At 71.1% G+C, this 57,671-nt stretch carries 47 protein-coding genes and 1 pseudogene (2 of these 48 cut by a window edge); 15 read left to right on the plus strand and 33 right to left on the minus strand.

Features of this window, described 5'->3' with window-relative positions; all coding sequences use genetic code 11:
* The 3 genes in view from ACIF83_RS37115 to ACIF83_RS37125 are tightly spaced (at most 60 nt apart) and all read right to left on the minus strand, a layout consistent with a single transcriptional unit that may run on beyond the window.
* On the minus strand, window positions 1-556 hold the 5' end (the start) of the coding sequence (locus ACIF83_RS37115) for an AAA family ATPase (RefSeq protein ID WP_398140323.1). The gene continues 1,448 nt to the left of window position 1, outside the view; the window shows 556 of its 2,004 coding nt (coding positions 1-556); it begins with the start codon at window positions 554-556; the stop codon falls past the left edge of the window.
* Between the two features lie 60 nt (window positions 557-616).
* Complete coding sequence (locus ACIF83_RS37120) at window positions 617-2,227, minus strand: hypothetical protein (protein ID WP_399733820.1); 1,611 nt, start codon at window positions 2,225-2,227, stop codon at window positions 617-619.
* The gene (locus ACIF83_RS37125) at window positions 2,224-4,872 is read right to left on the minus strand and encodes a protein kinase (RefSeq protein WP_399733823.1); all 2,649 of its coding nucleotides are present in this window, start codon (window positions 4,870-4,872) and stop codon (window positions 2,224-2,226) included. The genes ACIF83_RS37120 and ACIF83_RS37125 overlap by 4 nt, the downstream gene beginning before the upstream one ends.
* A gap of 170 nt (window positions 4,873-5,042) precedes the next feature.
* Here ACIF83_RS37125 and ACIF83_RS37130 point away from each other — a divergent pair, with 170 nt between their 5' ends.
* A complete protein-coding gene (locus tag ACIF83_RS37130; RefSeq protein ID WP_399733826.1) occupies window positions 5,043-6,242 on the plus strand; it encodes a macro domain-containing protein in 1,200 nt (399 codons plus the stop codon).
* Here the strand turns inward: ACIF83_RS37130 and ACIF83_RS37135 are convergent.
* Window positions 6,217-6,894 (minus strand): 4Fe-4S single cluster domain-containing protein, encoded by a 678-nt coding sequence (locus ACIF83_RS37135; protein ID WP_393481620.1) that lies wholly within the window; start codon window positions 6,892-6,894, stop codon window positions 6,217-6,219. The genes ACIF83_RS37130 and ACIF83_RS37135 overlap by 26 nt on opposite strands.
* 538 nt (window positions 6,895-7,432) lie before the next feature.
* Between ACIF83_RS37135 and ACIF83_RS37140 the strand changes: the two genes are divergently transcribed.
* From ACIF83_RS37140 to ACIF83_RS37150, 3 genes are read left to right on the plus strand one after another with little or no spacing between them, the layout of a single operon-like run.
* Entirely contained in the window at window positions 7,433-7,834 is a 402-nt protein-coding gene (locus ACIF83_RS37140) for a hypothetical protein (RefSeq protein ID WP_393481623.1), read from the plus strand.
* A gap of 41 nt (window positions 7,835-7,875) precedes the next feature.
* Window positions 7,876-8,640, plus strand: a complete 765-nt coding sequence (locus tag ACIF83_RS37145; protein WP_393481626.1) for a hypothetical protein — start codon at window positions 7,876-7,878, stop codon at window positions 8,638-8,640.
* A complete protein-coding gene (locus tag ACIF83_RS37150; RefSeq protein WP_399733830.1) occupies window positions 8,615-10,246 on the plus strand; it encodes a hypothetical protein in 1,632 nt (543 codons plus the stop codon). Before ACIF83_RS37145 ends, ACIF83_RS37150 begins: the two co-directional genes overlap by 26 nt.
* Window positions 10,247-10,362: 116 nt before the next feature.
* On the opposite strand, the gene ACIF83_RS37155 is transcribed toward ACIF83_RS37150, so the two are convergent.
* The 3 genes from ACIF83_RS37155 to ACIF83_RS37165 are packed head-to-tail and all read right to left on the minus strand — an operon-like array spanning window position 10,363 to window position 15,370.
* Window positions 10,363-10,983: an RES family NAD+ phosphorylase gene (locus ACIF83_RS37155; protein ID WP_399733833.1), complete on the minus strand. Its 621-nt coding sequence runs from the start codon at window positions 10,981-10,983 to the stop codon at window positions 10,363-10,365.
* A 32-nt stretch (window positions 10,984-11,015) separates the two neighbouring features.
* The gene (locus tag ACIF83_RS37160) at window positions 11,016-11,681 is read right to left on the minus strand and encodes a hypothetical protein (RefSeq protein ID WP_399733836.1); all 666 of its coding nucleotides are present in this window, start codon (window positions 11,679-11,681) and stop codon (window positions 11,016-11,018) included.
* Window positions 11,678-15,370, minus strand: a complete 3,693-nt coding sequence (locus ACIF83_RS37165) for a CHAT domain-containing protein (protein WP_399733839.1) — start codon at window positions 15,368-15,370, stop codon at window positions 11,678-11,680. The genes ACIF83_RS37160 and ACIF83_RS37165 overlap by 4 nt, the downstream gene beginning before the upstream one ends.
* Before the next feature lie 248 nt (window positions 15,371-15,618).
* Between ACIF83_RS37165 and ACIF83_RS37170 the strand changes: the two genes are divergently transcribed.
* Together ACIF83_RS37170 and ACIF83_RS37175 are read left to right on the plus strand one after the other, a co-directional pair.
* Entirely contained in the window at window positions 15,619-15,936 is a 318-nt protein-coding gene (locus ACIF83_RS37170) for a hypothetical protein (RefSeq protein WP_386576159.1), read from the plus strand.
* On the plus strand, window positions 15,933-16,589 hold the full coding sequence (locus ACIF83_RS37175; RefSeq protein WP_398140328.1) for a hypothetical protein: 657 nt from the start codon (window positions 15,933-15,935) through the stop codon (window positions 16,587-16,589). The genes ACIF83_RS37170 and ACIF83_RS37175 overlap by 4 nt, the downstream gene beginning before the upstream one ends.
* A gap of 481 nt (window positions 16,590-17,070) precedes the next feature.
* Here ACIF83_RS37175 and ACIF83_RS37180 read toward each other — a convergent pair whose 3' ends face one another.
* The 9 genes from ACIF83_RS37180 to ACIF83_RS37220 all read right to left on the minus strand — a co-directional run bounded on the left by ACIF83_RS37180 (window position 17,071) and on the right by ACIF83_RS37220 (window position 28,516).
* On the minus strand, window positions 17,071-18,606 hold the full coding sequence (locus tag ACIF83_RS37180; protein WP_399733842.1) for an NCS1 family nucleobase:cation symporter-1: 1,536 nt from the start codon (window positions 18,604-18,606) through the stop codon (window positions 17,071-17,073).
* 148 nt (window positions 18,607-18,754) lie between these two features.
* A complete protein-coding gene (locus ACIF83_RS37185) occupies window positions 18,755-19,774 on the minus strand; it encodes a TIGR03842 family LLM class F420-dependent oxidoreductase (protein WP_399733845.1) in 1,020 nt (339 codons plus the stop codon).
* A gap of 12 nt (window positions 19,775-19,786) precedes the next feature.
* The gene (gene hydA, locus ACIF83_RS37190) at window positions 19,787-21,190 is read right to left on the minus strand and encodes a dihydropyrimidinase (protein ID WP_393481649.1); all 1,404 of its coding nucleotides are present in this window, start codon (window positions 21,188-21,190) and stop codon (window positions 19,787-19,789) included.
* Window positions 21,191-21,221: 31 nt separating this feature from the next.
* Window positions 21,222-22,064: a nitrilase-related carbon-nitrogen hydrolase gene (locus ACIF83_RS37195; RefSeq protein WP_393481652.1), complete on the minus strand. Its 843-nt coding sequence runs from the start codon at window positions 22,062-22,064 to the stop codon at window positions 21,222-21,224.
* Window positions 22,065-22,219: 155 nt separating this feature from the next.
* Window positions 22,220-23,797, minus strand: a complete 1,578-nt coding sequence (locus ACIF83_RS37200) for a PucR family transcriptional regulator (protein WP_399733849.1) — start codon at window positions 23,795-23,797, stop codon at window positions 22,220-22,222.
* Between the two features lie 17 nt (window positions 23,798-23,814).
* On the minus strand, window positions 23,815-25,098 hold the full coding sequence (locus ACIF83_RS37205; protein ID WP_393481657.1) for an aspartate aminotransferase family protein: 1,284 nt from the start codon (window positions 25,096-25,098) through the stop codon (window positions 23,815-23,817).
* Complete coding sequence (locus tag ACIF83_RS37210) at window positions 25,095-25,937, minus strand: nitrilase-related carbon-nitrogen hydrolase (RefSeq protein ID WP_393481663.1); 843 nt, start codon at window positions 25,935-25,937, stop codon at window positions 25,095-25,097. The genes ACIF83_RS37205 and ACIF83_RS37210 overlap by 4 nt, the downstream gene beginning before the upstream one ends.
* A 157-nt stretch (window positions 25,938-26,094) precedes the next feature.
* The gene (locus tag ACIF83_RS37215) at window positions 26,095-28,116 is read right to left on the minus strand and encodes a hypothetical protein (protein ID WP_399733853.1); all 2,022 of its coding nucleotides are present in this window, start codon (window positions 28,114-28,116) and stop codon (window positions 26,095-26,097) included.
* A gap of 148 nt (window positions 28,117-28,264) precedes the next feature.
* Complete coding sequence (locus tag ACIF83_RS37220) at window positions 28,265-28,516, minus strand: helix-turn-helix domain-containing protein (RefSeq protein ID WP_393481668.1); 252 nt, start codon at window positions 28,514-28,516, stop codon at window positions 28,265-28,267.
* A gap of 63 nt (window positions 28,517-28,579) precedes the next feature.
* On the opposite strand from ACIF83_RS37220, the gene map reads away from it, so the two are divergent.
* Window positions 28,580-29,356 (plus strand): type I methionyl aminopeptidase, encoded by a 777-nt coding sequence (gene map / locus ACIF83_RS37225; RefSeq protein ID WP_393481671.1) that lies wholly within the window; start codon window positions 28,580-28,582, stop codon window positions 29,354-29,356.
* Between the two features lie 171 nt (window positions 29,357-29,527).
* Window positions 29,528-32,065 (plus strand): ATP-dependent Clp protease ATP-binding subunit, encoded by a 2,538-nt coding sequence (locus ACIF83_RS37230; protein ID WP_393481674.1) that lies wholly within the window; start codon window positions 29,528-29,530, stop codon window positions 32,063-32,065.
* A 37-nt stretch (window positions 32,066-32,102) separates the two neighbouring features.
* Here ACIF83_RS37230 and ggt read toward each other — a convergent pair whose 3' ends face one another.
* Entirely contained in the window at window positions 32,103-33,905 is a 1,803-nt protein-coding gene (gene ggt / locus ACIF83_RS37235) for a gamma-glutamyltransferase (RefSeq protein WP_399733858.1), read from the minus strand.
* A 142-nt stretch (window positions 33,906-34,047) separates the two neighbouring features.
* Here ggt and ACIF83_RS37240 point away from each other — a divergent pair, with 142 nt between their 5' ends.
* Entirely contained in the window at window positions 34,048-34,800 is a 753-nt protein-coding gene (locus tag ACIF83_RS37240; protein WP_393481679.1) for a hypothetical protein, read from the plus strand.
* A gap of 106 nt (window positions 34,801-34,906) precedes the next feature.
* Window positions 34,907-36,472: a CocE/NonD family hydrolase gene (locus ACIF83_RS37245; protein WP_399733861.1), complete on the plus strand. Its 1,566-nt coding sequence runs from the start codon at window positions 34,907-34,909 to the stop codon at window positions 36,470-36,472.
* Window positions 36,473-36,593: 121 nt separating this feature from the next.
* On the opposite strand, the gene ACIF83_RS37250 is transcribed toward ACIF83_RS37245, so the two are convergent.
* From ACIF83_RS37250 to ACIF83_RS37275, 6 genes and pseudogenes are all read right to left on the minus strand, one after another.
* Window positions 36,594-37,013, minus strand: coding sequence for a DUF6278 family protein (locus tag ACIF83_RS37250; protein WP_393481685.1), 420 nt, complete (start codon window positions 37,011-37,013; stop codon window positions 36,594-36,596).
* A 15-nt stretch (window positions 37,014-37,028) separates the two neighbouring features.
* Window positions 37,029-37,808, minus strand: a complete 780-nt coding sequence (locus ACIF83_RS37255) for an exodeoxyribonuclease III (protein WP_393481688.1) — start codon at window positions 37,806-37,808, stop codon at window positions 37,029-37,031.
* Window positions 37,809-37,844: 36 nt separating this feature from the next.
* Window positions 37,845-38,480 (minus strand): MBL fold metallo-hydrolase, encoded by a 636-nt coding sequence (locus ACIF83_RS37260; protein ID WP_399733866.1) that lies wholly within the window; start codon window positions 38,478-38,480, stop codon window positions 37,845-37,847.
* A 35-nt stretch (window positions 38,481-38,515) separates the two neighbouring features.
* Complete coding sequence (gene pcaC / locus ACIF83_RS37265) at window positions 38,516-39,805, minus strand: 4-carboxymuconolactone decarboxylase (protein ID WP_393481694.1); 1,290 nt, start codon at window positions 39,803-39,805, stop codon at window positions 38,516-38,518.
* Between the two features lie 204 nt (window positions 39,806-40,009).
* A pseudogene (locus tag ACIF83_RS37270) lies at window positions 40,010-40,192 on the minus strand (transposase); the annotation flags it as partial.
* Window positions 40,116-40,799, minus strand: coding sequence for a transposase (locus ACIF83_RS37275; RefSeq protein WP_399733869.1), 684 nt, complete (start codon window positions 40,797-40,799; stop codon window positions 40,116-40,118). The pseudogene ACIF83_RS37270 and the gene ACIF83_RS37275, both read right to left, overlap by 77 nt.
* 425 nt (window positions 40,800-41,224) lie before the next feature.
* Between ACIF83_RS37275 and ACIF83_RS37280 the strand changes: the two genes are divergently transcribed.
* On the plus strand, window positions 41,225-42,640 hold the full coding sequence (locus tag ACIF83_RS37280; protein ID WP_399733872.1) for a hypothetical protein: 1,416 nt from the start codon (window positions 41,225-41,227) through the stop codon (window positions 42,638-42,640).
* 371 nt (window positions 42,641-43,011) lie between these two features.
* Here ACIF83_RS37280 and ACIF83_RS37285 read toward each other — a convergent pair whose 3' ends face one another.
* Both ACIF83_RS37285 and ACIF83_RS37290 read right to left on the minus strand, forming a co-directional pair.
* A complete protein-coding gene (locus ACIF83_RS37285; protein ID WP_267911787.1) occupies window positions 43,012-43,140 on the minus strand; it encodes a hypothetical protein in 129 nt (42 codons plus the stop codon).
* On the minus strand, window positions 43,137-44,276 hold the full coding sequence (locus ACIF83_RS37290; RefSeq protein WP_393481706.1) for a PucR family transcriptional regulator: 1,140 nt from the start codon (window positions 44,274-44,276) through the stop codon (window positions 43,137-43,139). The genes ACIF83_RS37285 and ACIF83_RS37290 overlap by 4 nt, the downstream gene beginning before the upstream one ends.
* 87 nt (window positions 44,277-44,363) lie before the next feature.
* Between ACIF83_RS37290 and ACIF83_RS37295 the strand changes: the two genes are divergently transcribed.
* Both ACIF83_RS37295 and ACIF83_RS37300 read left to right on the plus strand, forming a co-directional pair.
* Entirely contained in the window at window positions 44,364-45,419 is a 1,056-nt protein-coding gene (locus tag ACIF83_RS37295; RefSeq protein WP_393481709.1) for a ferredoxin reductase, read from the plus strand.
* A gap of 7 nt (window positions 45,420-45,426) precedes the next feature.
* Window positions 45,427-46,545 carry a fatty acid desaturase family protein gene (locus ACIF83_RS37300; protein WP_384467953.1) on the plus strand — a complete coding sequence of 373 codons (1,119 nt, stop codon included), beginning with the start codon at window positions 45,427-45,429 and terminating at the stop codon, window positions 46,543-46,545.
* 314 nt (window positions 46,546-46,859) lie between these two features.
* Here ACIF83_RS37300 and ACIF83_RS37305 read toward each other — a convergent pair whose 3' ends face one another.
* The 3 genes from ACIF83_RS37305 to ACIF83_RS37315 form a co-directional block, all read right to left on the minus strand.
* Window positions 46,860-47,255 carry a hypothetical protein gene (locus ACIF83_RS37305; RefSeq protein WP_399733877.1) on the minus strand — a complete coding sequence of 132 codons (396 nt, stop codon included), beginning with the start codon at window positions 47,253-47,255 and terminating at the stop codon, window positions 46,860-46,862.
* 658 nt (window positions 47,256-47,913) lie between these two features.
* On the minus strand, window positions 47,914-49,647 hold the full coding sequence (locus ACIF83_RS37310; protein ID WP_399733880.1) for a PAS domain-containing protein: 1,734 nt from the start codon (window positions 49,645-49,647) through the stop codon (window positions 47,914-47,916).
* A gap of 297 nt (window positions 49,648-49,944) precedes the next feature.
* Window positions 49,945-50,898 (minus strand): diacylglycerol/lipid kinase family protein, encoded by a 954-nt coding sequence (locus ACIF83_RS37315; RefSeq protein ID WP_399733883.1) that lies wholly within the window; start codon window positions 50,896-50,898, stop codon window positions 49,945-49,947.
* Between the two features lie 448 nt (window positions 50,899-51,346).
* Between ACIF83_RS37315 and ACIF83_RS37320 the strand changes: the two genes are divergently transcribed.
* A complete protein-coding gene (locus ACIF83_RS37320; protein ID WP_398141892.1) occupies window positions 51,347-52,450 on the plus strand; it encodes an AI-2E family transporter in 1,104 nt (367 codons plus the stop codon).
* Between the two features lie 118 nt (window positions 52,451-52,568).
* Window positions 52,569-52,703, plus strand: coding sequence for a hypothetical protein (locus ACIF83_RS37325; RefSeq protein ID WP_345047813.1), 135 nt, complete (start codon window positions 52,569-52,571; stop codon window positions 52,701-52,703).
* Window positions 52,704-52,876: 173 nt separating this feature from the next.
* Here ACIF83_RS37325 and ACIF83_RS37330 read toward each other — a convergent pair whose 3' ends face one another.
* The 5 genes from ACIF83_RS37330 to ACIF83_RS37350 all read right to left on the minus strand — a co-directional run.
* Window positions 52,877-53,554 (minus strand): HdeD family acid-resistance protein, encoded by a 678-nt coding sequence (locus tag ACIF83_RS37330; RefSeq protein ID WP_399733886.1) that lies wholly within the window; start codon window positions 53,552-53,554, stop codon window positions 52,877-52,879.
* Window positions 53,555-53,658: 104 nt separating this feature from the next.
* Window positions 53,659-54,702 carry an NAD(P)-dependent alcohol dehydrogenase gene (locus tag ACIF83_RS37335; RefSeq protein ID WP_399733889.1) on the minus strand — a complete coding sequence of 348 codons (1,044 nt, stop codon included), beginning with the start codon at window positions 54,700-54,702 and terminating at the stop codon, window positions 53,659-53,661.
* A 24-nt stretch (window positions 54,703-54,726) separates the two neighbouring features.
* Window positions 54,727-56,001, minus strand: coding sequence for a cytochrome P450 (locus ACIF83_RS37340; protein ID WP_393481729.1), 1,275 nt, complete (start codon window positions 55,999-56,001; stop codon window positions 54,727-54,729).
* Window positions 56,002-56,057: 56 nt separating this feature from the next.
* On the minus strand, window positions 56,058-57,461 hold the full coding sequence (locus ACIF83_RS37345; protein ID WP_393481731.1) for an NAD(P)/FAD-dependent oxidoreductase: 1,404 nt from the start codon (window positions 57,459-57,461) through the stop codon (window positions 56,058-56,060).
* Window positions 57,458-57,671: the 3' portion of a ferredoxin gene (locus tag ACIF83_RS37350; RefSeq protein WP_390771665.1), read on the minus strand. The gene runs 5 nt beyond the window's last position; 214 of the gene's 219 nt are visible here — the last part of the coding sequence; its start codon lies beyond the right edge, outside the window; its stop codon occupies window positions 57,458-57,460. Before ACIF83_RS37350 ends, ACIF83_RS37345 begins: the two co-directional genes overlap by 4 nt.

A 57,671-nucleotide genomic window follows, 5' to 3' on the forward strand; every position in this document is an offset into this window, starting at 1 on the left:
CGACGGGAGTGCCGGTCCAGGGTTCCAGGGGCTTGGCCTCCTGGGCGAGTTTGAGGCAGGCGAGAAAGAAGTCGCGTTCGTCCGGGGTCACCCGGGACGGGTCGGTGACGAGACGGGAGGCGTGGTCGATCACCAGCGCCACCCGCAGCGGCCGCAGCCGACGTCCGTCCCGCATCATCTCCTCGCGCTGCTCCGCCCACCCGGTGGTGATGTTCCGCAGCTGGTCCAGCACCGCCTGGCGTTGCGCCGCCGTCTGGCCGGGGAACTCGCGGGGCCCCTGCAGCAGTTCCTCGAGGGCGGTCTGTGTCTCGCCGTCAGCGACCGCCGCCACGCGGAAGCCGCCCACCTGGTCGCAGAGCACCAGCGCCTGGTAGCCGATCTCCCGCAGCGGGTTCCACAGCACGTCGAGCAGCGGGTAGAACCTGTCCCGGCCGCGCCGGCCCACCAGGTGCAGGTCACGGATGTTGCCGTGCAGGACGTACTGCGCGTGCACTCCGAGTGTTCCGATCAGCTCCTCCACGAAGGGCGGGAGCCGGTCTTCCTTGGACAGGTCCATCGTTCCTCCCCGTTGCACGCGATTGCGGGCCGCGTGCGGGCATGGTGCTCAGTGGCGGTCTCAGCGGCGTTCGTCGCCGCCGACGGTCTTGTGTCGTGGAGGTTCCCAGCGCGTGTCCGCCGGGCTGCCGGTGTCCTGTTGGGGCAGCTCGCCGAGCGTCGCGGCGCCCTCCCCCAGCACGCCCGACAGCGCTCCTTCGGTCCGTACGTCGAACTCGAGGCCCAGTCCCAGTCCCTGGGTGATCTGCTGGAACTCGGCGAGCCGCTCGTGGGTCTCCGCGCAGCGGGCGTCGTCGAGGGCGCGCTGCTCGGGGGTCCGCTCCCCCGGGTCGCCGTGGTACATGGTCGCCACGCTCAGCTCGCCGTCGACCAGGGTCGCCCTGAGCCAGTGATCGGGCTCCCAGCCGTCCGGCGTCCAGTCGAGGCGAATCTCCTGCCCCTCGGGCCGGCCGGCCTCGGTGTACCCGCCGAACCTCCTGGCCAGTTCCTCGACGGCGCCGGCGCACTGCTCCCGGACGTAGAGGGCCTCCAGTGCGCAGCGGCGCTCGTCCACGGCGCGTTCGACCAGGTCTCGCTCGTCCTTGCTCAGCTGGACGCCGTCCTCCAGGGTTCGCCGGAGCAGTTCCACGGCCTCCGGTGCCGGGGCGAGGTCCTCGGCGCCCTTCGGGGTCTCGTAGACGAGGAAGTCGTAGTGCAGCGCGGCGCGTTCCTGGGCCTCCCGGGTCAGGCGCGCGTCCTTGTTGGCGTCGCGGACGTACTTGCGCGCCTCGTTGAGGTGGATGCGCGCCCGGCGGGGGTCGTCGGCCGCGCGGCGCACGGCGTGCCGGACGGCCCCTGCGGCGAGTTCGGCGGCCTCCGAGACGGCGTGCGGGTCCAGCTCTCCGAGGATCTCCGCCCCGGTCCGGCGGACCTCCTCCACGTCCAGGCCGGGCTGGGGGCGCGGGCCGGGGGCCGTCCGGGACGTCGGTCGTCCCTCGGCCTCGGCGGTGCGCTCCGTGGAGAACCGCCGCAGTGCCCGCTGCCGGCTCTCGCGCAGGGCGCGCTGAAAGGCGTCGTCCTCCTCGTCCAGCCGCAGTTCCGCGCTGAGCCGCTGCTGCTCCCACGCCGCGTGCCGTTCCTCCGCCCGGCGCACGGCCTCCTCGCTGCGGGCCAGTTCCTGCCGCAGGTCGCACAGTCGCTCGCCGACCGGCTCCAGCGGCGGTGGCAGGTCGGGGCGCGGCGGGGCTCCGGCCGGGCCGCCCGCGGCCGTGGCCCGGGCCACCCGCGCCAGCAGGGCGCGCCTGCGGGCGTTGATCCGGACGGCGGCGTACGCGGCGGCCTGCCACTGCTCGGCGGCCGTCGCGGCCAGCTCCTGTTGCCGCTCCAGGCAGCGCTGCTCCTCCGCGGCCCGCACCGCCGCAGCGGCGAGGACACGGGTGGTGAGCAGGGCGGCCCGGCCGGCGAGCAGGACGCCGCTGAGTGAGCCGAGGACCTGCAGCGCCGCGTCGGCGGCCTGATGCACCGCGTGCCCGGCCGCGTCGGCGACGTGGGAGGAGACGTGGGCGACCGGGTCGTGCAGGTGGAGCATGCCGGTGTGCGGCACCGCCTGGGGGTCGATGGGCGGCGGGGGCGGCGGGAAGGTGACGGCGGGTGCCACCGCAGTCACCGTCGGGAAGGCGAGACCCGAACTCATGCCTGTCCTCCTGTGCTTTCGGACTTCGTCTCGGCTGTCGTCGCGGACTGCGGGCGGCCCGCTCGCCGTGTCCGGTGCTCACGGAGCCTGCGCCACCGGTCCAGGAGTCGGTGCGGGCTCCACCGGTACCACCGGTCGCCCGCCCGCCGCCTGCGGCGCTCATGGCGCCCGTGCCACCACCAGACCAGAAGACGACGCAGGCTCCACTCGGGCCGGGGGTCGTGCGGCAGTTGGCCGGCTCGCAGCCTCCGGCGCTCATGACGTCCGTGCCACCACCACGCCAGAAGACGGGGCAGGTTCCACCAAGGCGGCCGCCGTCCCGCCCGCAGCCTCCGGCGCTCATGACGTCCGCGCCACCAGGCCAGGAGGCGGCGCAGGCTCCACTCGGTCTCGGGGTCGCGCGGGTGCCGCAGACGCCACCAGGCCCGGCAGCGGCGCACGCTCCACACGGCGACGGCGACGGCCGAGGCGAGCGGCCACACCCAGGGTGCGTGGGTGATCGCGTAGAAGCCCAGGAAGCCGGCGAGCATGAGCAGCGCCGCTGTGATGAAGAGGCCGGCCCGGGTGCGTGCCAGCCGGCCGGGGCGCTCCGCGTTGCGGATCAGGAGGCCTGCCAACGACCTTTCCGGGTGGTAGAACGGCGGGCCGATGTACACCGCGGTCCACAGCTCCACCCCGAAGACGAACGCGGCCGCGGGCAGCGCCTCGAGCCAGGCCGTCACCACGGCATCCTGGGAGGCGCGGCCCAGCACGTCGGCGAGGCCGATGACGAAGGTCCACGGGGCCGTGACGACCGTGGCGCCGAGCAGGGCCCAGCCCAGGGTGGGCAGGCGGTCCATCCGCCGCAGTACGTCGCGCAGCCCGTCCTGGTCCGCCGCGAAGATCCGCGCGCTCTCCTCGACGACGCGCCGCTGCCTCAGCTCTTGCGCCGCGGTCTCCGCGTGGCCGCAGAGGAGGTGGGCGGCGAGCAGGCGCAGGTCGTCCTGCTGGGAGTCGAGCAGCGCGTCGAACCAGGGAACGCGTTCCAGGAACTGTGCGCGCCTGCGCAGCACCGCGTCGGTGAGCCGGCTCCTGGTGCGTTCCGGTTCGCGCGCCAGCTGCAGGAGCCAGGCGTCCACCGCCACGGTCTGCCGCAGGGCCGCCCGGGCTCCGCGGACCCGGCCGATCTCGTGGCCGCGCAGCAGCTCCCGGACGGTGGGCTCCCACCGGGCGCGCAGGGTGCGCCACGCGCGGCCGGTCTCGTCCAGTCCGCTGCCGCCCGGCCGCTGGGCAAGTCCGGTCAGGACGGCGGGCTGGTCCGCCAGGTGCCGGATCAGGGCGACGGCGTCGGCGTTCCCGTCCCTGGCCCCCTGGCACAGCAGGCGCATGCTCCGTACGTCCAGGTCCACTCCGTGCCATGAGACGTCGAGGAGGGGACCGAGCCAGTTCAGGAGCTGTACCAGACCGGCGGCGGACGGCGGTTGCGCCAGTTCGTCCAGCAGGGCCTTGAGCCGGCGCAGCTCCTCGGGGCTGCGGTCGCCGGTGGTCTCGAACTGGCGCAGCCAGACGACGAGTCGGGCCCGGTCGTCGTCGGCGGCCAGCATGCGTGCCGCGGAGACGTGGTTCTGGTCCAGATGGAGGGCGAGAGCGTCGGTCCCGGTGAACTCCTGGCCCATGAAAGGGAAGGGCTGGATCACGGGGCGCGTCGTGTCGGCGCCGAAGATCCGCTCGTCGGTGCGCGGGGCGACGTCGGGGTCCTTGCCGTCCAGCCAGTCCCGCACCTTCTCGGCGTCCCAGCGATTCTCGGGCGCCCGGGTGAGCAGGCCCTCGCAGAGCCGGCGGGTCCCTCGGTGCTCGATGCCGCCGAGGTCGGGGTCGTGCGTGGCGATCTCCCGCAGGACCTCCTCGTCGCGGCGGAAGTCGATGGGGTGCTTGCCGAGGGCGAGTTGGGCGATCACCATGCCGAGCGACCACCAGTCGCCGGCCTCGGAGACGGTCTGCCGCAGCAGCCCCGCCTCCGGCGCGAGGTAGAGGGGCTTGCCACGCCAGTCGGTGCGGGGCTCCTCGGCCTCGTCGGGCCGGTGGACGGCGGCGCCGAAGTCGATGAGGACGAGGTCGGCCGTGTCGGCGCGGCGGGTCTGCACCATGATGTTGTCGGGGGTGATGTCCCGGTGCACGATGCCCCGTTCATGAAGGGCGGTGACGGCGTCGTACAGCTGGCTCACCATGTTCTTCACGCCCTCGGGGCCTAACCCGCGGGGGTGGTCGGCGTGGTACCTCTCCAGGGTCTCCTCGCCGTGCGACCAGTACAGGTGCCAGGGGTGTCCGTGCGCCTCGCCGGTCTCCAGGAGCCGTTCCAGGTGGGGAGCGGACTGCTCACCGAGTTCCCTCAACTCCTGCTCGATATCGGGCCCGGGGGCGTGCAGCCGGTGGTACCACTTGAGTACCAGGGGTATCTCGGCCGCTCCGTGACGGGCCGTTTGGTCGCGCACCCTCAGCACCACGGCCTCGGCGGGCCGCCGTGCGCCGGACAGCACGGCGACGAGCGGGAACCTGTCCGCCAGTTCAGGCGGCACGTCGGAGAGGACTGGACGTGTCTCCACGGCCCGGGCATTGGTGAACCCGCCGTCATCGGGATCTACGACTCGGGTGGGCGGCGTGCTCATCGACTTCCGACCTTCCAGGAAACGCGCTGGGTACGCCACAGGGACACGGCGCGGAACGAATCGGCCCGATGCGCAAGTCGCGGGACGATGAAGATATCCGAAATCCCTTCGTGCGACGGGGAGTTTCCCGGATCTTCAGCGATTAACCCGCCGGGACTACGATGCGTATCATGCACCCGTTGCCCTCGCACGAAAGTCTCGTAGACGAACTTCGGGAACTGCGGCGTCGCGGTCTGCCCGGGCTGCGCCACTGCCCCAGGGACTCGCTGCGCGAGGCGGCCGTCGCGGCCGGTCTGTGCAGCGGGGAACAGGACGAACAGAGCGGCATCGAGGACCTGCTGGGCGCGGCGGTGCGCCGGCTGGCCGGTGGGCATCCCGTGCGGGACGACGACTCCTGCGATCCGCTGGCCCGCGCGGCCGCCCACACCTTCGGCATCTTCCCCTCCCGCCGCGGGGTCCCCGGCACCGACCGGAGGAAGGCCGCGGCGGGAGTCTACGGGGTGACGACCGAGCGCTTCCGCAAGAGCCAGGAGCGCGACGTCATCGCCGAACTCGCGGCGGCGGTCCTGGTCGTGGCCCGGGAGGCGTGCGTACGGGAGACGGCCGGCCCGCGGACCGGTGACTCCTGGGCGAGCGGCCGACCCGAGCTGGTGACCCTGCCGCCGACGACACCCCCGGTGCACGCCGCACCTGCCGCCGCCGGTATCCCGCCCCAGCGCCCCGCTCACCCGGGCGCCCGGCCGGGAGCCGCCGCACCGGCGGGCCGGATCACCGTCCGGGTGTGCCCGATCGAGCTGGTGCGGGACGTGGACATCCTCGTCTCCTCGGAGAACACGTTTCTGGAGATGTCCAAGACCTTCCGCTCCACGGTGTCCGGATCCCTGCGGCGGGCCGCCGCGCTGCGGGACGCCTCGGGCGAGATCGTGGACGACGTCCTCGCCCGCGAACTGGGGGTGTGGCTGCGGACGCACGGCAGGTCGGGCGTGCCCGTGCGGCCGGGCACGGTCGTCGCCACGTCCTCCGGCGCGCTGGCCGCACAGGGGGTACGGCGTATCCACCACGCGGCGATCGCGGCCCCGGTCGGCGACGGTGAGCGCTACCACGTGACACCCGCCGTGCTGGCCGAGGCGGTGCGGGCGTCCTTCGAACTGGCGTGCCGCGAGGCCGACTTCCTGTCGCTGCCGATGTCCTCGATCTGCTTTCCGCTGATGGGCACCGGCCGGGGCGGCCTGTCCGTCGAGACCGCGGCCCGCGCACTGCTCGGCGCGATCAGGCAGGAGCTGCGCCGGGACCCGTCCTGGTCGGTGCTGGTGGTCACGCCCGAGGAGAGCCGCGCCCGTATGCTCATGGCCGCCAGCTCCGCTCGGTGAAGGCCACCCCGGCCTGCCTGAGCAGGCGCTCCATCTCGGCGAGTTCCCCGCGCAGCGGCACTCCGAAGAGCCGCAGCTCCCGGTCCTCGCCGGCGCCGACCTGCAGGCGCGGTCCGGCCGACTCCTGTGCCAGGTACGGGGCGTAGCGGGCGGCGCCGCGCGGTGTCAGGGCGACGATCCGCTGGTTGGCCGAGCCGCGCCAGACCAGCCGGGTGGGCTCCGCGACCCGGAACCGGCCGATGATCACGGCGTCCGCGCCGACGAGGGCCCGGCGCCGCTGCGGCGTCAACTCCTCGTTCTCGTACCCCGTGTACACCAGCAGGTCGGTGGAGCGGGGCCCGGCGCTCCCCTCGTGCCGCCGGGCCTCGTCCCTCAGCCGTGCCGCGCCGGCCAGGAGTTCCGCGAGCGCCGCCGCCTGCTGCAGGGGCTCGCCGCCGCTGACCGTGAGGCCGTCCGCCCCGTCGGCGAGGGCCTGTTGCCACAGCGCGAGCACCTCGGAGACGGTGGTGACCGTCCCGGCCTCCGGGTCCCAGGTGTGCCGGGACATGCACCCGGCGCAGGCCAGCGAGCAGCCCTGCAACCAGATGCCGAGCCGCCTTCCCGGGCCCAGCGTCTCCAACGGGTAGTGGGTCCCGTCGAGGCGTATTTCCACGGCATCTCCTCCTCGCACCGGCTTGGAGTATCCAGCGCGGCGATGTGCGCCCGCAATTGCCGGAAGGCGCTCATCCGGCTGTCCGCCGGGCGAGATCCGGTTGTTTTCCGGAACTCCCGAAGAGCGTGATCGATTTCCTTGAAATCCGCATCCCTCCGGGGGTTTTGCTCCGCTACTCTCTCCCCCATCGCGGCGCCTTCCCACCCGGACCGCGCGCGAGGAATGGGGGACCTTCGAAATGATCAGCAAAAGTCGAATAGGTGTCCGGGTCCGACGACTGAGAGCCGGGTACCTGTCTTCGGTACGCGCCCGGTTCCATGGCCGTCGGGACGCGGACGGTCTGCGGGAATTACTGGCGGACGCGTCAGCCGGAAGCGCGCCTTCCGACGACAGCCTGCCGCCCTACGTCCTGGGGCTTCGCGCACAGGTTCGGCACAGCACCGCACGGCTGCGGTCCCGCACGCTGGCACGGCACCGCGCGCTGCATGTCCGCATCCAGAGCGAGTCGGTGCGGGTGGTGACCCGGTACACCGAGCCCGTGGATCCGGCTCCGGCCGCGCTCGCCCGGTTCGGAGAGTGTGTCGGGGAGTGGCGCACGGCCGCCGCCGTCTGCCGTCAGCAGGCCCAGCAACTCGCCGATGAGGCGAACCAGTTGCTCGCCTGCTACTGGGACGCCGCCTGGGCCCGTGCCCGGAAGGACGACCAGGTCAGCGGGCGGCGGCCCACGGGCTGGCTGCCCGGGGAGATCGCCCTGGACGGCACCTGGGCCCGCCTCGACGACGGGCTGCTGAGCGACCGCTGGTACGTCCCGGACGCGCCGGGGCGCGACGCCGACCCGTCGGCGGTCGCACAGGCGTTGCACATCCTCGACCACCAGTCCGCGCGCGGCCGTTCGGGCCCGGCGCGGCACGGCGATGCCTCGAACGGCGTCCGCAGGTGATCACCGCTCATCGTCTTCCAGGAAGGCCAAGGACCATCATCGTGCAGCACTCGGCCCGGACCGGTCGTCGGTCCAGCGTCCGCGCCGCCCGCCGGCTCACCGTCCTCGTCCCGCTGGTGTGCGCGCTCGGCGCTCTCGTGTCCTGCAGCAAGCAGGAGGAAGCCCTCACCACCCCCTGCGGGCTGGTCGTCGACGGTTCGGGGTCGGCCGCCGCGGTGAAGGAGGGATTCGACTCGGAGGCCAAGCTGAAGGACAGCCTCATCGGGTTCCTCACCGACCAGAAGTGCGGAACCCTCGACTTCGCCCCCATCACCCGTTCCTCGCGCAGCTCGTCCTGCCGGCAGGACGAGGTGGACCTCGACCCGCCGCACGACGCGACCACCGACCAGAAGGTCCAGCGTGCCAACGCCCAGACGGCCGCGGCCGTCGCGGCCGTCGCCGAGCTCAAGTGCGCGCGCACGCAGAACGGTTCGGACGTGTGGGGGGCGCTGACCCGCATCGGGGAGTCCGTCCCCACCGACGGCCCGGCGCCGAAGCTGCTCGTGGTGAGCGACTTCGACCAGGCCGACCCGGAGTTCCATCTGTCGCGGCAGGACATCTCCACCAAGTCCGCGCGCGACAAGGTCATCGACTCGCTCGTGAACAAGCGTGGCCTGCCCGGCCTCAAGGGGATGGACGTCTTCCCGGTCGGGCTCGGCATGCAGTACAAGGCGAAGCCCAGCGAGGCCGACGACTTCGAGTCCTTCTGGACCGAGGCACTCGAGGGGAGGGCCAAGGCACATGTCGACAACAAGTACAAGCGCTGACGAGCCGCAACCGCGCCGGCGGCGGATCGCGCGCTATCTGCCGTTCACGGGCCGGACCACACAGCCGGGCACCGGGACCCGGCCCGGGCCCGCCGCCACCGGCGCGCGCACCAGCCGGCTGCCCCTGGTCATCGACGACCGGGGGGAACGCGGACTCCTGGAGGACGCCAAGAAGAGGGGCCGGCTGGACGCCCGGCGCAGGACGCTGGACCCGTGGGTGCTGAACAGCGGCGACCGGGTGCCGTACTTCGCGGAACTGGCGTCCGTGCGGGACGCCGTCGTCCACCGGATCGAGGAGGAGCTGAACCTCCAGGAGGAGGCGGCACGCCTCCTGGACGCCCAGTCGGGCTCCGACGTGACCGCCGGGGAGGCCGAGACCAGGATCCTGGTCGAGCGCCTGCGCGAGACCCAGCAGGAGATCGAGACGGCCCGCCGCCAGCTCGATCTGCTGGCGGTCCGTTCGGCCCGCTGGCTCCGCTTCCGGGACAGTTTGCGCGAGCGGGTGGAGGAGCGCTGGCTCCAGGCCCGTTTCCCGGAGGCGGCCGAGCCACGGACCGCCGGCTCCCGGAGCGCGGCGGAAGAACCCGGCATCCGGGAGGACGAACCGGAGCAGACCGCGGCCGGCCAGGACGCGGCGGCGGATCCGGGCGGCGACGACTGGCAGTCGGTGTCCACGACCGGCGCCGCTCCGGACGGCAGCGCCTCCGCGGCGATAGGGGAGGTGTACCGTGCCGCGCGCGCCGAGACCCGCGACACCGCGTCGGCCCACGGCTGGGAGGGGCTGCAGACCCGCCCCGGTCTGCCCCGGTGGATGACCTGGGCCCTGCTCGGCGTCATCATGGCCGTCGAGGTGCCGATCTACTGGGTCGCGTACCAGCCCTTCCACGGGGTCGGCAGCACGGGCGGGGACTTCATGTCCGGCGGGCTGGCGGTCTCGTCCGCCGTCATCATGCTGATCCTGCCGCACCTGTCGGGGCTCATGCTGCGGTGGCGCGCGGCGACGGGATCACCGCGCCGCGGGTGGATACCGGCGGTGTCGCTGCTCGGCGTGTGGGGCGGCCTGACCTGGGCGCTGGGCCTGCTCCGCGCCAAGTTCGTGACCCAGCACGACAGTCCGGGCCCCGCCAAGGGGGCCGGCGGCTTCCGCGGGATCGGCGGTTCCGCCGGCGACACCACGACGCTGGTGGACCGGCTGCACCTGTCGACCCAGACGGTGACCTGGCTGTTCTGTGCGCTGCTCCTGCTCTCGGGCGGTGTCGGATTCATGCTCGGCCTGTTCCGGGAACACCCCTTCCTCGACGCCTTCCGCACGGCGGTGGAGCGGCGTACGGGGCTGCTGCGGCGGCACGAGGAGAGCATCGCCGCCACCGAGCGGGCCCGGGCCGCCCAGGAGACGGCCGAGGACCGGCGGCAGGCCCGCTCGGAGGCCGCGAACGAGCGGATGGCCTCGGCCCGCAAGTTGTACGAGGCCGCCGCCGCCAGGTATCTGGGCGAGGTCATGACGGCGTCGAAGGATCCCGCCGTGACCGAGTCGGCGATGCGCCTGTCGCGGAACTGGCCACTGCTGCCGCCGTCGGTCCGCCGCGAACCGGCCCGGGACCGCTGAACGGCCGGTGGACGCCGGACCGGTGCGCCGGTCACGCAAAGGCCCCGACCCGCTGATGTGGGTCGGGGCCTTTGCGTTGCGTCACCTGCGGTCGCGGTGTCCGCTCACTCCTCCGGTCACTCCTCCGGCACGGAGATGACCGCGTGCAGCGGTGCCAGCAGCCGGTTGACCTTGTGCACGTCGTCCGTCGACGCCAGCCGGAGGCACTCCTGCGGGCTGGGGTCGAGCGGGCCGACCGGGCAGCGGTCCTGGAACAGCTGGAGCGCCGGGCGGGGCCTGCAGCGCCTGGACGTCCACCACAGGCCCTGCACATCGCTGCTGCGTTCACGGATCACCCGTACCCAGTAGCGGGTACCCGCGTACTCGTCGGTGTCGATCAGCCAGCCGTCCTGCCAGACGGCGGCCAGCCCCTCGGCGGTCGTGAGGTCCACCAGGGTGAGGTCGGCCGTGGTGCGGACCGCCGAGAGGACGTACCGGGACGCCTGCGCCCACGGAATCTGCCGCACCCCGCTGCCGTCGCTGAACTCGACCGACCTCAGCAGCACTTCGGACAGCGCGGTGACGGGGTCGAGGGCCGCGTAGAGGTAGGGGTACGGATCCTTCTCGGTGGGATCGAAGCGGCTGCCCTTGAAGAACTCGTGCGCGACGCTCGGGTTGAACTCGCCGGCCGCGTACTGCTCCTCATGGCACCGCCAGACGAGGGTGCCCGCCGGCACCACCGTGACCAACGGCTTCATCACGGCGCCCCTGGGCGGAAGTTGCCCCACCATCAGAGCGCCCCCACGAGTTCGGCGGCGGCGCGTTCCAGCTCCTCGTCGGGCAGGACGCCCAGCAGGTCCGCGGGGACGCCACCCAGCCACCGGTTGCCGCCCAGCCACCAGTCGGCGGCCCCCCACGGGTCCCGGTCCGCCCGGAGGAGTTCGTTGATCCGGCGGACGACGGGCAGCGGTTCGGCCGTGCCGGCCCTGAACTGAAAGCGTGGATAGCGGATTCCGCGGTCCGGATCGCGGAGTCCGATCAGACCGGCAGGTAAGTCCGCACCGCCGTGCAGCGCGGCGTGCTCGTCCTCGGTCAGCGCCGGTGCGGCGAGGAGCCGCCGGCGGGCCGCCCGCAGCAGTTCACCGGGGTCGGGCGGCGGGGTGCCGAGCACGTCGATCACCGCGTCGATCGTGGTGAGGCTGGGCAGTTCATGGGTGCCAGAGGCGTAGCGGTGGCCGCCGAGCGCCTCGGACACCGCGTGGTCGGGCGGCAGCGCGGACAACGTCCGCCTCAGCCGGCGTACGGCGCGTGCGACACCCGGCGGGTTCCCGGCGGCGGCCTCCTCCTTCATCTCCCGCAAGGTGCGGGAGAGCAGATGCAGGTCGTCGTCGTCGAGCCCGGTGATGACGGTGGTCCAGTGACTCTCCAGGAGCCTGAGCAGCTCCTCCGACGTCATACGCGCTCTCCTTCCTGGGGCCGGGCGGAACGCGCCGCCGGTGCGGGGTTGCCGTGGTGGACGAAGGCCGCCCAGGTGTCGGGGCGGTCCCGGAAGTCCTCCGTGAGGCGGCGGGCGGAGATGCCCTTCAGGCCGCGCACGGTCGGCCGCTCGCCGGGCGCGGTGAGCATCCAGCGCTGGGCGGCGCGCAGCGCGTCCGGCGGGGCGAGTCCCTGGGCGAGCGCGTCGTGCAGGACGAGCATGAGCACCTCGGACTGCTTGTCGTCGACCTTCCAGCGGGAGCCGACAGCGTCGGCGGCGAGCCGGTGCACCATGACCGAGGTGACGGTCAGGGCCTCGTCGTGATCGCGGGTGGTGAGGTCCGTCTCGCAGCCGCCGCACACGACGAGCGGCCCGGCCGACCGGAAGGCGTCGCCCTCGGCGGGCGTCTCCAGCAGGGTGCTCAGCGTGAGGGCCCCACCGGAGGCGGCCTCGGCCGGCGCGGCCAGCTGGAGGGCCGACCGGGTCGGGTCAGGACCCGCGAGCCCGTGACAGGCGATATGCACCAGGGAGGCGGGGACGGCGGCCCGGCCGCCCAGCAGGGCCAGCACCGTCTCCGGGGTGGCGGGGTCCTCGTCGGGGCGGTGGATCACGGCCCGCGGGTAGTAGACCTCGGCCAGCGTCTCGATCTCGTCCTCGGCCCACTCCAGGTCGTCCGTCCCGTGGAACACCAGGGCCGGCCGGTCGGCGGGGTCCATGCGCCCGCGGGCTGCGGCGCGCAGGAACTCCCGGCCGGACGCGGCGTGCGTGAGGACGGCGACCTCGCAGGCCCGCACGGCGCGCGGCGCGTCGTACGAGGCGGGCGGGCGCAGGACGGCCGCCTGCCAGGGCACGACCCCGAGTTCACCACAGGGCACCAGGACCAGCCGTACGGCCTGGGAGCCGACGGCATCGGCGGAGGCGCCGAGGAAGCCGGCCTCGACGAGGGCGCGGTCCCAGACCCCGAGGTGGTCCAGTGCGGGGCCGAGCACGTCGCCGGCCCACTCGCACATCCGGTCCAGGGCGCCGAGCCAGCGCCGCTCGGCGCGCCGGGTGTCCCTCGGGTTGACGGTGTCGGGGCTGTCGAGGGCGGCGGCCTCCAGGCGCTGCCGGTGCGCACCGGCCTCCAGGTACTCCGCCACGGGCGCGCGGCCGGCGGAGGCGAGGCCGGGCAGGGGCAGTGCCTCGACGGGGCCGTCGCGGGTGACGACCAGGACGGCCCCGTCCGGGCCGTCGACGCCGGGGACCAGGTAGAGCAGCGCGTCCGCTCCCGTCTCCCCCAGCCCGGCGCGCAGGTCGCCAACGGAGGCGAACACCGGCTGTACGTCGGCGTCGCCCTGCCCGCGCAGCACGTCCAGGGATCGGCGCCGCAGGTCACCGGGGAGATCGGGGGCACCCGCGCCCGCTTCGGCCAGCACCTCCAGCGGGGAGCGGTCCCGCAGGTCACCGGGGAGGCCGGTGCCCGTGCCCGCCGCGGCCGACAGCTCCAGGAGGGAGCGGTCCTCGGTCCGGTCCCAGGAGCGGTCGGCGGCGGCGCTGCGCCAGCGCTCGGCCAGTCGGGTCTCGCCGAGGGCCGCCAGGCGGTCGGCGACGCCCGCCGAGACCGCCGCCGCGCCGAGCACCAGGGAACGGCCCGCCTCCAGACATGCGATCGCCTCCTCGGTGAGCCCGGCTCGCAGCGCCCAGAAGGCCGCGCTGCGACCCCGGTCGGCTGCCGCGCGCGCGATGCGCAGGCCGCGGCGGACGCCCTGCTGGAGCAGTACGTCGTCGGCGGCGAGCCGGAGGGAGGTGTGGGCGAGGCCGACGGCGGCACGCAGCTCGTCGGCGTCGGGCGTGTCCGCCCGGAGGGTGGCGCGCTTGGCCCGGAGCACGGCCTGGTCCCAGGTGAGGCGGGCGCCGCTGGGCGTGCCGTCGGGCAGTTCCGCCAGGGCCTGTTCCAGCTCCGCGATCGCCTCGTCCAGCGGCTCGGGGTCTCCGGTGAGCATGTGCAGGGTGTCCAGGGCGATGGCGATGCCGCCACGCGACCTGGGCCGCCAGTCGGGGGTGAATCCGGGGCTCTCCAGGGCCTTCCTGGTGCGCCGCACGCCCTCGGCGATACGGCTGGGGTCCGACTCGGCGATCGCCGTCAGGGTGATCAGCGGGGCCCAGGTGCCGTCGAGGACGCCGCGCAGGGCGGGCATCTCCACCGAAGTCTCCACGGCCCGCTGGAGGTGGTGTGCGGCCGCGCGCAGGTGGTCCGTCCTGTCGTGCGCCGACGGAGCGAGCACGACGCGGCCCAGATAGGCGCTGCCGAGCACGAAGCCGAGCAGGGCGCCGGTCCATTCCTCGGCGCCGTCGTAGGTCTCGTCCAGCTCCACTTCGCACAGGGCGTCGATGACGTCCTCCACCGCCCCGTCGTCGCCGCTGTCCAGGGCGGACATCAGCTTCTCGTTCAGCCGGACGGTCTCCCCGCACAGGCGCAGCGAGGCGGCGGTGCGGCTCGCGGGGTCGTCGTCCCACTGCTGCGCTTCGAGCAGGGCCCGGGCCATGTCCTCGTCCTGCAGGCTGCCACCGGTGAGGGCGGCCGCGAGAAGCAGTCCGGGTACCACTGTGCGGAGCCATTCGGCGTGCACGCGGCTGTCGAGTTCCCCCTTGGCATGAGCCTCGTGCATGAGCCGGAACGCTTCCCGGAACCCCTCCAAGTCCCCGGTGCGGGCGGCGAGGGTGGCATGGAAGAGGGCGGCGACCATCCTGGACGGCAGGGGGGTGCTGCCGTCCTCCCCCTGCGTGGGATCCCCCTCTCCGGACAGTTCGGCGAGCAGCCTGGGCAGTTCGTGCGGCGCGACGGTTCCGGGTGACATCACCTCTGCCAGGGCGAGGAGTTGGGTTCGGACGTGCTGGGTTTCCCGAGCTTCGTCGGGGTCGTCGAACGGCGCGACGCCGGTTGCCCCCGTCTCCGGGAGCGCCGCGAGGCCGTCCTCGAGCATGGAAGTCATCACCGGCATCAGGACGCGCAGCGGCGGCGGCAGCGCCCTGCCCGACATGGTGGCGAGGAGGTGCCGGACCCCTCTGACGACCGCGTCCGTCTCACCCTTCAGCAGCGCATCGGTCAACGCGCCCAGACCCTGCAGATTGTCACGCTCTTCGGGTGTCATGCGCTCCTGGTGACGTTCGAGCAGCAGCCGCACGAGCAGACCGGTGTCCTCCACCATGCCCGAACCGCCGTGTGCGAGGGGGGTTCCGACCGCGAGCATGGACATCAGCTGGTCGATGGTCCAGTGGCTCTCGGATCCGGGTGAAGCCTCGCGGTTCAGCCGCACCAGGCGCGAGCCGAGCACCAACACGAGGTCCCGGCGCGCGGCCTCCCGGTCCTCGTCGCCGAGCAGGGCCGACGTGCGGGCCCCGTCCAGGATTCGCACCGCGCGCTCCCGGTCGGCAGGGGCGCACTCCAGGGCGAACCTCAGGGCGAGGCACCTCCCGAGACGTGCCTCCACGACCGCGGCCGTCGCCTCACACCCCTGTTGCTGCGTCAACTCGGCGTGAATCGACTCCAGTTCCTCGACCATCCCATCGAGCCCCGGCCCTCGCGTCCCCTCGTACTCGTCCGGGTCGAGCGGGACGGAGATCCCGGCCGTGTGCCCGAGCACGTCGGCGGCGCGGTCGGCAGCTGGTACGTCCCCGGCATCACTCATGCGTCATCCCCTCCGCCGTCATGGTGCCCGTTCCCCCCGGTCCGGCGGCCGGTTGTCGCGCGCCTCCTCGGCATCCTGCCGGACAACGCCCGGTTCCCGGACGGATTCCGCCCGATCCATGGGGTGTTGAGGGTCGACGGGAGTCCCGGGTGGGCGTGTTCGGGGCGTGATCGGCTCCGGCCGTGGCGCCGGACAAGGGAAGTCGCCATGCTGGGTGCCCGGGAAGAATCCGGGAAGGAGAGGATGCGGTGACGGACTCCGCACCGGCGCCGGGCGCCCTCGAACCGTACGTGGAGACGACGCGGGACGACTACGCGGCGAGCTACACGACCGGCCTGCGGGTCGAGGCCGCGGACGACGGGGTGGCGGTGCTGCACGGCCGATGTCCGCGCTGCGGCTGCACGTTCACCTATACGCACACCGACCGGGTCTTCCGCTCCCTGCGCCGGACGCCCCGGCCGACGCACGTCCCGGTGCTCTGCGAGTGCCAGGCCGAACACCCTGGGCGTCCGCCCGAGGAGAAGGGGTGCGGCGCCTACTGGAACGTCCTCATGGGGCGCACATGACGCCGGGATGGCAGGTACGGCCGGGTCCTCCCGCGACCCCCGCCGACCGGCAGGCGGGGCGGCTGACCAGGCAGCTGCTCGCCGGTGAGCTGGCCCGTGCCCGGGAGGCGGCGCTCGCCTGGCGCAACGGGCTCGCGGCCCTCTTCGTCGGACTGCTCAGCTTCGGCCTGATCAAGGGCCGCACCGACGTGGGGAAACTGGCCTCCCCGTACGACGCCCTGGTGGGCGGCGCGCTGCTGCTGTGCCTGGTGTTCGGCACGCTCGGCGCGCTGCTGCTGCTCCGGGCGGCGCACGGGGCACCCACCGGTGTCCGGCTGCCCACCGGCGTACCCGCGGCGGCCACCGCGCTGCACCTGGGCGACCACATGGAGACCCGCCGCACGGTACAGGCCCTCACCCGTGGGGTCGTACTCACCATCGCCTGTGGGGCGATGCTCGTCACGGGGGTGGCACTGACCTGGTACGGCCCCGAGAAGGACGGCCCCCGGATCCTGGTGCGCACTCCCTCCGGAGAGGTGTGCGGCGAGCCGGTGCGCACGGACGCCGGACGTCTGCTCGTGAAGACGGACACCGGTGAGGTCACGGTGCGACTCGCCCAGGCCGAGGCCGTGGCCGCGGTCGACACCTGCCCCGGGGGCTCGTCCCCCGAGTGACCGCGGGCACCGGAGCGGGCCGGGGCAGGACGGAACGGGCTGCAGCGGGGCGGACCGCTTCCCGGCGGCGGGCCCCACCGCCGACGCCCCCGGCAGACCGGCCACCGGTCAAGGGCATCGCTCAGACCGGGCGCCGGTCAGGCCCCCTCCGACCGGTCAGCAGCGTCGGAGGAACGGGCCCCAGCACGGTCGGTCCACCTCCCGACGGCAGGCCCCACCGCCGACGCCCCCGGCAGACCGGCCACCGGTCAAGGGCATCGCTCAGACCGGGCGCCGGTCAGGCCCCCTCCGACCGGTCAGCAGCGTCGGAGGAACGGGCCCCAGCACGGTCGGTCCACCTCCCGACGGCAGGCCTCGCCGCCGACGCCACCCGGCAGACCGGCCACCGGCCGAACCGGCCACCGGTCAAGCAGGGCATCGCTCAGACCGGGCGCCGGTCAGACCAGGCACACCGGGCGGCCCGACGGCAGCCACCCCTCTCTCAGGCGGCCTCCGCCGCCTCCTCCCTCCGTCCCGTCAGCACAGTCAGCACCACGTACAGCACCAGCGAGGTGCCGAGGCCCACCGCCCAGCCGTAGTCGGCGAGGGACTTGAGCGCCGGGATGGGACGGCCGTCGATCAGGGGGTGGAAGTCGGCGCCGCCGATCGCGAGGATGCCGCCGGCCAGGAAGGCGACCACCGCCCGCCAGTTCCAGCCGCCGGCGTACCAGTAGCGGCCGCCCGCGCGGTACAGGTCGGCGAGGGCGAGGCGGGTGCGGCGCAGGATCCAGTAGTCGGCCACGAGGATGCCCGCGACCGTGCCGAGCAGGCCTCCGACCAGGCCGAGCCACGTGAAGATGTAGCCCTGCGGGTCGGAGTACAGCTTCCACGGGAAGATCAGCACGGCGAGGACCGAGGTGATCAGGGCGCCGGTGCGGAAACTGACCCTGCGGGGCGCGACGTTGGAGAAGTCGAAGGCCGGGGAGACCAGGTTGGCCGCGATGTTCACGGAGAGGGTCGCCACCAGCACGGTGACCAGGGCGTAGACCAGGCCGACCACGTTGTCCGTCTTGGCGGCGAGCTGGACCGGGTCCCAGACCGGCTTGCCGTAGACCGCCTGTGAGCCGGAGGTGACGAGCACGGAGAGGAAGGCGAAGAGGGTCATCGTGGTCGGCAGACCGAGGGCCTGCCCCCAGGTCTGGGCCTTCTGGCTCTTGCCGTAGCGGGTGAAGTCAGGGATGTTCAGGCTCAGCGTGGACCAGAAGCCGATCATTCCCATCAGTGACGGCCAGAACAGCTTCCAGAACTCGCCGCCCCAGCCCAGCTTGGAGGGCTGGTCGAACAGCGGGCCGACTCCGCCGGCCTTGCTGCTCATCCACCACAGCATCACGAACGCGCCGACGAGCACGAAGGGCGCGGCCCAGTTCTCGAAGCGGCGGATGGTCTCCATGCCCCGGTAGATGATGGCGACCTGGATCACCCAGAAGATCGCGAACGACAGCCACATGGTCCAGGCGTAGCCGCCGATGTGCGAGGCGTTCGCCCAGCTGTCGCCGATCAGCTTGCCGGCCAGGAAGTAGATGGCCTCACCGCCGATCCAGGTCTGGATGCCGAACCAGCCGCAGGCCACCAACGCCCGTACGAAGGCAGGCAGGTTGGCGCCGCGCACGCCGAAGGAGGCGCGGGCGAAGACCGGGAAGGGGATGCCGTACTTGGGTCCCGCGTGCCCGGTGAGCAGCATCGGGACGAGGACGATCAGGTTGGCCAGGGCGATGGTGAAGACGGCCTGCTTCCAGTCCATGCCCACCGCGATCAGCCCGGACGCGAGGGTCCAGGAGGCCGTGTTGTGGGCCATGCCGACCCACAGCGCGGAGAAGTTGTATGTCGTCCAGGTGCGCTTCGCCACGGGGACGGGGAGCAGGTCCTCGTTGGCGTAGGGGCCGCTGGGCTGCGGCGAACCAGGGGCGATCTCCACCCGGCCGTCGGCGCGGGTGACTTGAGCGGTCGGCGGTATGGCCGTGGGAGCGGTGTCGGTCATGAGCAGGCCAATCGAACAGAGGGGTGGGACGGGGAAAGGCCGTGCGGGTGGCTCCGAGGGGGGTGCGCCCCGACCTCAGGTGAGGGGAAAGCGCCCTGGCCCCCTTCCCGGGACGGCGGGAAGGGGGAGATCAACCGGTGTGCTGCGGTCAGGCGTTGACGGCCGTGATCACCGTCGTGCCGTAGGCGTCGATGGTGGCTTCCTGGGCGTCGTGCATGTCGTACACCGCGAACTGGTCGACGCCCAGTTCGCGCAGTGCGGTGAGTTTCTCGACGTGCTTCTCGGCCGGCCCGATGACGCAGAACCGGTCGACGATCTCGTCGGGCACGAACTCGGTGTCGGGGTTGTCGCTGCGCCCGTGGTGCGAGTAGTCGTACCCCTCGCGGGCCTTGATGTAGTCCGTGAGTTCGTCGGGGACCTGGCCGGAGTGCTCGCCGTACTTGGCGACCAGGTCGGCCACGTGGTTGCCGACCATGCCGCCGAACCACCGGCACTGGTCGCGCGCGTGGGCGAGCGCCTCGGGCGAGTCGTCCGCGGTGACGTAGGCAGGGGCGGCCACGCAGATCGTCACCTCGGACGGATCACGGCCGGCGGCGACGGCCGCGTCCTTCACGGCCTTCACCATGTACTCGGTCAGGTACAGGTCGGACAGTTGGAGGATGAACCCGTCGGCCTCCTCGCCGGTCATCTTGAGCGCCTTGGGCCCGTACGCGGCCATCCACACGGGGAGTTCGGCACCCGGCTTGATCCACGGGAACCTGACGACCGTACCGCCGAGGTCGGCCTCGTCCCCGCGGCCGAGGGCCCGGATGACCTTCATGGCCTCGCTGATCCGGGCCAGGGTGTTGGGCTTGCGGCCGGCGACGCGCATCGCGGAGTCGCCGCGGCCGATGCCGCAGACGGTGCGGTTGCCGAACATGTCGTTGAGGGTGGCGAAGGTGGAGGCGGTGACCTCCCAGGTGCGGGTGCCCGGGTTGGTGACCATCGGGCCGACCGTCAGCTTCGAGGTGTTGGAGAGGATCTGACTGTAGATCACGAACGGCTCCTGCCAGAGCACGGCGGAGTCGAAGGTCCAGCCGTACGTGAAGCCGTTGCGCTCGGCCCGCTTCATCAGGCTGATGACGCGGGAGGCCGGCGGGTCGGTCTGCAGGACGAGTCCGAAGTCCATGGTGCGCGACTCCTAGTTGAGGTACTGACAGGTGGAGCGCGGGGTGTAGACGCCGTGTCCGGCGTGTCCGGTGTACTCCCGCTCGGTGATGACGGGTTCGCCGCGCGAGAGCACGGTCTCGACCCGGCCGGTCGTCCGCCTGCCCTCGTACGCCGAGTAGTCGACGTTCATGTGGTGCGTCTGCGCGGACATGACCTGCTCGGCGTGCGGGTCGTAGATGACGACGTCGGCGTCGGCGCCCGGGGCGATGGTGCCCTTCTTCGGGTACATGCCGAACATACGGGCCGGGGTGGCGCACGCGATCTCGATCCAGCGGCGGCGGGAGATGTGCCCGTCGACGACGGCCTGGTGCAGCAGGTCCATCCGGTTCTCGACGCCCGGCAGACCGTTGGGGATCTTGGAGAAGTCGCCGCGGCCCAGCTCCTTCTGGCCCACGAAGCAGAAGGGGCAGTGGTCGGTGGAGACCACCTGGAGGTCGTTGGTGCGCAGGCCCTGCCAGAGCTTGGCCTGGTGTTCCCTGGGCCGCAGGGGCGTGCTGCAGACGTACTTGGCGCCCTCGAAGTCGGGCTCGGCGAGGTTGTCGGTGGACAGGAACAGGTACTGCGGACAGGTCTCGCCGAAGACGTTCAGCCCCTCGTCCCGGGCCCGCGCCAGCTCGGCGACCGCTTCCATCGCCGAGACGTGGACGACGTACAACGGAGCCCCGGCGACCTGTGCGAGCCGGATGGCGCGGTGGGTGGCCTCGGCCTCCAGGAGGGCCTTGCGCACCTCTCCGTGGAACCGCGGGTCGGTCTCGCCTCGCGCCAGGGCCTGTTCGACGAGCACGTCGATCGCGATGCCGTTCTCGGCGTGCATCATGATCAGGCCGCCGTTGTCGGCGGAGCGCTGCATGGCGCGCAGGATCTGGCCGTCGTCGGAGTAGAAGACGCCCGGGTAGGCCATGAACTGCTTGAAGCTGGTCACGCCCTCCTCGACCAGCAGGTCCATCTCCTTGAGCGTCTCGTCGTTCACATCGGAGACGATCATGTGGAAGGCGTAGTCGATCGCGCAGTTGCCCTCGGCCTTGGCGTGCCAGGCGTCCAGGCCCTCGCGCAGGGTGTGGCCGACGCTCTGCACCGCGAAGTCGACGATCGTGGTCGTCCCGCCCCAGGCCGCGGCGCGGGTGCCGGTCTCGAAGGTGTCGGAGGCGAAGGTGCCGCCGAACGGCAGCTCCATGTGGGTGTGGGCGTCGACGCCGCCCGGGATGACGTACTTCCCGGTGGCGTCGATGGCCCGCTCGGCGGTGAACGCCTCGGCGGCGGGGGTGCCGGAGGCGGCGAGGGCGGCGATGCGGCCGTCCTCGATCAGCACGTCGGCGTGGATCTCGTCGGACGCGGTGATGACGAGACCACCGCGGATGACGGTACGGCTGCTCATGGTCCCTCTCCTGCCAGGGTGGACTGTGCGGTCAGGGTGCGGTCAGCGGCGTGTACGCCCCCGGGGCCCGGTCGCGGTAGAACTGCCAGCGGTCGCGGACCTCGCGGAGTTTGGCCAGGTCCAGGTCTCGAACGACGAGTTCGGTCTCCTTGTCGCTCGCCACCTCGCCGACGAACTGGGCCTCGGGGTCCACGAAGTAGGTCGTGCCGTAGAAGTCGTTGTCGCCCAGGTCCTCCACACCGACCCGGTTGATCGCGCCGACGAAGTACTCGTTGGCGACGGCCGCCGCCGGCTGCTCCAGCTGCCACAGGTAGCGGGACAGTCCGCGTGAGGTGGCCGACGGGTTGAAGACGATCTCGGCACCGCCGAGACCGAGCGCCCGCCAGCCCTCCGGGAAGTGCCGGTCGTAGCAGATGTACACGCCGATCCTGCCGACGGCCGTGTCGAAGACGGGCCAGCCGCTGTTGCCCGGACGGAAGTAGAACTTCTCCCAGAATCCCTGTACTTGGGGGATGTGGGTCTTGCGGTACTTGCCCAGGTAGGAGCCGTCCGCGTCGATCACGGCCGCGGTGTTGTACAGGACCCCCGGCTGCTCCTCCTCGTACATCGGCAGGACGAGGACGATGCCCAACTCCTTCGCGAGCGCCTGGAAGCGCTTGACGGTGGGGCCGTTCGGGATCTGCTCGGCGTACTCGTAGAACGCCTTGTCCTGGACCTGGCAGAAGTAGGGGCCGTAGAACAGCTCCTGGAAGCACAGCACCTGGGCGCCCTGCGCGGCCGCGTCGCGAGCCGCCTGCTCGTGGACCTGGATCATGGATTCCTTGTCGCCGGTCCAGGCCGTCTGGAACAGGGCGGCACGGATCACTCGGCTCATCGGGACCTCCGGTAGCTCGGTGTTCGGTGAGCCTAGAAAGTCCGAACGGGCCGTTTGAGTGGCAGCGTGTCACGTCTGCGGGCGGTCGGCGTGCCACCGTGTCACGCGTCTGCGAGCCCATGTTTCACCGCCGTTTTCCCAGGTCGTAGCATGTTTCACCCCTGTTGCGCGTCATGCGCGAGGAGCGCGATGTGCACGGAGGCCGCCTGCTCGAAGTCGTCGAGGTCGACGCCCAGCCGGGTCTGTATCGCCTCCAGGCGCCGGTACAGGGCGGGCCGGGAGACGTGGTGGAGCTGGGCGGTACGGGACTTGTTGCGCCCGGTCGCCAGGTAGGTGCGCAGCACGTTCAGCAGCTCCTGGTCGGCCCCGCACAGCAGTCCGTCCAGCTCGCGCTCGGCGAAGGACTGCACCTGCGGATCGTCCCTGAGCAGCCGGATCAGGCCGCGCAGATGGACGTCCCGCAGGCGCACGACGGCCGGCAGGTCGAGGGCGGTCGCCGAGTCGGCCACGGCGTCGGCGACATGCCGGGCCTCGCGCAGCCCGGCCGGCACGTCGTCCCAGTCGGTGCGCGGATCGGCGGCGGCGACCACCGTGTTCGGCAGACCGGTCTCGGTTCGCAGCCGGGCCGCGAAGTGCGCGGTCAGCGCGTCGGCCTGCTGGTCGCGGGCGAGGCTGAGCAGTACGGCGGTGGCGCCGTCGGCCAGTTCGGCGACCAGCCCGGGCAGCCCCAACACCCGTAGCATCCGCTCGAGTTGGCCCGGCTCCCCGGCCGGGACGACGAGGGGCACGAAGGTCCGCCGGTTCACCGGCAGCCCGGCCGCCCGCGCCCGGGGCAGCAGTTGCCTGGCCGGTACGACTCCGGAGACGAGGTCGGTCACCAGGCTCTGCGCGGACTGTTCCTCCCAGGTGTGGGCGGAGCCGCCGCCGAGCATGCGGTGCAGGACCAGGGCCTCGGCGGCCCGGTCGGCGAGCAGCCGCCCGGTGGCCGTGTCGCCCCGGTACCCGCACAGCAGCAGCCGGCCCCAGCGCTCCCCGCGGCCGCCCAGTTCGGCGCGGATCCAGCCGTCACCCACGCTGCCGCCGGCCTGCCGGGCGATCCGCTCCCAGTCGCGCAGCACGTCGTCCACCGCGGGCCGCTCCCCCGCCGTGGCGAGGACGCGGTGGGCGAGGTTGGTGACGACGACCGGGCAGCCGCTGTGCTGGGCGACCTCGTCGAGCAGCCGCTGCAGCGGAGCGCCCGCGGTGATCAGCCCGGTGAGTGCGGTCCGTACGGTCTCCGACAGGCTCACGGCGGCGAACTTCCGCCGCACCAGCCGGGACTGGACCTCCTCCGTCAACTCGGCGAAGGGGAACGGCCGGTGCAGCACGACCATGGGCAGCCCGCACCGCTCGGCGGCCCGGCGCATCACCTCGGGCGGCGTGGGGAAGGCCCGGCCGAGCCCGAGTACGACGGCCGCTGCCTCCGCCCGGTGCAGGGACTGGATGTACTCGACCTGCTTGGCCTCGTCACCGGCGAGCAGCACACCGGTGGTGAGCACCATCTCACCGCCGCTGAGCATCACACCGACGTCGGCGGCCTCGGCAACGTGCACCCAGCGCACGGGCCGGTCGAGCTGCCCGGCCCCGGCCACCACCTCGGGCTCCCCGGCCTGCACCCGCTCCAGGGTGAGCACCTGGCGGACGGAGAGGGCGGGTTCGAAGCCGCTGTGCGAGGTCACCGAGGTGGTGGTCATGGCGGTACACCCGTTCTCTAGTACGTGCTCCTCAGTGCGCGTTCGAGGATCGCCGCGCCCTCCTCGGCCTCCGCGACGGTCAGTGACAGCGGCGGGGCGATGCGCAGGGCGCTGGTGTTGTGGCCGCCGCCCTTGCCGATCAGCAGGCCGCCCTCGCGGGCCGCCTCCAGGACGGCGGAGGCCGCCTGTGGGTCGGCCTCGTCCGTGCCCGGCTTGACCAGTTCGACACCGATCATGAGTCCGCGCCCGCGCACCTCCCGCACGCCCGGCAGCTGGGCGGCGACGGCCCGCAGCCGCTCGATGAGCAGTCCGCCGACGCGCCGGGCATTGCCCTGCAGGTCGTGTTCGACGAGGTAGGTGAGGTTGGCGAGGCCGGCGGCCATGGTGATCTGGGTGCCGCCGAACGTCGAGATGCTGTTGGCGTCCAGGCAGTTCATGATCTCGGCGCGGGCGATCACCCCGCCGATGGACGCGCCGTTGCCGATGCCCTTGGCGAAGGTGATCATGTCCGGCGGGCCGCTGCGGGCGTGCGCCTGCCAGCCCCAGAAGTGGTCGCCGGTGCGGCCCCAGCCGGTCTGCACCTCGTCGGCGATCCACAGGATCCCCTGGGCGTTCAGCACCTCGCGGAAGGCCGCGTACAGCCCGTCCGGCGGGGAGGTGAAGCCGCCGACGCCCTGGATGGGCTCGGCGATCAGCGCGGCCGGCGGGCGAGTGTGCCCGAGGATGTCCTTCAGGTCCTCCACGCACGCATCGATGAACGCACGGTCGTCCAGCTCGGCGAAGGGGCCGCGGGTACGGACGCCGCCGTGCACGTACAGGGTCTGCAGCGGGGACAGCGAGGTCGGGGACCAGCCGCGGTTGCCGGTGATGCCGACCGCGCTGAAGGAGCGGCCGTGGTAGCTGTTGCGCATGGCCAGGACCGTGTTGCTGCGCCGGTAGGTGGTGGCGAGCAGCAGGGCGGTGTCGTTGGCCTCGGTGCCGGAGGTGGTGAAGAAGACACGGGCGTCCGGGATGCCGCTCAACTGGGCGATGCGTTCGGCCAGTTCCACCATCGGCCGGTTGAGGTAGAGGGTCGAGGAGTGGATGATCCGGCCGGCCTGCTCGCTGACCGCCTTGGTCACCTCGGGCACGGCGTGCGCGGTCATGGTGGTGAGGATGCCACCGAAGAAGTCCAGGTACTTGTTGCCGGCCGAGTCCCAGACATGGCGGCCCTCGCCGTGCGTGAGTTCCAGCGGCTCGTCGTAGTAGAGGGCGAGCCAGTCGGGCAGGACACCCCGGTGGCGGGAGTAGAGGTCGTTCACGGCTGCACCAGCCCTTCGTAGGCGTCGGGACGGCGGTCGCGGTAGAAGGCCCACTGCTGCCGCACTTCGTCGATGAGGTCGAAGTCCAGGTCCCGGACGACGAGTTCCTCGTCCTTGTCACTGGCGACGTCGCCGACGAACCGGCCGCGCGGGTCGACGAAGTACGACGTCCCGTAGAAGTCGTTGTCCCCGTACTCCTCCTGCCCCACCCGGTTGATGGCGGCGACGAAGTACTCGTTGGCGACGGCCGCGGCGGGCTGTTCCAGCTGCCACAGGTACGAGGACAGGCCTCGATGCGTGGCGGACGGGTTGTAGACCAACTGTGCGCCGTTCAGCCCCAGTTGCCGCCAACCCTCCGGGAAGTGGCGGTCGTAGCAGATGTAGACGCCCACTTTGCCGACGGCCGTCTCGAAGACCGGCCATCCCAGGTTGCCTGGTTTGAAGTAGTACTTCTCCCAGAAGCCCTTGACCTGGGGGATGTGGTGCTTGCGGTACTTGCCGAGGTAGGTGCCGTCGGCGTCGATCACGGCGGCGGTGTTGTAGTAGAAGCCGGACTGTTCGACCTCGAAGACGGGGACGACGACCACCATGCCGGTCTCGCGGGCCAGCTCCCGCATCCGCCGCACGGTGGGCCCGTCGGGCACCGGCTCGGCCCAGCGGTAGTGCTCCGGCTCCTGGACCTGACAGAAGTAGGGGGCGTTGAAGACTTCCTGGAACCCGATGATCTTCGCGCCCAGACGGGCCGCCTCGCGGGCGTGCTCCTCGTGTTTCGCCACCATGGACTCGGTGTCGCCGGTCCAGGTGGCCTGGACCAGTGCGGCACGTACGACGTTGGCCATGAGCTGCTCCTTCGACGCGACGTCCGAGCCTCTACGCCCGTAGAAACGGCCCGTAGAGGGACGAAAGTAAGCCTCGAGGAAGTCCTTGCCAAGACCATCGTCGTTAACCCGCTGAGTCGATCACGTTTCACACTCCTTAGGGTGAGCGGAAGGACGCTCAGGCGGCGAAGCCGGCGACCCGGAGGGCGTGCACCAGGTCCCAGTGGCGCTCCTCCGAGACACCCCGGGCGGCCTCCAGCAGGAGCGGGACGAGGCGGCGCGGGTCGGCACCGACACTGCGGGCGGCCTCCTCCGGCGTCCTGACCCGCACGTAGGCGTCCAGCAGGGCCCGTACCTCGCGTCCACGTCCCTGCGCGTCCAGCCCCAGCACGGCGGCGCCTATCTCCTCGGCGGGCCTGGCCACGCCCTGGCGCAGCATCTGCTGCCCGTCCGCGACCCGCCCGGCCGCCTCCAGCGCGTCGGCGGCGGCGACCAGCCGCTCGGCGGGCAGCGAGGCGGCCTCCCACAGCAGCGTGACCCAGTCGGCACCCAGCCCGGCACGCTGCAGCCGGTCCGCGAGCAGCGGGAACCGAGCGGCGGGCCACCGCGCGATCTCGACCAACAGCACATGCGCCTCACCGGTACGCCCCTCACCCCGCAGCCGCACCAACTGCTCCACGACCCCCGCGACGGCCGCCCCCGCCTCGGCGTCCACCACTGCTTCCACCGGCCCCTCGACCACCTCGGCCCCCTCCGCAGCCCCGGCGAACCGCGCCCCACGCGGTGTACGCCGTCCGACGGCCACCTCGGGTACGGCCGCAACAGGAGCCTGCGGTACGGCAGCCGGGGCGCCCGCGTCCTCGACCATCCCGGCGAACCGGGCACTGCCGCGGCGCCGCTTGCGGGGCTTGGCGGGGGTAGGTGCCTCAGGAGCGGCTCCAGGGGTGGTCTCGTGGGTGGGGGGCGCAGCGGGCGGAGGGACTGCCGGGTCGGCGTACGACATCGCGGACTGCGGGGCCGGATCCACCGCGGACTCCGCCGGACCGACCACAGGGCCGACATCGGACGCGGCGGGCCACGAGGACGGACCCCTCACGGACCCGGCCTGCCGGACCACCGGGCCGGCGTCCGGCACGGCGGGCCGAAGGGCGTGGTCGGCGACCGGCCCGGCGAACCAGGGGTCCCGACCGTCACCGGCGGACGCGGCGAGCCGTCCGTCGTGGTCGGCGGCCTGGGCATCGTGTGAGTGGAACGGGGCTGCCCCGGCTCCGGGCCAGGCGGCGCCAGGAGCCCCCGCTCCTGCGGGCGTGGCTGCCCCGCCGCCCCCGGCTGCCGCGGCGCGTCCGAAGCCCTCCGCACCAGACGTACGAGCCCCACCACCTGCCCCGGGACCGCCGAAGCCGTGAGCACCGGGCGTGAGCGGCCCCTCATCGCCACCCGCCCGCACGGCGCCGCCGAAGCCAGCACGCGACGCCGGCGGCGCACCACCGTCACCTACCGCCCCGCCACCGCCGAAGCCCTCCGTACGCGGCCCGCGCGACCCACCGCCCGCGTCCGCCCCCACGGCACCGGCGAGGGACCCGGCGGCAGCCCCATGACGCTCCGGCGTCACCGGTGCGCCGTCGGGGCCCGGCACTCCCCCGTGGCCGCCACCCCGGGCTTGCAACCCGTCCAGCAGCGGTACTTCCACCGCCCTGCGGTCCAGGTTCGCCATCCGGGCCTGGAGTTCGGCGCAGCGGGCGGTGGCTCGTTCGTGGTCGTCGTGGGCCCAGGCGAGGTCCAGGCGGAGGGCGTCGGCCTCCTCACGGGAGGGCGCCTCGGTGAGCAGGCGGTTCAGTTCGGCCTGGCGTTCCGCGGCGTACCGCTGTTCGCGGAGCATCACGTCGAGCCGGTCACGCAGGGCGTCCCGGGCGCCGGGCCGGGCGTCGTACGCCGAGACGGCGGCAGCGTGCAGGACGCGGGCGCGTTCCCGCTCGGCCGCGGCCGCGGCGGGGCCGAACGCAGCATGGAGGTCCTGCAGCAGCGCCTCGACCACGTCCCACGGCGGCACCTCACGCCCGTCGAGGCAGGCCTGCATGCCCTCGGGGTCGCGTTGCCAGAAGACCCCGCACCACCCCCCGCCCTGATCCAGGCGCCCCAGGAGGCCGTCCAGGTAGTTCGCGAACTCCCGCACTCGACCGGGGAGTTGATCCACAGCCATGCCCGACTCCCGCCCGACTGCCAGCACTCCGGCCGTCAGGCAACACCAGTCGTGTTACGGACTTGCTACGCAGAGTTTTCCGGGAGAGTGCGGGCGGCTCATTGCGGGATCTTGACTCTTGCGCGGACCGGCCCGCCACAGACGGGTTTCAGACACCCACCAGCACGCACCGGGCCACCAGCTCGTCCATGGACAGCCCGAGCACCCCGGCCAGCGCGGCCACCGTGAAGAAGGCCGGGGTCGGCGCCCGCCCGGTCTCGATCTTGCGGAGCGTCTCGGCCGAGACGCCCGCCTCCGCCGCGATCTCGGCCATGCTCCGCCCGCCGCGCGCCGCGCGCAGCAACTGCCCGAGCCGTTCGCCGCGTTCACGCTCTTCGGGGGTGAGAGGGGTGCGCACCATGCCACCCATTCTAATACCGCCCCCTCTCGTTGCCCCCATTCAAATACCGGTATAGTAATTGGCATGGTGGAACTGAAGACGGACACGTCCGTTGACGCGATGCACGCCGCGGGTCAGGTCGTCGCGCGAGCCCTGACAGCCGCACGAAAGGCCGCCGACGTCGGCGTCTCCCTGCTGGAGCTGGACGAGGTGGCCCGGGAGGTGCTGCGCGAGGCCGGGGCCTCCTCCCCTTTCCTCGGCTACCGCCCCTCCTTCGCCCCGACCCCCTTCCCGGCGGTGATCTGCGCCTCGGTCAACGACGCGATCGTGCACGGCATCCCCACCCGCTACCGCCTCCGCGACGGTGACCTCGTCTCCATCGACTGCGGCGCCGTTCTGGACGGCTGGGCCGGCGACTCGGCGATCAGCTTCACCGTCGGCCGCCCCCGTCCGGCGGACCTGAACCTCATCGACACCGCCGAGCGCGCCCTGGCGGCCGGCATCGAGGCAGCCGTCGTCGGCAACCGCATCGGCGACATCGCCCACGCGATCGGCCGGGTGTGCCGCACGGCGGGCTTCGGCATCCCGGCGGGCTTCGGCGGCCACGGCATCGGCCGCCGCATGCACGAGGACCCGGACGTCCCCAACGAGGGCCGCCCGGGCCGAGGCCTCCCCCTGCGCCACGGCATGGTCCTGGCGATCGAGCCCATGCTGATCGCCGGCGGCAAAGACGCCTACTACGAAGCCGACGACGGCTGGACCCTCCGCACGACCGACGGCTCCCGCGCGGCCCACACCGAGCACACGGTGGCGATCACGGAGACGGGTCCCAGGATTCTTACGGAACGGCAGCCGACCTGAAGGGGCGCGGGGCTGTATCAATACGCGGCTCCGCCGCGTGGGCACGACCAGCCAACGAATCCCGCAGCCACCACACCACACCAGGCCCACCATCACTGGGCACCCCGCACATGCCGTCGCAGACAACTCGTGCCAAGGTGTTATGAACGAACACCAAAGGAACGGAACGTCATGACCGACGGCTACCCTCCCGACCCCTTCGGTGATTTCCTGGGCCGCTTCCTCGGCAGCACCCCCGGCGGTTCCGAGCGCCCCCGCCACATCGACATCGGCCGCCTGCTCAGCCAGCCGGCCCGGGAGATGGTGAGAGGGGCCGCCCAGTACGCCGCCGAGCACGGCAGCCGGGACCTGGACACGCAGCACCTGTTGCGGGCGGCCCTGGCCACCGAGCCGACACGGTCCCTGCTGAGCAGGGCAGGCGCGGACCCCGACTCGCTCGCGACGGAGATCGACGACCGCGCGGGCCCCGTCCAGCACCCGTCGGGCGAGGCACCCCCGCCGACGTCGCTCTCGCTCACCCCGGCCGTCAAGCGGGCCCTGCTGGACGCGCACGACCTGGCGCGGTCGAGCGGCGCCGGGTACATCGGCCCGGAGCACGTGCTGAGCGCGCTGGCCGCGAACCCGGACTCGGCGGCCGGGCACATCCTGCACGCGGCCCGTTTCTCGGCGGGCGCGCCGCCCGAGGCTCCGGAGGCCACCCAGACGCGCACGGAGCGCCAGCGGCCCACGACCACGCCGACGCTCGACAAGTACGGCCGCGATCTGACCGAGCTGGCCCGGGAGGGGCGCGTCGACCCGGTCATCGGCCGCGACGAGGAGATCGAGCAGACCATCGAGGTGCTGTCCCGGCGCGGGAAGAACAACCCCGTGCTGATCGGCGACGCGGGCGTCGGCAAGACGGCCATCGTGGAGGGGCTCGCGGAGCGGATCGCGGACGGGGACGTACCGGACATCCTGGTCGGCCGGCGGGTGGTCGCCCTGGACCTGACCGGGGTCGTCGCGGGCACCCGCTACCGGGGCGACTTCGAGGAGCGTCTGAACAACATCGTGGAGGAGATCCGCGCCCACTCCGACCGGCTGATCGTCTTCATCGACGAGCTGCACACGGTCGTCGGCGCCGGCGCGGGCGGCGAGGGCGGTGCGATGGACGCGGGCAACATCCTCAAGCCCGCGCTCGCCCGGGGCGAGCTGCACATCGTGGGCGCGACCACGCTGGAGGAGTTCCGCCGGATCGAGAAGGACGCGGCGCTGGCCCGGCGCTTCCAGCCGATCCTGGTGCCCGAGCCGACCGTCGAGGACACGATCGAGATCCTGCGCGGCCTGCGCGACCGGTACGAGGCCCACCACCAGGTCCGCTACACCGACGAGGCGCTGATGGCCGCCGTGGAGCTGTCGGACCGCTATCTCACCGACCGGCGCCTGCCCGACAAGGCGATCGACCTGATCGACCAGGCCGGCGCCCGGGTGCGCCTCGGCGCCCGGACGAAGGGCACCGACGTGCGCACGATGGAGCGCGAGGTGGAGCAGCTGGTCTGCGACAAGGACCAGGCGGTCGCCGACGAGCAGTACGAGCAGGCCACCCAGCTGCGGGACAAGATCGGCGCGCTGAAGCAGCGGATCGCCGAGGCCAGCGGCGGGGACGAGGCCGACGAGGGGCAGAACCTGGAGGTGACGGCGGAGGCCATCGCCGAGGTGGTGTCCCGGCAGACCGGCATCCCGGTGAGCCGGCTGACCCAGGAGGAGAAGGAGCGGCTGCTGGGTCTGGAGGCCCATCTGCACCAGCGGGTGGTCGGCCAGGAGGAGGCGGTGAGCGTGGTCGCCGAGGCCGTGCTACGCTCCCGCGCGGGGCTCGCGAGCCCGGACCGGCCGATCGGCAGCTTCCTGTTCCTCGGTCCGACCGGCGTCGGCAAGACCGAGCTGGCCCGCGCGCTCGCCGAGGCCCTGTTCGGCAGCGAGGACCGCATGGTCCGTCTCGACATGAGCGAGTACCAGGAGCGGCACACCGTCTCCCGGCTGGTGGGCGCTCCGCCCGGGTACGTGGGCCACGAGGAGGCCGGCCAGCTCACCGAGGTGGTGCGTAGATACCCGTACTCGCTGCTCCTGCTCGACGAGGTGGAGAAGGCCCACCCGGACGTCTTCAACATCCTGCTGCAGGTCCTGGACGACGGCCGGCTGACCGATTCCCAGGGCCGCACGGTGGACTTCACCAACACGGTCATCGTGATGACCAGCAACCTCGGCTCCGACGTGATCACCCGGCGCGGTGCCGGGATCGGCTTCGGGCCGGGCGGCACGGAGGCCGACGAGGAGGCGCGGCGCGAGCAGATCCTGCGCCCGTTGCGCGAGCACTTCCGGCCGGAGTTCCTGAACCGGATCGACGAGATCGTCGTGTTCCGGCAGCTGACGAGCGAGCAGCTGCGGCAGATCACCGACCTGCTGCTGGAGCGCACCCGCCGGCTGCTGGACGGCCAGAGCGTCGCGGTCGAGTTCACGGACGCGGCCGTCGACTGGATCGCCGAGCGCGGCTACCAGCCCGAGTACGGCGCCCGTCCGCTGCGCCGCACCATCCAGCGGGAGGTCGACAACCAGCTGTCCCGGCTGCTGCTGGACGGCACGATCGCCCCGGGCAGCCGGGTCACGGTGGACGTCAGGGACGGACGGCTGGACTTCCGTGCACAGCAGGCGCAGCCGTCCGCTCCCGAGGTGTGACGGTCACGGCGGTGTGCCGGTCACGGCGGTGTGCCGGTCACGGCGCGGCCGGATGGACCACCATCGCCGAGCCGCCGCCGCGTCGTACCTTCTCGGCGGCGGCCAGCCACCTGCCGTCGGGCAGCCGCTGGACGCCGGTGGCCGCGCCGATCTCCGGGTTCGGCTTGAAGCTGTGCCCGATGGCCTCCAGCTGTGTCCTCAGGTCGCTGTTGTACAGGCCCGGTTCGAGTTCGGTCTGGGCCGCGTTGCGCTGGCTGGCGCGCGGGGCGGCGATCGCGTCGACCAGCGGCAGATGCCGGTCCAGGAACTCGGTCAGGGTCTGCAGCACGGTGGTGATGATGGTCGCGCCGCCGGGCGAGCCGAGCGCCACCACCGGCCGGCCGTGCCGGTCGAGGACGATGGTCGGTGAGATGGAGGAGCGCGGCCGCTTGCCCGGCCCGGGCAGGTTCGGGTCGTGCACGGCCGGATTGGCCGGGGCGAAGGAGAAGTCGGTCAGCTCGTTGTTGAGCAGGAAGCCCCGGCCGGGCACGGTGATGCCGCTGCCGCCGGTCTGCTCGATGGTGAGCGTGTAGGAGACGACGTTGCCCCACTTGTCGGCCACGGTCAGGTGGGTGGTGTTCTCGCCCTCGTACGTCGTCGGGGCCGCCGTACCGCCGGTGCCGCAGGCGGCGGGGTGGCCCGGGTCGCCGGGTGCGAGCGGGCTGCTGAGGACCGCGTCGTCCTTGATCAGGCAGGCGCGCGAGTCGGCGTACCGCTGCGACAGCAGGTCCTTGGTCGGTACGTCCTCGAAAGCGGGGTCGCCGACCCAGCGGCCACGGTCGGCGAAGGCGATGCGACTGGCCTCGATGTAGTGGTGCAGGTACTGCACCTCACTGGCCTTCGAGAGGTCGGTCCCCTCCAGGATGTTGAGCGCCTCGCCGACCGTGGTGCCGCCGGAGGAGGAGGGCGCGATGGAGTACACGTTCAGACCGCGGTACGAGGTCCTGGTGGGCTGCTGGAGCTTGGCGCCGTAGGCGGCCAGGTCCTTCTCCTCCAGCTTGCCGGGGCGGGCGTTCCAGCCCGAACCCGGGTCCACCGGCGGCTTGTTCACCGTGTCGACGATGTCGTCACCCAGGTCGCCGTGGTAGACCGCACCGACGCCCTTCCTGGCCAGTTCCTCGTAAGTGCGGCCCAGATCGGGGTTCTTGAAGGTGGAGCCGACGACCGGGAGCTGTCCGTTCGGCAGGAACAGCCGGGCGGTGTCGGGGAAGTAGCGGAACCGGGTCTCGTTGGACGCGGTCTGCGAGCGGAAGGTGTCGTCGACGGTGAAGCCGTCGCGGGCGATCCGCTCGGCGGGCTTGAGGACCGTACCGAGGCTTCTGCTGCCCCACTGGTCCAGCGCCGTCTGCCAGGTGGCGGGCGTGCCCGGGGTGCCGACGCTCAGGCCGCTGCTGACGGCGTCGGCGAAGGCGAGCGGCTTGCCGTTCTCCGTGAACAGGCCGGCGTCGGCGGTCAGCGGCGCGGTCTCGCGGCCGTCGATGGTGTGCACCGTACGGGACTTGGCGTCGTAGTAGACGAAGTAGCCGCCTCCGCCGATGCCGGCCGAGTAGGGCTCGGTGACGCCGAGCGCGGCTGCGGTGGCGACGGCCGCGTCGACCGCGTTGCCACCCTTCCTGAGCACCTCGATGCCGGCGGCCGAGGCGTCCGCGTCGACGCTGGCCACGGCTCCGCCGTAGCCGACGGCCACCGGAACCTTCGTGGGCGTCTCGCCCGTTGCGGCGGGCGGGGCCGCCGCTCCCACCGACACCACGGCGGCCGAGACCGCCACCACCGCCAGTTTCCGCGCGCCAGGCCGACCCATCCGTACCTCCCGTCGGGACCGTCCGCGCAGCGTAACGAGATTGCCGTAGAGCCAACAGTACGCCTCGGTCGTCCGCCACACGACCGTCACAGTTCGAACGCCGGTGCGTAGTCGTCGCCCCGGCCCGCTACCATGCGCGGCCATGAACGACGACGTGCGCAACATCGTCCTGGGCGTCATAGCGGCCGGCGTCAGTGCCGCGCTGGGATGGCTGGCCCGTACCTACCTGTGGCGGCGCAAGCTGCGGCGCAAGCAGGAGTTCTTCGGGCTGCCCGAGAACTCGGAGTCACTGCTCGTCGTCAACCGCGACCCGGCCGCCTCGGAGCCGGCCGTGCACCGTTTCGACGTCTTCGCGCTCCTGGAGCTCTCCGCCCTCATCAAGGACTGCGGGGCGCACCTGCAGATGGTGACGCAGGACGCGACCCAGCAGGGGTTCGGCGAGCGCACCGAGTTCTGCGTGGGCGGCCCGGCGTCGAACCGGCGGATGCTGGCCCACATGGCGGCGATGCTCCCCGGCATCCGCGTGAACATCGATCCCGAACCCGGACCGGACCGGGGCGCCTTCCAGATCGGCGGCGAGCGGTACCGCCTGGAGCCGGGCGTCTGCGAGTACGTCCTGCTGGCCCGGCTCAGCGCCGGAGAGAACACCCGGCCGGTGTTCCTGTTCTGCGGGCAGCGGGCCATCACCAACCAGGCCGCCACCCGCTATCTGGCCCGCCACCACGAGCGGTTGAACCGCAAGCACGGCAACAGCACCTTCGTCCTGCTGCTGAAGGTGGTCAACTCCCAGGCGTACGGGCCCGACATGGTCGAGCTGGTCGCGGACGTGACACGGGCGGCACAGGCACCTCTCCCGGCGGCGGAAACCGTGCGTACGTCGCACCGGGCCTCTTGACGCTCAACAAACTTTACCGGCACGTAACTTACCGACGGGTTACTTACGGTAAGGTCCGGCGGTTACCGTCGGGTCACTTTGCACTGACACGAGTGAGGAGTGACCCATGGGACACGGTCGCACCACCTTGCGCACCGCCGCCGTAGGAGTCGTCTCCGCGGCGCTGATCGCGGGGACCGTCGTCGGCCTGGCTCCGGCCGCCCAGGCCGCCTCGTCCGTCCGCTTCGTGGACATCACGGGCGACGGCGGCACCGTACTGAAGGCGAACGTCGTCACGCCCGCGGGCGCCGACGGCTCGCACAGCTACCCGCTCATCGTGCTGCCCACGAGCTGGGGCCTGCCGCAGGTGGAGTATCTCGCCCAGGCGCAGAAGCTCGCCGACTCCGGGTACGTGGTGCTCACGTACAACGTGCGCGGGTTCTGGCAGTCCGGCGGCGAGATAGAAGTGGCGGGTCCGCCGGACATAGCGGACGCCTCCAAGGTCATCGACTGGGCGCTCGCCAACACCCCCGCGGACCCGCGGCACATCGGCATGGCGGGCGTCTCCTACGGCGCCGGCATCAGCCTGCTGGCCGCCGCCCACGACAAGCGCATCAAGGCCGTCGCCGCGCTCAGCGGCTGGGCCGACCTGATCGACTCGATCTACTCGGGCCGCACCCAGCACGTCCAGGCGGGCGCCCTGCTCGACGGCGCGGGCATCATCACCGGCCGCGAGAGCCCCGAACTCCGGGAGATCTTCGACAACTTCTACGCCTCCAACCTGACCAAGGAACAGGAGATGATCGACTGGGGGCGCAAGCGTTCCGTCGCGACCTACGTCGACCAGCTGAACAGGAACGGCGCCGCGGTCCTGATGGCCAACGCCTGGGGCGACACGATCTTCCCGGCCAACCAGTACGCCGACTTCTACGAGAAGCTGACCGTCCCGAAGCGGCTGGAGATGCGCCCCGGCGACCACGCGACCGCCGAGCTGACCGGCCTGTTCGGGCTGCCCAACGACGTGTGGACGGACACCGGGCGCTGGTTCGACCACTACCTCAAGGGCGCCGACAACGGCATCGACCGCGAGCAGCCCGTCCAGCTCAAGTCCCGTAGCGCGGGGGGATACGAGGGCTACCCGGACTGGAAGTCGGTCGGCGCGACCCGCACCAAGCTCGCGCTCGCGGACTCCACCACCATCCACGCCAACGTCGACTCGGGCGCGGACGGCGGAATCGTCTTCCTCTCCAGCATCCTGGACCAGGTCGCCCAACTGCCGCCCGTCGCCTCGATCCCGCTGCTGCCGCGCCGCTGGGCGGCCGTGTGGCAGTCGGAGCGGTACGGCACGGCCCAGCAGGTGCGGGGCACGGCCAGGCTGCACACCACGCTCACCCCGACCAAGGAGAGCGGCACCCTCATCGCCTACCTGTACGACGTGGGGCCGCTCGGCTTCGGCAAGCTGGTCACCAACGCGCCCTACACCTGGCACGGTCGGACACCCGGCGAGCCGTTCGACGTGAACCTGGACCTGTTCTCCACCGCCTACGACGTACCCGCCGGGCACCGCCTCGCGCTGGTCGTCGACACCGTCGACCCGCTCTACATCGAGCACAACCCGTCCGGCGCGCAGCTGACCTTCTCCTCGCCGTCGGACGACCCGTCATACGTGTCCGTCCCCGTGCGCGAGCAGTGATCATCGGCTGCCGCCGGACGAGCCTGGCCCTTGTATCCCGGTGCGGTTCGGCGAGATCACCATCACCACAGGGATGAACGGCTCATCGTAGTCGAGGTCTGCGATCCAGACGTAGTCGGCGTCAGGCCTCGGCGATCTCCCCGTACAGCTGGGAAAGTTCGGGGACGCCGGTCGCGGCCCAGGCCCGGCCGGCGTCCACGACCTCGACCTCGCGGCCGGAGTCGAGCCGCAGCACGGGCTCGCCGTCGGACCTGATCTCCCAGCCGGCCCCGGGTACGGTGCGCACGACGACCGTGCCCAGGTACAGCCCCGCGTCGTTGCCCAGCCAGGGCAGCATCTCCGCGTCGTCGCGCCAGCGCGGGACCAGTTGGTCCAGCGCCTCCAGCGAGGCCGGGGTGTCGTCGAGGCGGACGCCCGCCTCGTCCGCCTGGGAGCGGAGCAGTTCACATTCGGACAGGAGCGCGGCGATCGACTCGGGGTCGGCCGGGAGCGCCGCGCCACCGTTCTTGTGGTGCCTGGGGCCCAGGAACGGAATGTTCATGCACCCAGCCTGGCATCACACGTCCAGGTCGACCACCACCGGCGCGTGGTCGGACGCGCCCTTGCCCTTGCGCTCCTCGCGGTCGACGTAGGAGTCCTTGACGGCCTTCGCGAACGGCGCGTTGCCGTACACCAGGTCGATGCGCATGCCGCGGTTCTTGGGGAAGCAGAGCTGGCGGTAGTCCCAGTACGTGTACGGGTGGTCGTACTTCAGGGGGCGCGGGACCACGTCCGACAGGCCCGCCTCCTGGAGGGAGACCAGGGCGGCGCGCTCGGCGGGGGTCACGTGGGTGGAACCCTCGAAGACGGCCACGTCGTAGACGTCGTCGTCGGTGGGCGCCACGTTGTAGTCCCCCAGGACCGCGAACGGACGGCTGCCGGAGGCGTCACCGGCGACGGCGGCCTTCAGGGCCTCGAACCACTGGAGCTTGTAGGCGTAGTGCGGGTGGTCCACCTCACGGCCGTTGGGCACGTACACCGACCAGACGCGGACCGGGCCGCAGGTCGCCGAGACGGCGCGCGGCTCGGTCACGCCCTCGTAGCCGGGGTCGCCGGGCAGGCCCTTGACGACGTCCTCCAGGCCGACGCGGGAGAGTACCGCCACGCCGTTCCACCGGCCGGTCGCGTGCACCGCCGCCTCGTACCCCAGCTCGCGCAGCTGGTCGAACGGGAACTGCTCCTCGGCGATCTTGGCCTCCTGGAGGCAGAGCACGTCGGTGCCGCTGCTCTCCAGCCAGGCGAGCAGCCTCGGGAGGCGGGCGGTGATCGAGTTCACGTTCCAGGTGGCGATGCGCATGTCTCACAACCTACCCGGCGGGTGTGACAGCGCGCCTCAGACGTCCGCCGACGCCCCCGGGGTGAGCCGCTGGTGGTCCGTGCCGCCCAGGGCACCGATCTGGCGGTCGTAGATCGGACGGGCGAGGTCGGTCAGCAGGGCGTCGTGGATGTCGTAGGCGCGCTGCGGCTTCACCTCGCGGACGTAGTCGATCACCTCGGAGATCTTGTTCCAGGGCGCCTGTACCGGGAGCATCAGCGTCTCGACGGGCAGGTCGGGGACGGTGAGGGCGTCGCCGGGGTGGAAGACCCGGCCGCCGTCGATCAGGTAGCCGACGTTGGTGATGCGCGGGATGTCCGGGTGGATCACCGCGTGCAGCTCGCCGTGGACCTGCACGTCGAAGCCCGCGGCGGTGAAGGTGTCGCCGTGGCCGACGGTGTGCACCCGACCCGGGAAGGCCGCCGCGATCCGGTCGGCCACGGACTTCAGGGTCCAGATCCCGGCGGCCGGGTTCGCCTCCAGGGCGGATCGCAGCCGGCCCTCGTCGAAGTGGTCCGGGTGCTCGTGCGTGACCAGGATCGCGTCCGCGCCGGCCGCCGCGTCCTGCTCGCTGAACCCGCCGGGATCGATCACGAGCGTCCGCCCGTCCTTCTCCAGGCGGACACAGGCGTGGGACTTCTTGGTGAGCTTCATGTCTCCCCATCCTGCCGCCTGCGGCGGCCCGGGGCTCACTCGGCGGGGGTGGTCTCCTCGCGGATCACCTGCTGGGCCACCCGGAACGCGCTGTTCGCCGCCGGGACACCGCAGTACACGGCCGCCTGCAGCAGCACTTCCCTGATCTCGTCCGGGGTGAGGCCGTTGCGCAGGGCGGCACGGGTGTGGAAGGCCAGCTCCTCCAGGTGGCCCCCGGCGACCAGCGCGGTCAGCGTGACACAGCTGCGGGTACGGCGGTCCAGACCGGGCCGGTCCCAGATCTCGCCCCAGGCGTAGCGGGTGATGAACTCCTGGAAACCCCCGGAGAACTCGTCGGCCTGGGACAGCGCCCGGTCCACGTGCGCGTCGCCCAGCACCTCCCGGCGGATCTTCAGCCCGGCCTCGTACCGGTCGGGCAGCCCGAGCGGCTGCGGCGGTACGACGGCGGGGGCGATCTCGGCGACGGGCACGACCTGCGGCGCCGCCGTCAGCGCCGGGTTGACGGGGACGGCCGGGAGGGCCGTCTGGCCGGTGTCGAAGGGCTGCTGCCAGGCGGTGGAGAAGTGCCGTACCAGCAGGTCGGTGACGGCGACGGGCTGCTCCACCGGCACCAGGTGGGAGGCGCCGGGCACGACCGCGAGCCGGGCGTCCGGTATCCCCGCGACCAGGGTGCGGGCCTCGGCCGGTCCGGTGACCTGGTCCTCGGAGCCGACCAGCACCAGGGTCGGCACGCCGACCCGGCCCAGCTCGGGCCGGACGTCGAATCCGGCGAGGGCCTCGCAGGCGGCTATGTAGCAGCCCGGGTCGGTGGTGCGCACCATCTGTACGGCCCACTCGGTGATCGCGGGCTGCGCGGCGGCGAACCCGCCGGTGAACCAGCGGTCGGGCGAGGACCGGGCGATCGGGTCGAGCCCGTTGGTCCGGACGACCACCCCGCGCTGACGGAACTCGTCGGGGGTGCCGAACCGGGGCGACGTGGCGACGAGCGCGAGCGAGGCGAGGCGCTCGGGGTGGCGCAGGGCCAGCTCGATGCCGATCGCACCGCCCAGCGCACAGCCCGCGTAGCCGAAGCGCTGCACACCGAGCGCGTCCAGGGTCACCAGCAGGCGAGCCGCCAGTTCACCGACGGAGCCGACGGGGTGGGCGGGGGCACCGCCGTGGCCCGGCAGGTCGAACCGGAAGACCCGCCACTGCTTCGTCAGCTCGGGGATCTGGCGGTCCCACATGTGCCATGTGGTACCCAGTGAGGGACCCAGGATCAGGACCGGAGCGTCTTCTGGCCCGTCGAAGCGGTATTGCAGGGTGTTCGGTGGTGTCTCACTCACGCCCCAGACCCTCTCACGTCTCACGACTGCCCCTATAACGAGGGTTAGGACTGCACAGGTCTGACCAGGTGGAAGACCTCCCGGCGCGTAGCGCTCGAGGGTTCGGACTATCTCGCGCCGCGTCTTGCCCTCCTTGCTGCGACGTTCGTAGTACTCCTGGGTACGTGGGACGACGCGCAGGCGGGTATGCACGATCCGGTGCAGGGCCGCGTTCGCTTGCCGGTCGCCGCCGCGGTTGAGGCGACGGTACTGCCGGCTGCCCGAAGAACGCTCGACCGGGCTGACCCCGCACAGCCCCGCGAAGGACGCCTCATTGCCCAGGCGTTCCGGGTTGTCCCCCACCGTGATCAGCAAAGTGACGGCTGTGTCCGGACCGATGCCCACCACCTCGAGCAGCTGCGGAGCGTGGCGCTCCACCAGCCGGGTCAGGCGGCCTTCCAGTTCCCGGACATCTTCGCTGAGCTGCCTTCAGGCTGTCGTCGACGAGCCCTGCGCACGTGCGGATAAGCTCTGCATTGCCCAGCCCGGCCAGTTGCTCTCTCAGCTGGGGATCGGCACGGATGAGGACGGCTTTGAGCTGGTTGATCGCCTGGGTGCGGGCCTTGACCGCCGAGTCCTTGGCCAGCTTGTACATCCGGGCGATCTCCACCGGCCCGTCGTCCGTCTTGGCCTGGGCGCGCGCCCGCCCGCTCAGCACCGCCCGGGCCGCGTTCTCAGCATCGAGTGGGTCGGACTTGCCTCGCCGTCGTCGGTCGGCCCGGTCGAACCGGTTCACATCGAAGACGTCCACGCCCTGGGCCAGCAGGTAGCGGGACAGGGCCGCCCCGAAGGAACCGGTCCCTTCCACTCCGGCCCGCCGCACCGTACCCGACGCCCTGGCCCACCCCAGCAGGTTGCGGTAGCCGGCCGCGCTGGCCGGGAACTCCTTGGTGCCGATCACTTCCCCCACCAGGGAGAGCACGGCGGCCACATGGGCATCCCGGTGCGTGTCCACTCCCAGGACCACCTCCCTCGCCGGCCGACGCCGACGAGGACGCGAAGCGGTGGACGTGCCGGTCATGCTCGTTCCTTTTCAGGCCGACGGCTTATCGCGTAGCCGGTAGCGGGCCGTGCGGACGGTCAGAATCGTGATGACGCCTGTCCGGCAGGCCCCTATCGAGACACCCCCGGTCAGCCCGAGACCAGCAACGCACCGCCCCCGGCCGGTGGTCGACACAGTGTGAGCAGGACACTTCCGGTCAGGCATCTCAGGAGTCAGACCCCGCCGCAGGACAGCACCCAACTACCGTTCTCCTTCCATCCGGCTTGCAGCCACGTCAGCCCGCTCGTTCGGACGAATCGAGCCGAAGCACCGGTCGACTACCAACGGAACTGGCACCATGCCGCCGTCGTACGTCACTGCGAGTCGAAGGCGGCCCATTGGAACGGCGGGTCAATGAGCGGCAGCTCTCGGTGCTGCGGTGGGTGGGAGCCGGGTGCTCTGCCGGCGTATGGGAGACCAGCTCCTACAAGACCACCTGTCAGGCACTGCACAACCGGGGCCTGGTGACGGTCTCCCGGAAGGCCGGGCAGTGGAGCGTCGCCCTGACGAGCGCCGGCCGGCACTACCTGGCACACGGCACGTACCCTCCCCGCGGATCACGCCCCCGGAAGACCCAGGCCGCCGCTCCACGACCCCAGTCCACCCGAGCACAGGAAACGACGCCGGCCGCCGAGCGGAAGCCACGCCCTCCATCACAGCCTCGCTTAACGTTCACGGAGCAGCTGCTGCAAGAACTCGCGGAGGCCGGCGGCAGGATCGTCAAGAGCGGCAGCGGCTTCGGCTTGGAGAAGTGGCCGTCCCGCGTCGCCGCGGCACGCAGGTCCGGAAGGGTTCCGGAGACGAAGGAGCTGTACGGAAGCTGGTGCCGTGACGGGTACGAGATCAAGCTCGTCGACATCCCCGCCTGGCGCCTTGCCGTCCTCGAACCCGTCCCCGTGCCCGCCCGGCTCACCCGCCCGCACACCGTTGTCCGGGCCATGCAGAACGAACGCCAGCCGCTCGGCCTGACCAAGCCCGTCCAAGGACGCGCTCTCCACCTCATCCAGGCACTGATCACCGCCGCCGAGGCCGAAGGACACACCTGCTCGGCCGGGCAGACCGGCTTCGCACCCCCACCTCATCGCCGCCGCAGGGCACAGCCCCACTTCACCATCACCGCACAGGGCCAGCCGGTGGGGTTTCTCGTCCTCCAGGAACAGGACCGGACCGAGCACGTCGCCACCGAGAAGGAACTCGCCGACGCCAAGAAGAACTCCTGGATCAGAATCCCCCGCTTCGACTACACCCCATCCGAACGCCTCCGCATCATCCTCAGCGGCGGCCAGCCACACCGGGCGAGCGAATGGGCCGACACCCCCGGCCGTCCCCTCGAAGAGCAGCTCGCCGAGATCGCACAGGAGGTCACGCTGCGCGGCCAAGCCGCCGAACGCAGACGTCAGGACGAGGCCGAAGCGGCACGCCAGAAGCGCATCCGCTGGGAAGCCGCCATGGAACAAGCCCGCATCCGGTACGCAGAGGCGTACCGCGTCCGGCACCTCGAAGCCCAGGAAGCGGCATGGCGACACGCCACCCGACTGACCCAATACGTGTGCACCGTACGCACGCGAGTCGAGGACATGCCTCCGGGCCAGGCCAGAACCGAAGCCGAGGAATGGATCAGCTGGGCAGCGGCCACCGTTGAACGCCTCGACCCATTGAACACACCGCCCCGGCTGCCCGACATTCCCAAGCCACAAGCCGACGACCTGAAACCCTTCCTCGGGCACTGGAGCCCTTACGGTCCCACCTACTGAACGCCCGCACCGCACATTGTGCGCCCACAACCGCAGTTCAGGGGCTCTTCGCGACCGGTTCAATCGCGGCACACCGACCTGGTGGGTCATCGGAAAGATGTCCACCTGAGCGATCTTCGGAAAACCCGAGGTCAGATCCCATTTCCTGGCCCATCGCCATGCATGTGGGTGCCCAGGGAGTCAAACGGGGCGTCACGGCCGACAGTCCGCCCTTTCAACCCGGTCGCTCCAGCCTTCGCCAACACCCTGCTCGACGCGACCGGCGTCCTTCTCGGCCAACTCCCGCTCAGTCGCGACCGGGTGTGGCTGGTCGTGCGAGACGCGGGCCTGACGGATCGGCAGGTGGGCGACTCGTGGTGGAACGCTCCCTGTCAGCCGACCTGCTGCACCTTGATCGCGTCGCTCACCCGAACCGTCCCGGCTGCAAGGACGTCCAGGTAGACACCGAGCACGATGCCGGGATCCGCCGGGAGTTCGTGGACGGTCGAAGTACGCGTCAACTGGCCCGAAGACCGACCGCCAGCGTCAGTTCAAGGACCCGGTGTGGCGATGCGAGATCCGGAAACAGCTCCCGCAGCTGCGACATCCGGTACCGGACTGTCTGGGGATGGACGAACAACGCCGCCGCCACCTCGTCCCGCCTGCCCTGGTGCAGCAGCCACGCCCGCAACGTCTCCTCCAGCCGCCGTGCGGTCGCGACAGGCAAGGTGCGCAACGGTGCGAGGGCTCGGGCACGCAGGTCTGCGAACGCGTCCACGTCGGCGCTCAGCACCAGCTCGGGCAGGTGGTCCTCGGTGTCGCGGATATCAGAGGAGAGGGAGCGCGCGCGTGCGGCTCGTGCGTACGAGGATGACGCACGAGTCCATGGCCGGGCCGGGCCGACCACGGCGGTGCGGTCGGTCAGCTGCCGCAAGAGATGTGATCGGTCGGAATCGGGGACGAGCAGCACACCGGTGGCGTCCGGCAGATCGTCGAGGACGAGGGTGCTCGGGTCGAGTGTGCGGTAGGCGGGCCGGGCCTGGGCGGCGGGCAGCAGGACCGCCGTCAGCGTAACCGGAGGCTGCCATCCGGCCCGTTGAGCAGAGGCCAGCAGCACGTCCGGGCTCGCGCCGGCGAGGAGGTCGCGGGCCAGGTGTTCCAGGTGGCGCTCGTGGGCCCTGCCCCGGGCGGCCAGTTCGTCGGCGTGGCCCGCGGCGCTCGCGGCGGAGAGCTCGTCAATGTAGGCGAAGGTCAGCTCGGCGAACTTGGCGACCTCGGCGGCGGGCAGACCTGCGGACACGGCGCCCGCTGCCAGGCATCGCCAGGCCACGCGGGCGCCGACGCGGTAGGCGCTGAGCAGGGCGTCCATCGAACGGCCGTCGCGCACCTCGCCGCGGCCCAGCTCGTAGGCCGCGTCACCGCCGTCGCCGCCTGTGACGTTCCCGCCCGCGAGGTCCAGGTAGTGCCCCAGGGCGGTGCGGACGGCTCGGCGGATGGTGGCGCCCATGTGGCCCGTCAGTGCGTTGGCGTAGGGAGGGACCTCGTCGATGATCGCCTGGACGACCTCGTCGGCGGTGGTCTTCAGCGCGGCCCGAAGTGCGGTGACCGTCGTCTCATCCAGGGCCAGTTCGCTGGCCCTCTGGGTTACACGACTCACGTTTTTATTCCCTGCAAACAATTCCACCCACCAGATTCACGTCCTACGGTCAGGACTTTACGCCCTGAGACGCAGCAAGCTGGAGTCATGACGAGTGCAGCCCTTCGCAGCAGGGCGTGGAAACTGCTGGAGATGGTCACGACGCCGCTGCTGCCGTCGGACTACCTCGACCTGGTCAGCCCACTGCGTGCGGGCGCCGACCTGCGGGGGCGCATCGAGGCCGTGCACCCCGAGACGGATGACGCCGCGACTGTCGTGATCAGGCCGGGACGGGGCTGGCGCGGCCACACAGCCGGTCAGTACGTGCGGATCGGGGTCGACGTCGACGGCGTACGCCTGTGGCGTGCCTACTCCATCACCTCGCCGACGAACCGCCAGGACGGCCGCGTCACGATCACCGTGAAGGCGATCCCGGACGGCAAGGTCAGCAACCACCTGGTCCGCAGGGCGAAACCGGGCACGCTGATCCAGCTCGACCAGGCGACCGGTGACTTCGTGCTGCCGCCGGCCAAGCCCGCCAAGGTGCTCTACCTGACGGCCGGCAGCGGCATCACGCCCGTGATGGGCATGCTGCGCGACATCGAGTTCGACGACGTCGTCATGGTCCACTGCGCGCCACGGGCGCAGGACGTGATCTTCCGAAACGAACTGCACGATCTGGTCGCGGACGAGAAGCTGCGGCTCATCGAGGTGCACACCGACACGGACGGCATGCTCGACATCGCCCGTCTCGACGAACTCGTGCCCGACTGGGCCGAGCGCGAGACCTGGGCTTGCGGGCCCGCGGGCCTGCTTGACGCCGCCGAAGAGCACTGGAGCGGGCACGGCGTCCAAGTGCGCCTGCACACCGAACGCTTCCGCCCCAGCATCGTCGTCGCCGGCGACGGCGGCGAGGTCACGTTCAGCGCCACCGGCAAGACCGTCGACTCGGACGGTGCCACGCCGTTGCTGGACGTCGGCGAGGAGGCCGGCGTGCTCATGCCGTCCGGGTGCCGTATGGGCATCTGCTTCGGCTGCGTCACGCCGCTCAAGGCGGGCGCCGTCCGCGACCTGCGCACCGGCGAGATCACCGAGGCCGAGCCGGGCGTCCTCATCCAGACCTGTGTGTCCGCCGCGGCGGGCCCTTGCGACATCGAACGGTAGGAGCACTTTGACCGCCATTGACCCCACCGCCCACCTGACGGCGGAGCAGATCGAGGAGCTAGGCCGCGAGCTGGACGCGATCCGCGACGAGGTGATCGCCGGCCGCGGGGAGAAAGACGCCGCCTACATCCGTAGGGTCATCTCGGCGCAGCGCAAGCTCGAGTTGGTCAGCAGGGGCGTGCTGCTGTTCTCGATCTTCCCGCCGGCGTGGCTGCTCGGCACCGCCGGTCTGTCCGTGGCGAAGATCATGGACAACATGGAGATCGGCCACAACGTCCTGCACGGCCAGTGGGACTGGATGCGGGACCCGAAGATCCACTCCACCACTTGGGAGTGGGATCACGTCTCGCCGTCCGAGCAGTGGAAGCACTCGCACAACGAGCTGCATCACACGTACACCAACGTGATCGGCAAGGACAACGACCTCGGCTACGGCATCATGCGCGTCGACGAGGACCAGGAGTGGCACCCGTTCCACCTCGGTCAGCCGCTGTGGAACTTCATCAACGCCTGCTTCTTCGAGTACGGCATCGCGGCGTACGACCTGCAGCTCGGCAAGAACCTGCACAAGCGGCGCCGCAAGAACCCGGAGTTCCGCGCGCGGGCCAAGGCCGTGGGCCGCAAGATCCGCAAGCAGGTGCTCAAGGACTACGTGATCCATCCGCTGCTGTCGGGCCCGTCGTTCCTCCCCACGCTCGCCGCCACGTTCACCGCGAACCTGGTCCGCAACATCTGGTCCCACTCCGTGATCATGTGCGGGCACTTCCCCGAGGGCGTACAGGTCTTCGAGCGCCGGTCGATCAAGGACGAGACGCGCGGCCAGTGGTACCTGCGCCAGATGATGGGCTCGGCGAACATCAGCGGCAGCAGGGCCATGCACTTCATGACCGGCAACCTGTCGCACCAGATCGAGCACCACCTGTTCCCGGACCTGCCGAGCAACCGGTACGCCGAGGTCGCGGTGAAGGTGCGCGCGCTGTTCGAGAAGTACGAGCTGGAGTACGTCACCGGACCGCTGCCCAAACAGGTGTTCTCCGCGTGGCGCAAGGTCTTCCGGCTCTCGCTGCCGAACAAGAAGCCCGAGGTCAAGACGCCGGACCGTGAGCAGGAGCTCGTCGCCGCCTGATGGGTACAAGCGCCTGGCTCACGAACCCGAGGTCAGGCGCCCTTGTCCGCAGGCTCCAGAATCGCCACGCACTCGGCGTGATGCGTCATCGAAAACACGTCAGGAGGCACGGAGAAAGGTCAGAGCGCTCTTGCGGTGTTCGGGGCGGCAAGCGAGGTGCTGGAGCGTCACAACGCGGCAGGCTTCTCCGGGGGGCAAACCCGACAGGCCACCTGCACGAATGGCTGGTCTCAAACGCTCACGTTCGCGCGTGACACCCGGACGCAGGCCGTGCCTCGGACCGGCCCGACATGACGAGCAGCCACTATTCGGAGTCAGGGTGCATCTGCACCCACCGGCCGTTGATGAACTTCATCTCCACACCGCAGAACGGCTGGGGCGGGGGGGACCGGCCGCTTGCCGCGGTGCGGCGCTGTCGGCTGCTTGGGGCGGTCGGCGGGCTGCACCTTCGCGGCCCCCGGCTTCATTTTCGCGTCGCGCTTCCGCAACGCTTCGATCTTTTTGAGGAGTTCGGCGCGGCTGATGTCTTTCGGCGCCCGGGTGAGACCGGGCGGAGCCGCCGAACGGGTCGGCGAGCGGTCCGTGGCCGACTGGCAGGCGCGGTGCACCGGCTGTCCGTCCGCGGCGAAGACGAGCTTCTTCCTGGCCACCGGCAGGCGGCATACCGCACAGCGCTTGAGCGCGGGCTTGGGCCTGAACGTGTCGGACACGATCCCCCCGGATGGTGATGCCTTGGCGGGACAGCAGGATAGGCGCGCTGATGACAGCTCGGGGGAGTTCGAGCGAAATGTGAACGCTCCTTTCTTCGCGGAACGGTACGTTCGCGCCGGAAGTGCGAGACGTTGCCGTTGTCAGCCGGCTCAGCGGGAAGGGCCGAGGACCACCGGTCGTGGGACTGCGACGAGGGCGAACTCAGCGGGTCGGCGAACCGTCGTCTGTGCGGCCGCGCATACCTTCAGTAGGGGGTGAGGAAGGCAATGTTGCAGCTCGGCGACGTCGAAACCCTGGAAGGGCTTGGGCGGTCCCATCGAGGGGGATGATGGCCGCGCGGAAGTCGTCGCCGTCTCCGATCCGGCGGCAACGAACCGCCAGGGCGAGGCGCCGCGGCGCCTCGGTCGCGCGTTTTCAGGCTAGCCACATCCGTCTCCCAGCCTTCGGCCCGCGCCGCAGGCCACTTCGTTCGGATGCGGCACGGCGTCGGCCGGCCGATCAGGGCGTCCACCCGGTGCACGACGGATGCTCCCGCAACCCGGTCGAGCGGCCTCCCCGGTCCACGCAGAGGCCCTCAACGAACGCTGCCGTGTGTATGAGGTGATCTCACCAGGGTGTAGCTGTCGAGACGGACGGCGCCGCTGCCGTCATCTCGGGTCACTCCCGGGGGAAGGCGTCGCCGGTCGGCCAGCGTTCCGGCAGACCGAGAGCAGTGTGGACGGAGCGAATCGCGGGCTGGCGCTCGACCTGGATCCCAGCCAGTTGCGTCGTTGCCCAGGTAGGAAAGATGGGGGCAGGAAGCGAGGCAGGATCCGGGCTTTGCCAGAGAACGGGAGTGTTTTTCGTCCAGGTCCAGGGTGCTGGGTTGTTCACGACGAGCACGCCGCTGACACGGCTGTGGGCATGGTCGTAGGTGGCAGTCCAGTAGCCATCGGGCTTGCGGCTCAAGGTCGATCCGCTGTCGTAGGCGTACTCGACCGTACTCCCGTACAGCGCTCTCTCGATGTCCTCATCTTCGGGGAAGTCGGCTGCATGGCCTAGCGCCACGATGAATGGAAGCTCCAGGTCACCATACTTCCCGCCCTTGTGTGTGACGGCGTGAAGCACTCGCTCCGATCCGTCCTCGACCGCCCATGCCGAGGGGTAGACGCCGGTTGTCCTGCTGGATGGATTGCCACGTTTGCCTGGGCTGCGGGGGATCGCTTGAAACGTGAGGCACCAGCCAGCCTCATGCCAAGTGTGACTGGGAAGCGGCACCTTGCGCTCATGGTCGGCGATGACCTGGTCGGGGTCCAAGCTTGCAAGCCATCGCGTCAGCCCGGACTTCAGCCGTCTCTGCGGCGGCGTTGCCGCACCGGCGCTGTGCAGTTCGCACGATACGAAGAAGTTCGGACTCGGCAAGCGATCGATGGCATCGCTCAACTGCGGTGGGAGCGAGTAAGCCCCAGCGTCACGCTTCTGAGCCTTCCAGATCGCCTCGACGACGAACTGCTCGTTGCCGCACGTAACCAGGAAGTCGGGCCTATAGCCACCTGTTCCCGTCTGCCGCTCAACCTCCACGCTGCAACCGGAACCGAGCAACATCGCGTGCAGGTACAACTCCCACAGCGCGGAGAAGACGTTCGTGTCGGACTTTCGGTCCCGCAGTCGGCTGAGCAGGCCGGGCTGAGCCCGGTCAGGGAAGCGCGACCACCATTCGTTGATCACATCCCGAACCTGGTCCCAGAACGGACCGGCGACCCTCTCGAAGAACTCGGCCTGTGACTCGGCCGCCCGCTTCGGCGCCGCATCCGTCCGATTCCGGCTCGCGTATCGAGGGGCGGCCCCGGGACTATGTCGACGGCTTCGGCACTCCCGTCGGGTCAGACCGCGCCCGAAGCGTCGGTGACGAGGCACGCCGTCGTGCCGCTCCATGGCGTCGTTCACCCAGACACAGCGCAGCTGCGCGTCATAAACGACGATGCCGATCGGGGCTCGGGCAAGGAGCGACTCCCGCACCGGTCCCCCGGTCGCCCCCGAGGACAGGGAACCTATGTCCGTCACGGACGCCAGCCACCGGGTGCCGGCGTCCTGCCCCCGCAGCAGCGAGACCCGCAGCGTCATCCTGAGCGTGTGGCCGTCGCGGTGGCGTACCGCGACAGTGCCGGACCAGCCGCCCCGCGCACGGCACTGCTCGGAGAACGCCGAAGCCCTCCGTGCGTCCTCGGGAGGCGGCAGCACGTGTACGGCGGACCGGCCCACGACCTCCCCGGCCGTATAGCCGACGAGCTGCTGGGCGGCGTGCGTCCACCCCACGACGACGCCCTCGGCATCGATCATCGCTATCGCGGCGTCGGGCACCTCAGGGAGGCTCACCGGCTCGGCGAGGAGGGTGTGGTCAATGTTGGTCATTCGCGGTCCATCCCATCGGTGCGGAAGTAGGAGCGTCGGCCTGTGGCCCGGCGACCCTGTGTGCAGCGGTGGTGAACGACGATGTCCCGGTGACCGGCACACGGTGCGGCATGTGTCATATCAGAGCAAATTGCCCATTCCTGATGAAATCATCAGACGTAATGGCTTGGACGTCAAGACCTTCACAGGTGATCGAAAATTCAGACGCGTGGGCTCCAGCTCACGGCTCTACAAGTGAACGGACGGGCGGCGGGTTCCGCGGAGCATGCACGGCGGATGGGAGCGGCTCCCCGAGGCTCAGAGCACCCGCCGGATGGCGGCCCACCCTGGCGGTCGCCCGGCAGACTGGGCGCCGGGACGATGCCGGGGAACCCATACCCGCAGCGCCATAGGACTGATGCGGCACCGCACGGGGGTCGGCAGGCTGACGGCTTCGCCGTCCAGCCCGGCGGGGAGGGTCGGGACGTCGGCGTAGACGACGACGTCGTCAGGCGTGGCGAGACGGGTGAGGCCAGGAGGTTGCCCGCTGCGCAGCCTCGTGGCCGTTTCGGCGGGCGTCTCCGCCCTGACGGCCAGTACTCCCAGGAGACCGGAATCGAGGTGTGGCCGCCTGCCCGGCCCGGCCGGGTCATCCACTTGGTAGGGGTTGTTGCTCACCAGTACGGCATCCGGCCCGTCCACGGTGAGCAGCCCGGTACGGACCACCAGCTCCGAGCCCTCGTGGCGGGCCAGGAATTCCGGAAGGATGCGCACGGTCGTGCCAAGCTTGTCGTCCCGATAAGCCGGGTCCTGCACCAAGGCGGCATAAGCACCGAACGAGACGTTGTTCACGAACACCCGCTCGCCTGCGTACCCCAGATCCACGCGCAGCTCGACGCCGTCCGTGAGGGCCTCCAGCGCGGCCGAGGGATCCTCACGGTCCAGGCCGAGATCCATGGCGAAGTGGTTGCGGGTACCCGCCGGAACGACCACGAAGGGCAGGTTGCTCTCCGCTGCCACCTCTGCGACAAGCGCCTGGGTACCGTCTCCGCCTGCCACGCCCAGCAGATCCGCACCGTCGTCCACCGCACGTCGGGCGACCGTCGCCAGATCCTGGAGCCGGAAATGATCGATCAGGAACACCTGGGCTCCGAGCGTGCGGGCGCGTTCCGCGATCCGGAACCGGCTCGCCTTCCCTCCCCCCGAACGCGGATTCACGATCACACAGGGCCGCCGTGCGCCGGTCGTCGGCCGCGGCGCGTTCTCGGTCACGGCGCGTACCCTGAAGCCGCGTGCATCAGCCGAGCGCGCCTCACTGACGACAGCAGGTTTGCCGCGATCACGCCCGCAGCTGACTGCTCCGTCCCCCACCGGACCGGCGGTCCGGCTATTGCGTCTGCGGCCACCGCCACCATGACACTCCTTCGACGGTTACGGCCTATGGCATCAGCTTGCAGCTCGGCCTGGGGATCCGCACCTGGGATGCGGCGGTGCCCATAACGCCTTGACCACCGCCGAGCCGACGTCGTCTCCTTCACGGCGTACGGATGAGAGTCCGGCCGGGGCCTTCTCCAACGCCAGCCGAACGAGGCGAGAACGCCCGGGACATGACGGACACGGCCGCCTCGGGGGCAATCCGGCGAACGGCCGAAGCATCCATGACCGCAGCCCGAAGAGGGCTCCTCGTTTTCCCGTGACCGGGGCTGGGCACTCGGTGCCCATGGCGACGCGTCCGGTTCCGGTGCGAACCATCCTCGCCACCATCGGCCTGGTGCTCGCCACCTACGTCGTACTTGAGCTGGTGGTCCAGGCTCGCCGGGTCCTGATCTGGGCGGTCATCGCCTTGTTCCTGGCCGTCTCCCTTCATCCGGCGGTCGAAGCCCTGCAGCGACGGCTGCCGCGATGCCGACGGTCGGTGGCCGCCCTGCTGGTCTTCCTGGCCGCGGCCGCGGCCGTCGTCGCGGTGGTCGCCCTGTTCGTCATCCCCCTGGCCCAGGAGGGCAGCCGGTTCGCCGGTCGCCTGCCCGCGTTGATCAAGGACGCCCAGGTCGGCCGTGGGCCAGTCGGCAACCTGCTGGAGCGGACGCACGCTCTGCAGTATGCCCAGCACCATCAGGCGCAGATCCGAGCGTTCGCCACCGGTCTGAGCACGCCCGTCGCGAAGTTCCTCCGTGGTGCCGCGAGCACCGCGGCAGGCGCTCTCACCATCTTCGTGCTGGCCTATCTGATGGTGTTGGAGGGCCCCAGGGCCATAGACCGGTCCCTGGCCCTCGTGGACGAGGCGCCCGCGGCCCGCATACGCCGCGTCGGAGCCGCGTGCGCCCGTACCGTGAACGGCTATCTGACGGGGAACTTGCTGATCAGCGTCATCTGCGGGCTTCTGACCTACGTCGTGCTGCTGGTTTCCGGAGTGCCGTTCGCCGGCCTGCTGGCCGTCTTCGTCGCCGTGACCGACCTCATTCCCCTGGTGGGGGCCACCATAGGAGCTGTCGTCGCCTCCGCGGTGGCGTTCGTCCACTCCTTGCCGGCCGGCATCGGAGCCATCGTCTTCTTCATCGTCTATCAGCAGGCCGAGAACCACCTCCTGCAACCGGTCATCCTGTCCCGGACCGTGAAACTCAACCCCCTCACCGTGCTGCTGGCCACCCTGATCGCCGCCGAAGTCGCCGGGATCCTAGGTGCCCTGCTGGCGATTCCCGTCACCGGCATCATCCAGGTCGTCCTCGGTGACCTCTGGGCTCATCGCGGCGGTCGGTCACTGGGACTGCCGATACGGGCAGACGACAGCCCCGAGAACTCCGAACGGTCCGACGCCCCCGGATGACGGCCCCTGGAATCCGGCCGCCACACGCGCAGCGAGGTGTTCGCCCAGGTCGACGCCTGCGCCTTTCCTCGTCAGGCGAAAGATCGTCGACGGGCCGGTCGGGCTTGCAGGGCACAGCTTGAACGGACAGACCTGGCAGACAGCGAAGACCCGGTGTGAGAGCGGCCTGCTGATCGCCCTCACCTGGTCAGTGTTCGAGCGGGACCCGGACGTCGGACTGACCGAGTACCTCGGCTGCCGCCTGCCGCCCTGATGAATGAGCCGACGTCCGAGATCGCCCCGCCCAGTTGAGCACGCCGCACGACGCCAGCGTCGCCATCACAGCCGCGCCGCACGATGCGCGCGAAGGACCGTTCGCCGGCCGACGACCCGCGGAGGTGGCGCGATGCCGCCGCTCGCCGCGTCGGGCCGATCCGGCTCCGCCGATCAGTGCTGGGGGTGCGCTCGTGCGTGGAACAGGGGGCGCCGCTGGGGGGCGGCGCCGGCGGCCAGATGGCCGATCTCGACGCGTGTCCTGATGGCACGGACCACCTCGGTCAGGCCGACGACGATGGCCATGACGCCCACCACCAGCGTGAGGGTCGCGATGGAGGCGAACGGCATGACGATCATCACGATGCCGGCCATGGTGCCGATGATGCCGAAGGCCACGTGCCAGCCGCGGGCCGGCATGGTCTCATCGGAGGCCGCCGCGACCGTCTCCAAGGTGCCCCGGAACAGCCAGCTGAAGCCGATCCACAGGGCCAGCAGGAAAAGTGACTCCAGGGGTCCCCGGAAGCAGATCAGTCCCAGCAGGATGGAGGCCGCGCCGGCGATGAAGTGCAGTACCCGAAGATGCCGGGGGACGTGGGTGCCGAAGGCGGCGGCGAGCTGGAAGACGCCGGTGGCCAGCAGGTAGACGCCGAAGAGTACGCCGACGACGCGGAGCGTCTCGCCCGGCCAGACCAGGGCGATGACGCCCAGGGCGATGGTGGCGAGGCCCATGGTGAGCAGGATCTGCCAGCCCGCGTTCGCCAGGGCGGCGATGCCTTCGGCCGCGGGGCTCTCTTGGGGTTCGGTGCCACGTGGTGGAACGGAACCGGAGGAATCGGAAGGAGATGTCATTGCACCTACCTCCTTCTGTGAGCAGCGTGGTCACGTCACTACATGTCCATCGTCACCCGGTCGGCCTCATGTCGCTCGGTGGCGCATGGCGTTGACGACCGCATTCACGCGTGGGGAGTGATGACGGCGCGTCCGTGGATCCTGCCGTCGTGCAGGAGCTGGTAAGCCTCGTCGGCGCGTTGCAGGGGGAAGTGCTCGACCAGCACCTTGATCCTCTCCTGCTGGGCGAGCGTGATCACATCCATCAGTTCGGTGAGGGAGCCCCAGTAGGGGGAGGCGACCGAGCACTCGTGCGGCGGGCTGGAGAAGTTGACGGGCAGGGCTCCGCCGCCGAGGCCGACGATGGTCAGGTGGCCGAGGATCCTGGCCACCTGAGCGGCCATCCGCAGCGTCGGGTCGATGCCGACCATGTCCAGCACGAGCTGGGCGCCCTGTTGCCCCGTCATGTCCATGATGCGGGTCACCGCCTCGTCACCCGAGAGCAGGGCCTCGTCGGCGCCCATGCGCTTGGCGGTCTCCAGTTTGCCGGCGTCGGTGTCCACGGCGACGACGGTGGTCGCCGCGCTGAGCGCGCGCAGCATCTGGATGGTCATCTGGCCCAGACCGCCGGCCCCGATCACGACCGCGGTCGAACCCGGTCCCAGCAGGTGCAGCGACCGCTTCACGGCGTGATAGCTGGTCAGCCCGGCATCACTGAGTGGGGCGGCCTGGCGCGGGTCGAGGGCGCCGAGCGGAATCAGGTAGCGCGCCGCCGGGACCAGCAGGTACTCGGCCATGCCGCCGTCGTGACCACCGCCGAGGCCCGGGCCCTGACCACCGAAGTTCTGGCAGTAGTTCTCCTGGCCCTGACGGCAGTTGGTGCAGATGCCGCAGCCCCAGGAGCCGTAGACGATTACAGCGTCTCCAGGCTCGAAACCGGTGACGCCCGGTCCCAGCCGTTCCACCCATCCCGCGTTCTCATGGCCGAGCGTGAAGGGCGGGGCCGTGAAGCCGTGGAGCGGTTCGGGTGCCTGCATGATGTGCAGATCGGAGTGACAGGCACCGGCACCGGCGACCTTCACCAGGACCTGCCCCGGGCCGGGCTCGGGTACTGGCACCTCGCGCAGCTCGGGCGGTTGCCGCCAACCGACGAGTTGAAAGGCCCGCATGGCGATCCTTTACGCAAACGCTGGTCAGTCGCGGATGCCGTCGATGTCGACGAGGACGTGTCGCGGGCCGCGGAAGATCTGGTTGTGCCGATACGGCGGCGGGTCCTCGACCAGCCGGGGATTCTGCACCCGGCGGACGAACTCGCCGACCGCAATCTGGACCTCGAGCCGCGCGAGCGGGGCGCCGAAGCAGAAGTGGATGCCCTGGCTGAATCCGAGGTGCTGGTTGTCGCGGCGTTCGAGGTCGAGTTCGTCGGGGTCGGTGAACCGTTCCGGATCGCGGTTCGCCGAGCCGTACGCCAGGAAGATCGGCGCCCCCATCGGGATGGTGGTACCCGCGATGTCGATGTCCTCCACGGCCGAGCGGGTGTGCCAGAACTGCACCGACGACTCGAAGCGCAACAGCTCCTCCACCGCGGGCACGATCAACTCCGGTCGGCGGCGCAACTTTTCGAGCGCGTCGGGATGGCGCAGCAGGGTGAGCACGCTGTGGGCGATGAGGTTGACCGTGGTTTCGTGTCCCGCGAAGATCAGGAGCAGGGCGTTGCTCGCGAGCACACCCTTGGACATCCGCCCCTCCGAGCCGTCCTCGTTCACCAGCGCGGAGAGCATGCCCGGGCCGGGCTGCCGGGCGTACCGGTGGAGCAGCTCGGCTGCGAACTGCCCGAACTCCTGCACGGCCTGGCGGCCCCCGGCCAGTCGGCTCTGCATCTCTTCGGAGGCGGCCTCGGGGCCGAAGTCCAAAGCGTCCAGGGCCGTTTCGATCCACTGGTGGAAGCGTGGCTCGTCCTCCAGCGGCACGCCCAGAACCTTGCAGATCACGGTCACCGGCAGTGGGTAGGCGAAGTCGTCGACGGCGTCGATCCGGGTCTTGCCCCGCAGGTCGTCCAGGAGCCTGGTCACGATGCGGCGGATGTCGGGTTCAAGGTCGGAGATCAGGTGAGGGGAATGGGGAGGGCCGACGAAATGCGGCATCATCATCCGGCGGTCTCGATCGTGCTCGGGTGGATCCTGGGTGATGATGTTCGGCTCCAAAGAGATGACCGCCTCCGTGATCGGCTCGGCCTCCGCCTCCGCCGATCCCTCGGCCGGGGCCGCGACCGGGCCGGGGCACTTGCGTGGATCCGAGCTGACCCGGGGGTCGTGCAGCAGCGCGACGATCTCCCGGTAGGTACTGACTACATAGGTGCCGTCCGGCTGCCGCGCCACCGGTGTCTTGCGCAGTTCCTCGTAGAACGGGTACGGGTTGGCGCGGTTGGCGTAGCGGAGGGCCTGCTGCCAGGGGGTTTCCTCGACCACGAGGCTCCACTCCCTCTTCTCTAGTCGATGCTGTCCGCCTTGCCATGACGAGCGCGTCAGTGGCGGCGCGGCCGGAACTCGGCCGTCCGCTCGCTCGGGGCGTGTCCGGTCAGGACGACGTCGGGGATCGCCGTCGGGACTCTTGGGTCCGGGAACTCGGCCGGCACCGGCTTCATGTCGTCCGGCTGGTCCCAGCCCGGCGGCGGGGGCGGGAACGGACCGGATCGCTCGATCAGCTTCCCGTAGTACTCCAGCCACTTGCCGTGATCGAAGGTGACGGCCGCGACGATGCGGCCCCGGCGGCCGTAGGCGGCGGCGAAATGCCGGTCCGACACGGACCCTTGGGTGAAGACGATCTCGTCGCCGAAGGGCGGCACACCGACGGACTTGATGTTCACGCCGAACTGACCGGACCAGAAGCCGGGCAGCAGCAGATGCGGGCGATAGTGGGGCTCGAGGTTCACCATGTTGTGCGCCGCGACCTCGGCGCCGAGAACGGCGTTGTCCCAGTGCTCCATCGCCAGGAACTGGTACTCGTACAGCACATGCGGCGCACGCGCCACGTCACCTGCCACGTAGACGCTGTCGGTGACCACGCCGTTGATGTCGAAGGCACGACCACCGGCATCGCACCCGACGCCCCAGAAGCCGGCCGCCAGCCCCGAGCCCTCCAGCCACTCCACGTTGCGGATCGACCCGAGCGAGGCCACCACCACGTCGGCGTCGACGGTGGTTCCGTCGGACAGATGCGCACGCCGCACGTGCCCGCCGGAGTCGCCCTCCAGCGACGACACGCCCAGCCCGCAGCGCAGGTCCACGCCGTGCTCGCGCTGCATCTGCGCGGCGATCTCGCCGATCACCCCGCCGAGCGCGCCGACCAGCGGCGCCGAACCCCGCTCGACGACGGTCACCGGGATGCCGAGCTCCCGGCAGACGGAGGCCACTTCCGAGCCGATGAACCCGGCGCCGATGACCAACACTCGCGACGGCGGCTCGGCCAGTGCCTTCTGCAACTGCTCCGCATCATCACGCGAACGAATCGTGTGGACCCCGTGCAGTGCGGCCTCGGCCGGGTTCGGCCACTGCCGCGCGCGGGTGCCCGTGGCGATCAGCAACCGGTCGTACGGAACCTGCTCCCCGTCGGCCAGGGACACCTGCTTGGTCACGCGGTCCAGTCCGACGGCGGCCACCCCGAGCCGCCAGTCCGCATCCACTTCTCGCATGCGGGGCAGCTTCGTGTGGTCGGCCGGCACCCAGCCCTTGAGTACCTGCTTGGACAGCGGCGGACGGTCGTAGGGCTCGTACGGCTCGTCCCCGATGATGGTCAGGGAACCGGTGAAGCCTTCCTCGCGCAGCGTCTCCGCGGCCCGCAGCCCGGCCAGGGAAGCGCCCACGATGACGATCCGGCCGCTGGCCCGGAACTCGCGCACCAGCTCTGCAACCGTTGCCCGCAGAGTCATGGCGTCTCGTCCCGCTTCGCGCCGTCCAAGCGGTCGATCACGATCGCCTGCACCGGGCATGCCGCAGCCGCTCGCTCGACCTGCAGGCGCCGCTCGTCATCGGGGTTCGGCTCATAGGTGAGCGCCTCCTGGCCGTTCAACCTGAAGACCTCGTGCGCCAGATACACGCATTGCGCGTATCCCTGGCACCGATTCAGGTCCACGACGATC

Source organism: Streptomyces sp. NPDC085866 (genome assembly GCF_044541035.1).
Taxonomy (GTDB): domain Bacteria; phylum Actinomycetota; class Actinomycetes; order Streptomycetales; family Streptomycetaceae; genus Streptomyces.

Coding starts and splice junctions, on each gene's coding strand:
- ACIF83_RS37210 (WP_393481663.1), bottom strand. CDS start 25,937: ATGGCCAACGTCGTACGTGCCGCACTGGTCCAGGCCACCTGGACCGGC.
- ACIF83_RS37120 (WP_399733820.1), bottom strand. CDS start 2,227: ATGAGTTCGGGTCTCGCCTTCCCGACGGTGACTGCGGTGGCACCCGCC.
- map (WP_393481671.1), top strand. CDS start 28,580: ATGGTGGAACTGAAGACGGACACGTCCGTTGACGCGATGCACGCCGCG.
- ACIF83_RS37220 (WP_393481668.1), bottom strand. CDS start 28,516: ATGGTGCGCACCCCTCTCACCCCCGAAGAGCGTGAACGCGGCGAACGG.
- ACIF83_RS37125 (WP_399733823.1), bottom strand. CDS start 4,872: ATGAGCACGCCGCCCACCCGAGTCGTAGATCCCGATGACGGCGGGTTC.
- ACIF83_RS37295 (WP_393481709.1), top strand. CDS start 44,364: ATGACGAGTGCAGCCCTTCGCAGCAGGGCGTGGAAACTGCTGGAGATG.
- ACIF83_RS37175 (WP_398140328.1), top strand. CDS start 15,933: ATGACGCCGGGATGGCAGGTACGGCCGGGTCCTCCCGCGACCCCCGCC.
- ACIF83_RS37240 (WP_393481679.1), top strand. CDS start 34,048: ATGAACGACGACGTGCGCAACATCGTCCTGGGCGTCATAGCGGCCGGC.
- ggt (WP_399733858.1), bottom strand. CDS start 33,905: ATGGGTCGGCCTGGCGCGCGGAAACTGGCGGTGGTGGCGGTCTCGGCC.
- ACIF83_RS37250 (WP_393481685.1), bottom strand. CDS start 37,013: ATGAACATTCCGTTCCTGGGCCCCAGGCACCACAAGAACGGTGGCGCG.
- ACIF83_RS37310 (WP_399733880.1), bottom strand. CDS start 49,647: ATGACCAACATTGACCACACCCTCCTCGCCGAGCCGGTGAGCCTCCCT.
- ACIF83_RS37230 (WP_393481674.1), top strand. CDS start 29,528: ATGACCGACGGCTACCCTCCCGACCCCTTCGGTGATTTCCTGGGCCGC.
- ACIF83_RS37130 (WP_399733826.1), top strand. CDS start 5,043: ATGCACCCGTTGCCCTCGCACGAAAGTCTCGTAGACGAACTTCGGGAA.
- ACIF83_RS37195 (WP_393481652.1), bottom strand. CDS start 22,064: ATGAGCCGAGTGATCCGTGCCGCCCTGTTCCAGACGGCCTGGACCGGC.
- ACIF83_RS37330 (WP_399733886.1), bottom strand. CDS start 53,554: ATGACATCTCCTTCCGATTCCTCCGGTTCCGTTCCACCACGTGGCACC.
- ACIF83_RS37180 (WP_399733842.1), bottom strand. CDS start 18,606: ATGACCGACACCGCTCCCACGGCCATACCGCCGACCGCTCAAGTCACC.
- ACIF83_RS37320 (WP_398141892.1), top strand. CDS start 51,347: ATGGCGACGCGTCCGGTTCCGGTGCGAACCATCCTCGCCACCATCGGC.
- ACIF83_RS37160 (WP_399733836.1), bottom strand. CDS start 11,681: ATGACGTCGGAGGAGCTGCTCAGGCTCCTGGAGAGTCACTGGACCACC.
- hydA (WP_393481649.1), bottom strand. CDS start 21,190: ATGAGCAGCCGTACCGTCATCCGCGGTGGTCTCGTCATCACCGCGTCC.
- ACIF83_RS37200 (WP_399733849.1), bottom strand. CDS start 23,797: ATGACCACCACCTCGGTGACCTCGCACAGCGGCTTCGAACCCGCCCTC.
- ACIF83_RS37150 (WP_399733830.1), top strand. CDS start 8,615: ATGTCGACAACAAGTACAAGCGCTGACGAGCCGCAACCGCGCCGGCGG.
- ACIF83_RS37260 (WP_399733866.1), bottom strand. CDS start 38,480: ATGAAGCTCACCAAGAAGTCCCACGCCTGTGTCCGCCTGGAGAAGGAC.
- ACIF83_RS37215 (WP_399733853.1), bottom strand. CDS start 28,116: ATGGCTGTGGATCAACTCCCCGGTCGAGTGCGGGAGTTCGCGAACTAC.
- ACIF83_RS37185 (WP_399733845.1), bottom strand. CDS start 19,774: ATGGACTTCGGACTCGTCCTGCAGACCGACCCGCCGGCCTCCCGCGTC.
- ACIF83_RS37165 (WP_399733839.1), bottom strand. CDS start 15,370: ATGAGTGATGCCGGGGACGTACCAGCTGCCGACCGCGCCGCCGACGTG.
- ACIF83_RS37345 (WP_393481731.1), bottom strand. CDS start 57,461: ATGACTCTGCGGGCAACGGTTGCAGAGCTGGTGCGCGAGTTCCGGGCC.
- ACIF83_RS37155 (WP_399733833.1), bottom strand. CDS start 10,983: ATGAAGCCGTTGGTCACGGTGGTGCCGGCGGGCACCCTCGTCTGGCGG.
- ACIF83_RS37255 (WP_393481688.1), bottom strand. CDS start 37,808: ATGCGCATCGCCACCTGGAACGTGAACTCGATCACCGCCCGCCTCCCG.
- ACIF83_RS37335 (WP_399733889.1), bottom strand. CDS start 54,702: ATGCGGGCCTTTCAACTCGTCGGTTGGCGGCAACCGCCCGAGCTGCGC.
- ACIF83_RS37245 (WP_399733861.1), top strand. CDS start 34,907: ATGGGACACGGTCGCACCACCTTGCGCACCGCCGCCGTAGGAGTCGTC.